Here is a 57671-nt window from a genome sequence, read left to right on the forward strand (position 1 = left end):
CACCGGGGGGCCCGCGGGGCATAAATTGCGGGGGGGGGGGGGGGGCCGGGCCTTGGGGGACACTTGTGGGGGGGGGGGGGGGTGTGGGGGGGGGGGGGCGGGGGCCCGGCCCCCCACCCCGTGTGCTTTTGTGCTCCCCTTCGTGAGGTTTGCTGGCGAGAACCTGTGCGAAAACTTATGCGAATGTACTCAGACCTCGTCCCCCGGCCGCACGTCGAGGACGATTTCGTAGACCATGGGGCGCGCGACCACGTGCAGTCCCGGTTCGTCGAGCATGCGCTGCACGAATGCCTGCCACTCGGGATTCTTGCGCGCCCGCGCGAGATCCGCTCCGGTCGCCCATTCGGCGACGTTGACGAACCTCAGTTCCGCGCCGTCGTCCAGGGCGCGGTGCATCCGGGCGCGGACGAAGCCGGGCTGTCCCGCCATGGCGCGCGCGTTGTTGCGCCACATGCTGAGGAACAGCTCCGACTCCTCGGCCGGGACGGTGAAGGCGTTGATCATCGTCACCTCCTGGTCGATGAGGGCGTCGGTCATGCGGACCGTCGCCCCGGTTTTCCTGGTGATCGCGGTCTCTCCCAGCTCGACCTGCTCTGCCATGACGTCCTCCTGTCGTCCGGTGCCCGGCCCGCGCGGTGCGGTCCGGGGCGTTGCTGTGGGGCCGGCGGTGCCCTCACCGGCGTTCGGCGGTCACCTGCCACACGGGGATGCGTACCCGGTCGTGTCCGTCGGTCTCCAGGTCCGCGAACACCTCGGCGCCGAGTTCCTCCTCGGGCACCATCACGCGCACGTTGGCGCGCAGTCCCGCACGGGTCACCGAGGTGTCGAAGTGCGTGAGGTGGAGGCTGACGATGTCCCACGCGCCGGTGAGGTTTTCCCGCAGTTCCCTTTCACCCACCCGGACCGGAAAACTCTCCGCGAGGCGGTCGGAGAAAGAGAAGATGTGCAGCAGGGAACCCGGTTTCGTGGCCTGGGCTACAGCGGCCACATAAGCGGGCCGTGTTTTCGTCGGCAGACAATGGTAGAGCGCGCTGTCGAGAACGGTGTCGAACCGTCCGTGATAGGCACTGAGATCCAGTGCGTCGGCGACATCGAAATCGACGGAGACGCCTTTCTCCGCGGCCCTGATACGAGCCTGCCCGATGGCCCACGCGGAGGCGTCGAGACCCGTCACCCGGTATCCGAGTCCGGCCAAGTGAAGGGCGTTGTCCCCCAGACCGCATCCGATGTCGAGCACCTCACCGTGGAACCCGCCCGCCTTTTCCAGCGCGACGACGGACGGCTGGGCGGCGCCGATGTCCCACGGCAGGGAGACACCGGATTTTGACTGGTCCTGATAGACGCTGTCGAAATCGACTTCCTTGTCCTGGTCGGCTGTGTCGCTCATGTTCCTCCTCGGGTGGCGTGACGGCGCCGCGCTCACTGCCGTCGGGATGTCAGTTTCCGACTGTGATGACCGAGCGAATGGTCCGCGGATCTGCGAGAGACCCGACCATGCAGTGCGCGAGATCGGCCCGGGAGATACGCACCCCGCCGCGCAGCCCCTGTCCCGACGCCTGCCGGTAGGTCCCGGTGAGCGGACCGTCGGTGAGCATCGGGGGCCGCACCAGGGTCCAGTCGAGGTCGCTGTCGCGCACCCGCCGTTCCATCTCCCGCATGTCCGCCCAGGGATGTCTCAGGACGCGACGCAGCACGGGCTTCACCAACAGCCGGGTCAGCGGCCCGTCCTGGCCGTCGTCGATCATGCCGCTGTTGCTCACCACGAGGAGCCGGCGCACCCCACCGGCCCGCATCGCGGTGATGATGGCCGACGCGGCGTCGCTCTGCACGCGGGTCGGCACGCGTCGGCCGCGCGAACCGATCACCGACACCACCGCGTCCTGGCCCGCGACCACGGGGACGAGGGCGTCCGGGTCCATGACGTCGGCCCGCTCCACCACCACCGGCTCGCCGGTGAACTCCGCCCGGGAGGCGGCCCTGATCACCGCCGTGACCTGGTGCCCGGCGTCGGCGGCCTGCCGCACCACCTGCCGTCCGGTCCCGCCGCTCGCTCCGAAGACCACGATCTTCACCCTCTGCCTCCGCTGTGCTCAGCCGAGCAGCGTGCCGCCGCTCGCGTCGATGAACGCCCCGGTGACCCACCGTGCGTCGGGAGAGGCGAGGAAGGCCACCACGTCGGCGACGTCCCTGCCCTCGCCGACCCGTTTGAAGGCGGAGAGCTGTGCCATCTGCCGTACCGCTTCAGGATTCTCGAAGACCGCACTGCCGTTGTCGACGATGCCGGGGGCCACGCTGTTGACGGTGATGGACCGGTCGGCCAGGTGGCGGGCGAAGTGCAGCGAGATCTGTTCGACGGCGGCCTTGGTCATCGCATAGGCGACCTGGTCGGGGTGGGCGAACCGGGTGAGGCCGGAGGAGATGTTGATGACGCGGCCGCCGTCACGCAGGGTCCGCAGACCGCGCTGCACGATGAAGAACGGCGCCTTGGCGTTCACCTCGTACAACTCGTCGAACTGCTGCGCGGTCACCTCCTCCGGCGGCGTCCCGAGCGACGTCACCCCGGCGTTGTTGACGATGACGTCGAGGGCGGCCTCGCCGGTGCGTTCCTTCGCGTTCTCCTCCAGGGCCTGGAACAACTGGTGCACGGCGCCCGGGGTGCCGAGCCGTGCGCGGATCGTGAACGCGCTGCCCCCGTCGGCCTCGATCAGCGCGACCGTCTCCGCGGCCGCCGCGTCGTTCTGCGCGTAGTGGACGGCGACCAGGGCGCCGTCACGGCCGAGGCGGGTCGCGATGGCCCGGCCGATGCCCCGGCTGGCCCCCGTGACGAGCGCGACCTTCCCTGCGAGCTTCTCCATGCTGCGGCTTCCTTCCGAGAGGGGGAGTGGGGGGGTGGGCCAACGGCGGTGCGGTGGCCCGGAGTTCACCGTTCGAGGGGCGCCGGTCTCGGGCGTCGCAGTCCGCTGAGCGCGGTTATGAGGCCGACGGCGGCGGCTGCCAGGACCAGCAGGGACACCGGCCACCGGTGCGGATACCGCGAGGCCAGCAGCGCGGTGAGCGGGAGCATCAGGACGCCGCCCGCCTGCACGGCCGTCTGGTAGAGGGCCACCGCCCAGGGCCGCTCGGCCGCCCCCAGCCCCGCCGTCACCTGCATGTTCAGCGGCGCGAAGGACAGCACGAACCCCGCCTCCACCAGCAGCAGGGCCGGCAGCCACGCCGTCCCGTACGGGCCCGAACCGGCGAGCAGCGCCCGCAGGACACACCCCGTCACGACGGCCACGGCACCGGCGACGATCAGCCGCGCCGTACCGAACCGCTGGACCAGACCGCCCACGAACGGCATCGACAGCACCAGCGGCAACGACGCCGGGAGCAACGCCACCGCACTCGGCCAGGGCGACCAGCCCCGACCGCTCAGATCGAAGGCGGCCAGCAGCAACACGCCGATGTACGTCCCGTTCAGCGAGGCCGCCCCCAGCATGGAACGGCGCAGCGCCCCGGCCCGCAGCAGGGCACGGGTCGTCGTGGTCCGGGGCGGGGCGGCGGACCCGGTCGGCAGCACGTGCCGGGCGATCAGCAGCAGCGCGAGCGCCACGGGCGCCGGGAAGACCAGCGTCCACCGCCAGCCCGCCTCGACCAGCGCACCGGACAGCAGCAGACCGGCCGTGAAGCCGACGGCACCGAACAGCGCGTAGACGGAGACCGCCCGCCGCAGCCGGGGCCCGTCGGGGAACGTGGTGGTGATGATGGCCAGCCCGGTCGGCGCCGTCAGCGCGGCACAGCCGCCCTTCACCACCCGGATCGCGATCAGCAACCGGATGTCACCGGTCAGCCCGCCCACCACCGACACCGGCGCGAACACCGCCAGCGCGCCCAGATACACCCGGCGCCGGTCCCAGCGCGCCACCAGCCGGGGCCCCAGCACCAGGAACCCCGCGAAACCGGCGGCGAAACCGCTCATGAGCCACTGCGCGGTGACCATCGACACGCGCAGCGCGGCGCCGATGGACGGCAGCGCGACCAGCATGATCGACACCTCGACGGAGTCGAGCAGCATGTTCCCCGACAGCGTCCACAGCAGTGCCCCCGACCCACGCGACACGTCCGCTGCCCGGGTCGCCCTCACCGCAGCGCCCCCCGCTCCCGCGCCCGGGAACCGGCGACCCGGAGCACCCCCGTGAACGCGTGCGCCTCGTCGCAGGCGAGCAGCGCCACGGCCGCCGCGACCTGCCCGTCCGTCTCCTCGTCCGGCTCGGTGAGAACGGCGTTGACGGTGACCCCCAGCGGTGCGAGCGACGCGGCGCAGCGCCGGACACGCCCCGGCATGCCGTCGCCGTCCGATCCCGACACCGCGACGACCAGACCACCCCGGCGCATCAGGAGCGCGGCCCGCCGCACCACGGGCAACGGCACACCCCGTGCGGTCGGCGGGAAAGTGGCCACCAGGACGTCCAACTCGGCGCTCCCGGTGCGCAGTTCGAGCAGGTCCGCCAGGTCGTCGAGGAACCGGTCCACCGTGCCCTCGTCCGTCAGATCGGCGCGGAGTACGACGGCCCGGCCACCCCGGCCCTCGATCGAGGAGAGCAGCGCGTCGGCGGCCCCGCCGTCCTTGCCGCAGTGCGCGGCGACCAACGCGCCCTGCGCCGCGAGGAGTTCGGCGATCGCACGGCCGGGGCCACGGTCGGCGTGGGTGACGAGCACGCTCCGGCCCGCCAGCCGTCCGGCGCCCGCCGGGGCGGACCCGGCCGGGGTCCCGAACCACCGCCGCAGCGCCGTCTCCAGCGGCTCAACTCCCCCGTGCAACCAGGCCACATGACCGTCCGGGCGCACCAGCAGCGCCCCCGGCAGCCCGGGAACGGCGGTGCCCTCGACGATGTCGACCCGGCCCGACCAGGCGGCGGCCGTCCGCCGCAGCGCGGCCCGTTCCGCCTCGCCGAGCCCCGCCAGCAGGAGCAGGCCCCGGCCCTCACGCAGTGCCGTCGCCGACCGCGCGGGCAGGGCCGTCGGCGGCAGGCGGCTGCCGAGCAGGGCGGGCGAGCCGTCGTCCGGGCCGTAGCGGATGTCCAGGCCGCTGACCATCTGGGCGAGATGGCGGCGGGCGTCGGGGTGGGTGAGGAGGTCCCCGAGCACCGTGCGCACCGGGTCCACCTCCGCGCGGCCGAGCAGCAGTTCGGCCTGCGCGGCGATGTTGTGCACCACCCGCCTGCCCACGGCGTGCCGCTCCTCGTGATAGCTGTCCAGCAGGGTCGCCGGGGTCCGCCCGGCCACGGTCGAGGCGAGTTTCCAGCCGAGGTTGGCGGCGTCCTGGAGGCCCAGGTTCAACGCCTGCCCGCCGATGGGCAGGTGCTGGTGGGCCGCGTCCCCGGCCAGCAGCACCCGGCCCGCGCGGTACCGGTCGGCCAGGAAGGACGCGTCGCGGAAGGAGTTGACCCACACCGGGACGGCGTCCGCGATGTCCTCGCCGGTGACGCGCAGCCACGCCGCCGCGAACGCGGGGAACCGGACGGCGCCGGCCGACGGGGTGGCGCCGAACTCGTGCAGCATGATCCGGGTGCTGCCGTCGGGCCGTCTGGCCGCCACCGCGAGCCCCCGCTCCAGGCGCTGGAACCTGCGGTCGGGGACCTCGACGCCGGTGACGTCCGCGCGCAGCAGCTCACGGGTGGCCGGGGTGCCGGTGCGGGTGATCCCGGCCAGCCGCCGCACGGTGCTCTGCTCGCCGTCGCAGCCCACGACGTACTCGGCCCGCACCCGCAGCGGCCCCCCGGGGCCCGACGCCTCGACCTCCACCTGACCGGCCGTCACCGCCAGCCGGACCACCTCGTGCCCCCGGCGCAGGTCGGCGCCCAGCGCCAGGGCCCGTTCCTCCAGCAGCCGCGCGGTCCGCGCCTGCGGCAACGTCCACAGCCCGGCGTACGGGCTCGCCACCGTGAAGTCGAGGGGGAGGCCCCCGAAGTGCCCGGTGAGCGTGTGCGGAAGCGGCCCCGCGGGCTCCAACAGGCCCCGGTCGTGCAGGAGTTCCATGGTGCGGGCGTGCAGGGTGGAGGCCCGGGACTCGGTCGTCGGGCGCGGCAGTGTCTCCAGGACCACCGTCCGCGCGCCGCCCTGTCGCAGTTCCCCGGCGAGCAGCAGACCGACGGGCCCCGCGCCCACCACGACGACCTGGGTCCGCACGACGCGCGCGGCGGTCATCTCAGCCGTTCCCTTCGGCGTGGGCCTTGGCGTGCCGCAGGGTGACCAGGCTGTTGGTGCTCAGGGCGCCCTGGATGTGCCGCTTGGCCGCCGCCACGTCCCCGTCGGGCCCGAGCACCTCGGTGACACGGTCCGGGTTGACGACGACGGTGTGCCGGGAGGTGGCGAGCACGCCGTCGTCGTCCTCCCGGAAGGTCCAGCGCCCGATGTGCAGGTTCATCAGCGCGGGCAGGACGACCTGCTTGTACGCGATGACCCGGGACGGCCGGCAGACCCGGAAGGAGCGGGTGGTGTGGACGTGTCCGTCCGGCGCCATGGTCTCCATCCGTAACGACTGGAGACCCGAAGTCGCCTCCTCCAGCTCGACCGTGGACACGTGCGGGAGGCGTTCGGCCCACCGTCCGGCGTCGTTGATGAAGTCGTAGACGGCGACGGCCGGGGCCTTGATCCGCACGCTGTCCTCGAAGGAGAACATCAGGTCCGCCGGGTCGGTGACCGCCTCCACGGTGCTTTTGAGGGCGGCGAGTTCGAGGTGCGAGTTGCGGTCCACGGCCTGGGCGATCCAGGCAGCGGCGCCCGCGTCGTCGTCGACCGCCCGGTAGTGGTGCAGCAGCCGAATCCGCGACGAGCCCGGGGTGAGCGGTTCGACGATCCAGGAGCCGCCCATCGCCGCGACCGGCGGGGTGGAGATCTCCTGCTCGAAGTCGACCCGGAGGGCCTCGGGGCGCAGGGTGCGCCGGGAGGTCCAGGTCTTCAGGGCGTCGTTGGCGGTGGCCCAGAGCTGGATGCGCTCGCTGGTCCCGGAGCGCGTCAGGTGCTCGACGTGGACCGTCGGCGGGAACACGGTGGGCCACGTCTCCACCGCGGCGATCATCGCGTAGATCACGTCGGCCGAGGCGGCGACGGCGACCTCGTGGGCCACCTCGGTCATGTCGGTACCGGGCATCCGGCCTCCCCTTTCGCTTGCGTGGTCCGGGTCAGAAGTTGCCGAGCCCGCCGCAGACGTTGAGCGCCTGGGCCGTGATGGAGGCGGCGAGGTCGGAGACGAGATAGCCGACGAGCCCGGCGACCTCCTCGGGCGTCGAGTAACGGCCGAGCGGGATCTTGGCGTTGAACCGCTGGAGCACCTCGGCCTCGGAGACGCCCCACACCGCCGCGTAACCCCGGCGCACGGTCTGCGCCATCGGCGTCTCGACATAGCCGGGGCAGACCGCGTTGACGGTGATGCCGGTGGGGGCGAGTTCGTTGCCGAGCGCCTTGGTGAAGCCGACGACTCCGTGTTTGGAGGCCGAGTAGGGGGCGCCCAGGACGACGCCCTGTTTCCCGGCGGTGGAGGCGATGTTGACGATGCGCCCGTGGTCCTTGGCCCGCATGCCGCCGGTGCTGAGGACTTCCCGGGTGACGCGGAAGACGCTGGTGAGATTGGTGGCGATGACGGCGTCCCAGGTCGCGTCGTCGAGGTCGGCGGTGATCCCGCCGCCGGAGCGTCCGGCGTTGTTCACCAGGACGTCGACGGGCGCGAACCGCTCCACCGCGGCCCGCACGAACGCGGCGACGTCCGCGCCGGAGCACACGTCGAGGGCCAGGCCGTCGACGTCGTGGCCCTCCTGCCCGAGGGACTTCGCGGTGGTCTCCACGTGCTGGGCGGTGCGGGCGCCGATGAACACCCGGTGCCCGCGCTCGGCGAGATGGCGCGCCGTGGCGAGCCCGATCCCGCTGGTGGCTCCGGTGACCAGCGCCACCGGCTTCTCCTGTGCCATGGTTCCTCCGACCTTCTCCGGTTCTCTGTGCCGTCGGTTTCTCTGTGCCGTCGGGTCCTGCCTTTTTCGCGCCCGCGTCCAGGAATGCGGGTGGCGGGTCAGGTGACTTTCTTTCCGCGCAGGCCCGCTTTCACGATCGCCAGCAGGGTCGCCCGGCCCAACTCGCGCATGTCATGGGGGGCTTTGAGATTCGCCCACCACATGAACTTCATCATCGTGAGGGTGGAGGGAAGGAAATAGCGGTGCTGCTCGTCCTTCCAGCCCATGGCCGTGATGACGACATCGCAGTCACGGATCATCCCGAAGATGAGATCGGCCGCCGCGTCCCCGTCCAGCTCCCCGGCCTCGTACTTCCCGCAGATCTCCACCGACCGGTCGAAGAGTTCCTTGAACTCCTTGCTGTCCGGCCACCACAGACCCGTGTACGGGGAATCCTCCAGCTCCTTGAAGTACCGGTCGTCCCCGGTCGCCGCGAACTGCTGCCGGGCGCGGATCAGCCGCATTCCCGCCTGCGTGCTGAAACACCCCCAGAGCCTGAACACCGCGTTCCAGAGCCGGAAATGGGAGAAGGAGATGTAGGACATGTTGACGATCTCGTCGTTGTAGTGCAGGAGACCCTGCTCCAGTTTCTCCACGTACTCGAACCGCCGCGTCGAGAAGTCCCCGTCGCGCAGGGCCGGGAGGATGCGGCTGACCAGCGCGTCGACCACCTCGAAGGTGTTCGACAGACCCCGGGAGTACAGCGGGTCGACGAAACCCGCCGCATGCGACATCAGACACCAGCGGTGTCCCACGGTCCGGCTGGACGAGTACTGGATGCGGTCGGCCGACACCCACTCACGGACCCTGCTGGCCCCCTCGAACTGCCGCTTCACCGCCGGGTACATATCCAGGTAGTGGTGGAACTCCTCGTCCGGGGTGAGATCCCTCGCCCTCGGATAGAGGCGTTCGTCGAAGGTGAGCCCGACACTGCACACCGGGTTCTTGGAGGCCGGATGATTGTCGAACGGAATGATCCAGAACCAGCCGCGCTCGATGAGATGGTGCAGCGTCCCCCCGTGGAAAGGCGCCGGCGGGCGCAGCTCCTTCGGATAACGGCACACGTCGTCGTACGGCTTGATGCCCACGTAATGCGTGAACAGCGACCGCGCGTGATGCTTCTGCCGTGGCGGATCGTCCCGCAGCTGGAACTCCCGGGCCAGCGGCGAACGGAATCCACTGGCGTCGATCAGATACTTGGCCCGGAATGTCTCGCCGTTCTTCCCGGTGACGGTGACATGGTCCTCACCGAAGTCGAGATCCGTGGCCAGCCAGTCCTGGCGGAGCGTCGTCCCGTACCTCGCGGCGACATGGAAGTAGTAGGAGTCGGAGTCCTGCCGGTAGAGATGACTGGCCTCGGTGAGGAGCTTCGGGATGATGAACATGGTGGCTTCGGTGGGGTCGGGCTCCTCGCCCCTGCGCTGCGTCACAAAGCCGAAACTCTGCTTCCTCCCGTGCTTCGGTCCGAGGAATGTCGCGACCCGCTTGTTGTCCAGCAGATGTTCCAGTTCCGGAACGTCGAACCGGGCCGCCAGCACATGCAGCCACTCGACCAACTGCGGATTCATCGACTCGCCCACCGCGAAACGCGGATGATGGCCCGCGTCCACCAAGACGACGTCGGCGCCCTGGCGCGCGAGGATCGCCGCGGTCACGGAACCCGCGAGGCCCGCTCCCAGGATCAGGACGTCGCAGTCACGGACTTCGCGGGCGGTGTTCGGCAGTCGTGGGGAAGTCACGGTGTCTCATTCCTTTCGTGGAACGCGCGGCACGGGTACGCCGGCGGCCTGCTGTCCGGGGGCCGGTGAGGGCCGGGGCCTGCCCTAGTCACCGGAGGGCGCCGACAGCCGGGCGTTGACGAGGTCGATCAGCTCGCGCGGGGTGCGGATGTCGTGGAGCAGGGAGTCGTCGAGGTCCACGGCGAACTCGCGGCCGATGACCGCGCCCGTCTCCAGCAGGGCCAGCGACTCGAACCCGAGGTCGCCGAAGGGCGTGTCGAGCAGGTCCCCGCTCAACCCGCCGTCGTCCCCCGCCCCTTCGCTGAGCACGCGCTTGAGGTCATGGACGGTGAAGGCATCACGCATGTCGGTGCTCCATATCCGAGGAGGCTGAGGTCGGGGGTGAGGTGCGCGGGACTTGAACGCCGTGGGCGGGGTGTGGAGTTGAGGGGCTGGTGAGGCGATGTCCGGTGAGGCGATGGGGAGGTGGATGCGTGGCGGGCCCGTTGCCGAGGGGCGTTCAGGCCCCCGGTGTTCAGAACGTCCGTATGACCAGGGCCGAGTTGAAGCCGCCGTGGCCCCGGGCGATCACCAGCGCCGTGCGCACCGGTGCCGGGCGGGGGGCGTCGACGACCAGGTCCAGGTGGAATTCGGGGGCGGGACGGACGTTGACCGTCGGCGGGATGACACCGTCACGGAGGGACAGCAGCGCGGTCGCCGTGTCGAGGGAGGCCGCACCGGCGTTGAGGCGGCCGGTCATGGTCTTCGGGACGGTGACCGGGACCCCGCCCGGCCCGAAGACCCCCTCGATGACGGCGGCCTCCGCCGCGTCCAGGTCCGGCACCCCGGCCCCGTCGGCGAACACGACGTCCACGTCGGCCGGTTCGACCCCGGCGTCCCGCACCGCCGACTCGACCGCCCGCCGCAGCGACGGCTCACGCCCGCTGCCGGGCCGGGGGTCCATCGTCGCCGCGTACCCCGCGATCTCGCCGTAGATCTGCCGGGCGCCCCGGGCCCGCGCCGCCGCCCCGTCCTCCAGGACCAGCAACGCCCCGCCCTCGCCCGCGACATGGCCCGACGCCTCCCGGTCGAAGGGCAGATACGCCCGGTCCGGATCGGCGCACCGGCTCATCCGCTCCGCCGTGAGCTGCGCCGCCCAGCCCCAGGGGCAGACGGCGCCGTCGACCCCGCCGCACAGCATCAGCGCCGTTCCGCGCCGGATCTGCCGGCGGGCCTGCGCGAGCGCGTCGAGCCCGCCCGACTGCTCCGTGACCACCACTCCGCCGGGCCCGCGCAGCCCGTGCCGGATCGAGATCTGCCCGGTGTTCACCGCGTAGAACCAGGCGAACGACTGATACGTGCTCACATACTGGGGGCCGCGCCGCCACAGGTTCTCCAGCTCCCGCTGCCCGAACTCGAAGCCGCCCGCCGAACTCGCTGTCACCACACCCGCGCCGAACTCGCCGAACCGGTCGGCGTCCACGCCCAGATCGGCCAGCGCCCAGTCCGCCGCCACCAGCGCCAGCTGCGTCATCCGGTCGCTCTGGCGGATCAGCTTCTGCGACAGATGGTCCTCGGCCCGGAACCCGGACACCTCCCCGGCGAGCGTCACCGGATACCGCCCGACGTCGAAGCGCGCGACGGTCCCGATCCCGGACCGGCCCTTCAGACACGCCGTCCAGTACTCCTCGACGCCCTCGCCGTTCGGGGCGATCACCCCGAGCCCGGTGACGACCGCGGCCCCGCTCATGCCCTGCGCCTGTCGGGGGCCGCCAGCACGATCGCGCTCTGGAACCCGCCGAACCCGCTGCCCACGCTCAGCACCACATCCGTCTTCCAGTCCCGGGCCGTCAACGGCACATAGTCCAGGTCGAGTTCGGGGTCCGGGCAGTGCAGGTTGGCGGTCGGCGGCACCGTGTCGTGCTCGATGGCCAGCGCGGAGGCGGCGATCTCGATCGAGCCGATGGCCCCCAACGAGTGCCCGATCATCGACTTGATGGAACTCACCGGAATCCGATGCGCGTGCGCGCCCAGGCCGCGCTTGATGGCCGCCGTCTCGTGCCGGTCGTTCTGCCGCGTCCCCGACCCGTGCGCGTTCACATAGTCGACGTCCGTGGGGTCGAGGCGGGCCTCGTCGAGCGCCGCCGTGATCGCCTCGGCCATCTCCCGGCCGTCCGCGCGCAACCCCGTCATGTGGTAGGCGTTGGAGCGCGTCGCGTGCCCGACGATCTCCGCGTAGACGTGCGCGCCGCGCCGCCTGGCGCTCTCGTACTCCTCAAGGACCAGCCCCGCCGCGCCCTCGCCGAGCACGAAACCGCTGCGTGAACGGTCGAAGGGGCGCGAGGAGTGCTCCGGATCGTCGTTGTAGACGCTCGTCGCCTTGATCGCGTCGAAACAGGCGACCGTGATCGGTGAGATCGGCGCGTCGGTGGCCCCGCTGATCATGATGTCGGCGGCGTTCTCACGGATGAGCCCGGCCGCGTAGCCGACGGCGTCGATCCCCGAGGTGCAGCCGGTGGACACCACCGTGCCGGGCCCCTCCGCACCCACCGCCCACGCCACCTCGGTCGCGAACGAACTCGGCACCATGTACTGGTACAGCTGGGCCGGCGCGTAGTGATGGTCGACCAGGGTGAGCCGCCCGTCGTCGCTCACCACCCGGTACTCGTTCTCCAGGCCGATGGTGGCGCCGACCGCCGTGCCGATCGCCACGCCCATCCGGTGCGGATCGACGTCGCTGAAGACCAGCCCGCTGTCGACGGCCGCCTCCCGCGCGCTGACCACCGCGAACTGCGCGGCCCGGTCCATCCGGCGGACCTCCTGGGCCCCGAGCCCGTGCTCCTCGGGCCGGAAGTCGATCTCGGCGGCGACCCGGGAACGGAACGGCGCCGGATCGAACGCCGACAGGGTGCGGGTCGCGGTGCGCCCGCTGCGCAGCAGGTTCCAGAACTCCTTGGTGCCCCGCCCGCCGGGGGCGAGCACCCCGATCCCGGTGATGACCACCCTGCGACCGGTCATGCCGTGCGCTCCCAGGCGTAGAAGCGGGTGGCCATCGCGTCGGCCGGGGACCGCCAGGTGGCCGGGTCGTAGGCGGTGACGAACGGCTTGAGGTCGTCGCTGATCCGCCGGAACAGCGGGTCGCCCTTGGCGTCCTCGATCCGGTGGCCGCCGTCGTCCGAGGCGAAGTCCTGGACGTGGAAGTAGAGGCCTCGGTAGTGGAAGAGCTGGCGCCGTACCGTGCCCATCCGCGCGGGCATGCCGGTGGCGTCGAAGGCCCCGAAGAGCCGCGCCACGTCCGCGCCGGAGCCGGGCTCCATCCGGGCGACGATCAGGTTGCTGTGCATGGTCTCGCACTCCGTTTCACTTGTTCCGTCCGGCCCGGGGCGGGCCGAACCAACGCTCCAGTGCCCAGGTCAGGCCCTGGTGGGTGCCCGGCGCCGCCCACGCCACATGGCCGTCGGGGCGGACCAGGACCGCGCTGGTCGCCCCGGCCGCCTCACCCGTCGTCGGGCCGACGGCGGTGACGAGGTCCACCCGATGGGTCCAGGCCGCGGCCCGCGCGCCGAGCACCGCGCTGCCGGCCAGGTCGAGCAGCAGGCCACGGCCCGTGCGCAGCAGCGCCGTGGTGCTGGTGGCGCCGTTCGCGGTGGTGGTCTCCCAGTGCGGCAGCCGCCTCCCGAGGAGCGGGTGGCTGCCCGCCGCGAGGTCGTAGCGGATCTCCGATCCGCTGACCATGGCCGCGAGATGACGCTGTACGTCTGGGTAGCGGGTCAGCTCGGCCAGCACGTTCCACAACGGCTGGACGGCGTCGTCGCCGAGGATGAGGTGGCCCTGCGCCCGGGTGTTGAGGAGCACCCGCTCGCCGACCGGGTGCCGTTCGTCGTGGTAGCTGTCGAGGAGCGTGGCCGGGCAGTGGCCCCGGGTCACCGCGGCGAGCTTCCAGCCGAGGTTGAGCGCGTCCTGGACGCCGACGTTCATGCCCTGGCCGCCGGCCGCGAGGTGGATGTGGGCGGCGTCCCCGGCGAGCAGGACGCGGCCCTTGGCGTACCGGGTGACCTGGCGGGCGGCGTCGCCGAACGCGCTCAGCCACACCGGTTCGCCGTGCGAGATGTCCTCGCCGGTGAGCCGTTTCCAGGCCGCCACCACGTCGTCGTAGGTGAGCGGGGCGGCCCGGTCGCCGGGGTGGGTGCCGTGTTCGATGACGACGAGGCGGGTCGTCCCGTCGGGCAGCGGCGCGGCCATCACGGTGCCGCCGGGCAGCCGTTCGCCGGTCATGCGGGGCGCGACGTCGATGCCGCGGACGTCGGCGAGCATCATCTCCCGGGTGGACCCGGTGCCGGGGAACGCGAAGCCGGCCGACCGGCGGACCGTGCTGCGGCCCCCGTCCGTGCCCACCACGTAGGCGGCGCGCAGCCGCCCGGCCCCGGCGGCGTCCCGCACGACGACCTCGACCTCCTCGTCCCCGGCCACGACGTCGGTGACCTCGGTGCCCCGGCGCAGGTCGGCGCCGAGTTCGAGGGCCCGGTCGGTGAGGACCGCCTCGGTCTGCGACTGGGGGACCGTCTTGGCCGCCCGGTGGACCGCGCCCAGGACGCCGAAGTCCAGCGGGATACCGGCGAAGTGCCCGGTGTCCCCGGTCACCATGGGGCCGAAACGGGGGAGCAGGCCGCGTTGGTCGAAGATCTCCATGGTGCGTGAGGTGAAGCCGAGCCCCCGGGACTGCCCCGCCGGTCCCTCGCGCCGCTCCAGCACGATGACATCGGCGCCCGCGAGCTTCAGTTCACCGGCGAGCATCAGCCCGGTGGGTCCGGCGCCCACGACGATGACGGCAGCATCCATCCGAATCAGTCCCTCTCCGAGCCGGCGGTTCGTGTCGAGTCCGGTGCGTGTCCCGTGCGTTGTCCGGTGGTGCGATGCCAACAGCCCTGTAAAAGGCGGCCGTTGGGGGTCTGTCTGCGGGGCGTGGGGTCGGACTCGTGGCGCGGGGACCAGCTGTCCAGGGCGGTGCGCCGCAGGCGTTCCTCGGCGGTGACGTCGACGCCGCTCATCAGCACCCGCAGCGCCGGGGCCGCGACGACCGACGTGAGGAGGGCGACCACGACGATCGTCGTGTAGGTGGCCGACGTGAGGACACCCAGGCGCAGTCCCACCAGGCCGATCGTCACCTCGACGACGCCGCGCGCGTTCAGGCCCGCGCCCACGGCCCAGCTCTCCCGCGCCGACAGCCCGGACAGCCGCCCGCCCAGGAACGCCCCGACGAGCTTCCCGGCCATGGCCACCACGAGCACCGCGAGCGTGGTCAGCGCGATCGTCGGCCGGGCCAGCGTCGCGAGGTCCATCCGCAGCCCCGCCGTGGCCAGGAAGAGCGGGGCCGCCACCCACCGCACGAACGTCCGCAGCGCGGCCAGCCGCCGGGTCGGGGCCGTGGCGCCCCGGCCGGGCGAGCCGATGAGGACCCCGGCGACGAAAGCCCCGAAGATCGGCTCCAGGCCGAGGAGTTGGGAGACGGCCGCGCCGCAGAGGACGACGACGACCGCCGTCGCCACGGTGGGGCCGTCGTCCTCGCCCCGCCCGGCCAGCCGGAACGCCGACCGCACCAGAGGCCGCCCGATCAGCAGCGCGGCGAGCACGAAGGCGACCAGCAGCGCGGCGGTGACGGCGACCTCACCGGCGTGCACCCGGCCGGCCGCCATGGCCGACACCACCGAGAGCAGGAACCAGCCCACCGCGTCGTCGAACATCGCGGCGACCAGGATCAGTTGACCCACGTCGCGATGGTCCAGCTTCATGTCGCTGAGGGTCTTGGCGATGACGGGCAGCGCGCTGACACACATCGCGACCCCCAGGAACACCGCGAACGTCGCCCGCCCCGCGCCGGTCAGGATCTGCCCCGGCAGCAGATACCCGAGGCCGATCCCGGCACCCAGCGGAACCAGCAGCCCGGCCAGGCTCACCCGCACCGCCGTGGCACCCCGCCTGCGGATCAGCCCGGTGTCCAGCTGCGTCCCGGTCAGCCCGACCAGCAGCAACACCCCGACCTGCGCCAGCGCGTCCAGCATGTGCACCTGCTGCTCGGCGTGCGGGAACAGCCACTGCCAGCCCCGCGCGCTGAGATGCCCGAACACCGACGGGCCGAGCAGCACGCCGGCCGCCAACTCGCCGACGACAGCGGGCAGTCGCAGCCTGGTGGCCAGGGCGCCGAGCAGCAGGGCGAGCGCGAGCAGGCTGGACACCTGGAGCAGGAAGACCAGCAGATGGTGCACGGGCACCTGGGGCAGGGGGGTGAAGGTCGGTGGACTGCTCATCACTCGTGACTCCCGGCTGAGGGGGATCGAGTCGGGCGCGCTCAGACGAACAGGGCGCGGACCTGCTCGGGGGCCCGGGTGCGGCCCCATTCGGTGATCCGCGCGACGACGTCCGCCGTCGCCTCGGACATCCGGTTCTCCGGCACGCCCAACTCCAGTGGCGGCGGCAGGAATTCGGCGTTCCGCAGATGAGTGAAGAGGGTGGCCGCCGCCTCCTGGGCAGGCAGCGCCCCGGCCTCCACGGCGGCACACAACTCCCGCGTGAACACCAGCAGTCGGGACACATCGGCGCCGAACGGGCCCGGCAGCCCCGGGTGGTGGTCACTCTCCAGCGCGAGCAGGGCGCCCTCGTCCCGGTCGCGGCGAAAGTCCCGCAGGGCCTTCTGGGCGGTCATCGTGGTGAGGATGCTGGTGGCCTTCCAGACCCGGGTGACGGCGTTCCACAACGCGTAGTCACGGAAGCCCACGAACGAGCTGTAGACCAGATCGTCGTGCACGTCGAACAACCCCTGCTGAAGACGGTCGACATAGGCGAACCGCTCCGTCGACCAGTCGTCCTCCTCGACGGCCCGGATCAGCCGCCAGGCAAGGGAGTTCACGACCTCCAGGGTGTTCGTCATCCCCCGGGAGTAGAGCGCGTCGATGAACCCGGCGGCGTGCGCGGTCAGACAGTAACGGTCGCCCACCGTCTGGTGCGCCGAGTACTGCAACCGCCCGGTGCTCACCCAGGGGCGGACCGCCTTCGCGGTACGGAACTGCTCGGCGATCCTCGGGAAACGGCGCAGGAAGGCGTCGAACTCCTGCTGCCCCGCGAGCGTGCCCGGGGGGAACACCCGCTCGTCCAGGGTCAGCCCGACGCTGCACAACGGGTTGGGCGCGCCCTTGTAATTGTCGAACGGGATGACCCACAGCCAGCCGCCGTCGAAGACATGGTGCAGCGTGCCCTGATGCCACGGCACCAGCGGATCGCAGGCCCGCGCCGCCGCCATGTCGTCGAACGGCTCCACCCCGATCATGTGCGTGAACAGCGACCGCGAATGGGCGCGGGCCCGGGTGGGTTCGTCCCGCAACCCGAAGGCCTGCGCCACCGGCGACCGGAACCCACTGCTGTCCACCACATACGCGGCCCGGAACTCCTCACCCCGGTCGGAACGGCACACCACACCCCGGTCGGCATCCGTCTCGATCCCGGTGATCCGCGTGTTGAGCCGGGGCTCGGCGCCGCAGCGCACCGCGAGGTGGAAGAAGTAGGCGTCGACGTCCTGCCGGAACAGATGGGTCTCGGTGCCCTGGTACTCCGGGATGACCTCCTGGTTCACCCGGTCGTGCCGGGGCGCCCGCCCCACCTCGTGATGGACGAAGCCGAAGTTCCGTTTCTGGCCGCACATCGGGCTGATCCGCGAACGCACCCCGGCGAAACTGGCCAGGGCGCCCACCTCGGGCACCCCGTACCGCTCGGCGATCACCTCCGCCATCGCCGAGGTATACGGGATGGTCGACTCACCGACCGCGAACCGCGGATGCGTGGTGGCGTCGAGCAGCAGCACCCGGACACCGTTGCGCGCCAGGACCGTGCCGAGAATGCCGCCGGCCAGTCCTGAACCGATGAGGGCGACGTCGTACCTGTCTGCGTGCGGGGGGCTGGACGCGACACGCGTCATGATCCGTCCTTCCGGCTGCGAGGGCTGCGAGGGCTGCGAGGGCTGCGAGGGGCTGCGATGTAGTGCGGACCGCACGGCCAGGTCCGTCAGGACCCGTAGGGCTGTTCGCGCCGTGCGTTCGCCAGAACCCGCCCCCACCACGCCAGTTGATCGAGCATCGTCTTCGCCGCGCTGCCGCAGCCGTCCAGATCCGTGGGCTGTCCCGAACCGTCGAACGTGTCGCCGGGCGCGTGGAAACTGACCCCGTCCCGCAGGGTGACCGCGTGCAGCTCGCCGAACACCTGCCGGAGCTGCTCCACCGCCCGCAGTCCGCCACTGCGCCCGCCGTAGGACACGAACGCGACGGGCTTGGCCTGCCACTGCACGTAGTTCCAGTCCACGGCGATCTTCAGCGCCGCCGGAAAGCTGTGGTTGTACTCCGGGGTCACGATGACGAACGCGTCCGCCCGCGCCAGCCGCTCGGCCAGCCGCTCGGCCAGGACCCGCACCTCGGGACCCGGCTGGAGCGACGGCGCCGGCGGCAGCGGATAGTCCGCCAGGTGCACGGTGTCCGGCTCGAATTCCGGGTGCTCCTTCACGACCCCGTCGAGCCATCCGGAGATCGTCAGACCCATACGCCCGGTCCTGGTACTGGCTGTCAGAATCGCCAGGCGCAGCACACTGATCGGCATAACCACTCCTTCCGCCTTGGCAAGGGATTAGCTGTCGCGCGCCGGTGCAGAAATGACAGCGTTCAGACTCCGGTGATGCGTGTACTGCTGAGCACTGCGCGGCTCGGGCAGCCCGGCGAAAAGATCTCCCAGCTCGCGCCGCATGGTCTCCATATGAAGGTCATGAACACCTTTGGAGTCCCATTCCGAATAGATGAGAACGGATCTTCCGTCGGCGCTGATGTGGAAACTTCCCTCTCTCCACAACGGCGCCTCGGAGATCTCCCGGTACCGGTCCAGAACCGCGTCGATCCACCTCTTCGCGAACGAGCGGTCGGGCATCGGCCGGACGACGACGTTCACGCACCCGGTGCCGCGCTGCTCCCGCACCGGCTGCTCCCGCACCGGTGCGCCGACCCGCTGGTAGACGCGGTAGCGCACGGCGCTCAGACCGCGCAGCCCCTCGTCGCAGCGGACCGCACCGGACTCGGCGCCGTTGCCGAGATGGCGCACCGTCCGCAGCAGCGAGTGGTGGGAGGACCACTGGCCCATCACGCAGACGGTCGTGCGGTCGAAGCTGATGAAACAGTTCAGGGAGAGCAGTCCGGCGGGCCACGCGTCCACCAGCCAGCGGGCGACGGACTGTCCGGCCACACCTTCGGGCTCGTCGCCCTCACGCACATGCAGAATTTCCACGACGGAGCTGACCGAATCCGGATGGCCCAGGACGTTCAGTGGGCCGGCCCGGGAAAGCAGTCGATTCTCCGAATACTCCCGCCGCACGGCAGACCTCCAGACACCTACGCGGTGCAGGAATGGGGGGTTCGAACAGCGCCAGTGAACAGTGACCTGTTCGGCACGGTCAATCAACCCCCATAGTGACCGGGGTCACAGGCGTGCGGGTGTGCTGCGTGTTTGACGGGGCGATCCATTCCCAACTGCGCGGATCTGCGGAATATTGCCGCCGAATCTATGCGAGATAACCAAGCCGTCTATGAATGAACTCCGAAATCCACGCGCCTCAAGAGCGGGGAAGACGTGAGCCGTGCGGCGGCGGAGTGCGACGCGGGGTGCGTGTCAGGTGCGCAGGTAGGAGGCGCCGTTGACGTCGAGGACCGTGCCGGAGGCCCAGGCGGCGTCCGCCGAGGCGAGGTAGAGCACGGCGGCGGCCACCTCCTCGGGCGTGCCGACCCGGCCGAAGGGGCTCTGGTCGCGCAGCGCCTCACCGTCGGGACCGGCCAGCTTGTCGGCCTGCCGCTCGGTCGCGATGAAACCGGGCGCCACCGAGGACACCGCGATGCCGTGCGGCGCGAGGGAGACGGCCATCGACTGCCCGAAGGCGTGCAGCGCGGCCTTGCCGGCGCCGTAGGCCGGGAAGTCCGGCTCGCCCCGGAAGGCGCCGCGGGAACCGACGTTGACGATGCGGCCCGGCTCGCCCCGGTCGATGAGGTGCCGCGCGACCCCGTAGGTCACGTTCACGGCACTCATCAGATTGACCTGGATCATGCGCTGCCAGATGTCCTGCCACTCCTGGTAGGAGACCTCCGCCACCGCGTGCCGGTTGTCGGCGCCCGGCGCCAGCCCCGCGTTGTTCACCAGGACGTCGACCCCGCCGAGGGCGCGCACGGCCTCGTCGACGACCTCGCGCGCCGTCCGCGGGTCGGAGAGGTCGCCGCCGACCAGGACATGGCCCTCGCCGGACAGCTGCTCCAGGGTGCGTGCCGCGTCCTCGGACCGCGTCGCGTAGTGCACGGCCACGCGGTCACCGGACGCGGCGAACGCCCGCGCCACCGCCCGGCCGATGCCCCGGGAGGCGCCCGTCACCAGGACCCGCCTCATGAGGCGAAGACCTTCGACTCGTCGCGGAACGCCTTGAACTCCAGCGCGTTGCCCGCCGGGTCGCGGAAGAACATCGTCCACTGCTCGCCCGGCTCACCGGGAAAGCGGAGGTAGGGCTCGATCAGGAACGCGGTACCGGCCGCCCGGAGCCGGTCGGCGAACTCCCCGAACTCCCCGTCCGTGAGCAGCAGTCCGAAGTGCGGGATCGGCACCGCGTGCCCGTCGACCGCACTCGTCGCCTCCGCTGCGGGCCCGCCGACGGAGAGGTGCGTCACCAGCTGGTGGCCGCGCAGGTCCCAGTCGATCCAGTGGTCCGTGGAACGCCCCTCGGCGAGACCGAGAACGCCGCCGTAGAACGCGCGCGCCGCGCCCAGATCGTCGACCGCGAGGGCCAGATGCACCGCTGGACGGTGGGACATGCCGCAGCTCCTCACGGGTGGGCGTCGATGAAGACCGTCCTCCGAGCTTGCCCCGCCCCTTGTCCGAATGTCAACATTGGGACATGACTGCTGCGCTGCCCAAGGCGAAGAGACGCGGACTGGCCACGGAGGTCGCCGACCTCGTCCGCGACGCGATCTTCGCCGGGCACTTCCCGCCCGGCGCACCCCTGCGCGAGATCGACCTCGCGGCCTCCCTCGACGTCAGCCGGGGCTCGGTGCGCGAGGGGCTCGCCCTGCTGGAGAACGAGGGGCTGGTCCGCAGCGCCTGGCACCGTGGCGCCAGTGTCATCGACGTGACCCGGCAGGACGTCGAGGAGGTCTACACCCTGCGCGCGGCGCTCGACCGGCTGGCGGCGACGACCGCCCACGCGGTCGCGGACGCCGGTCAACTGGCCGCGCTGGACGGCCTGGTGGAGGAGATGGCGGCGGAGGTGGCCGGTGCGGCCGACGGTCCCCGCCTCCTCGCCCTCGACATCGCCTTCCACGACCGGATCTACGACATCGCCGGCAACCGACGCCTCAACAGCGCCTGGCGCGCGGTGCGTTCCCCGACGTACCTGTTCCAGCTGCGCCGGATCACCGTCGGCCACGCCCACTACAGCGCCCGCGTGGTCGCCGAACACCGTGAACTGGCCCGCCTGTTGGCCTCCGCCGACCAGGAGACACTGGCCGCCTACGCAGAGGAGCACGTCGACGCAGCCCGCCGAGGCTTGCTGAAACACCTCGCACTGTGAGGCCTTGCCGACGGGGGCGGTCGGCTGGGCGGGTCAACCGGGGACCCGGTGACCGGAGCCGGGGAGGGCTGGGCAGCCGGGTTCCGGCGAGCGGGGTCCGGGTGGGTCGGTTGGCCCGGAGTCCGGGTGGGTCGGTTGGCCGGGTGGTCCGGTGACCGGAGCCCGGGAGGGTAGGCGGCCCGGAGCCTGAGTGGTCCGGCGGTCCGGAGCCCAGGGCCTACCGTGTCTTGTGACCTCGGGGCCAGGTCGCGCCCGGCGCGTCAGTGAGACGTCCCCGCCCCGCCCTCCTCACGACGCGCCCCCGCCCCAGCCGCCGCCGCACACCCCGCCCGCACCGGAACCGGCCGTGCCCGCACCACGAGCCCCGCCCGTACCTCCACATCCAGAGCCGCGTCCTCGCTGAGGGGCACCCGCAGCTCGACAGCGACGGAGTCGAAGCGCCCCTCCTGACGTGCCCACTCCAGCCAGACGGCGAGATCGGCCGCCGCCCGCGGATCAGCCACGGCAGGCACCGCCAGCGCCGGGCACCCCCAGTCCGCGGTCACCCCGTGCAGCCCGCCGAGGTAGTGCCGTGCGGCCTGCGGAGCGCTCGCGAGGCTCCGCACGGCGCCCCTGGCCTCGTCCTGCGTCTCCACGCGCCAGATATCCAACGCCGGTTGGACGGGGTGAGCGGGGACCGAGTCGGCGGCGACGAGGGCCGCCGGTGCCGGTACGGCGGGGTGTCTGGACGGTGCCTCCGTGTCCGGCCTGGGCTCGACGTCGTCGTTCGGCTGAAGTGGGGCAGTCCGTCGGGGGTTCCGTGCTGGTGCGGTGAGGCGGCTGGGCCTCGCCTCCGGGGCCGGCTTCGGCTCCACCTCGACGTTCGGCTGAGATCCGGCAGCCCCTTGGTCGTCCCGTGCCGGTGCTGCGGTGAGGCGGCCGGGGCTCGGCTCCGTCTCGACGTTCGGGCTGAGGAGGTGGCCCGGTAGCGGGCCGACCGTGATGATGACCGGGCGGCGGTGGTCTCGGGGTGGGAGCGTGAGGGGGCCGGAGCGTGCCTGGGTGTCCGGCGTCGTTCCGATGGCGGCGTTCGGGCCGGCCGTCGCTCTCGCTCGTGTCACGAGTTCCGTGAGGGTGGCGCAGGAGGTGACCGAGCCGGTGGGGCCGGTCAGGAGCCAGCCGCCGGGGCGGGCCGTCGGGCGGACGCGGCCGGTGAGGCGGGCGAGGGCCGCCGCGACCGCCGCGCGGGCGGCGATGCCGGACGTGACGGGGCTCGCCCAGTCGCCCGCCGTCCGGGTGCCGCACGCGCCGCACATCAGGGCATCACGTCCCCGGAGTTCGGGCCGAGGGTCTGTCCGACGTAGAGGTTGCCGCCCGGGTCGGAGGCCAACAGGACGGCGGTGGGGGCGACTTCCTCCGGGCGGCCGAAGCGACCGAGGGGCAGCTCGGCCCGTTTCGCCCGCTTCCACTCCTCGGTGATGCCGTCGACCATCGCCGTCTCGACGGGCCCCGGGGCGATCGCGTTGACGAGGACGCCGTCCGGGGCGGCCTCCAGGGCCAGCGACTTGGTGAAGCCGATGACCCCCGCCTTCGCGGCGGCGTAGTGGGCGAGGCCGGTGCCGCCCTTGATGCCGAGCTGGGAGGCGATGGTGATGATGCGCCCGTGGCCCCGCGCGATCATGCCGGGCAGCACGGCGCGGCAGCACAGGAACACCCCGGTGAGGTCCACGGCGAGCGTCTGCGACCAGGTCGCGAGGGACATCTCGGTGACCGGGGACTCGGTGAGGACGCCGGCCGAGTTGACGAGGATGTCGATCCCGTCGCCGCCCAGCAACTCCTGCGCCTCCGCCACCGCGGCGGCCACCGACGCCTCGTCGGTGATGTCCACGGCGACCGAGCCGACCGCCCCGGTGGCGAGCGCCGCCGCGCGGGCACCCGCACCGTCCCGGTCGGCGACGATCACCCGGGCACCCTGCGCGCGGAACGCCGTCGCGATGGCGGCGCCGATACCGCCCGCCGCGCCGACCACCAGCGCGGTGCGGTCTGCCAGGACCTGCATGGTTGATTCCTTTCGAGCGGTCGTCGAGACGTCGCGGGGCCGGAGGGTCTCAGGTCGGCATGCGGATCGTGAGCCCGCCGTCGACGACGATCTCCTGACCGGTGAGGTAGGAGGCCTGGGGCGAGGTGAGGAAACGGATCACGTCGGCGATCTCCTCGGGACGCCCCGCCCGGCCCAGCGGAATGCCGAGCCCCGCCCGCTCAAGGCCCTCGGGGCCGAGGGAGTTGACCGGGTCGAGGGACTGCGGGGTCACCACATAGCCGGGGACCAGGGTGTTGACGCGGATGCCCCGGGGCGCCAGCTCCACGGCGAGGCTGCGCACCAGGCCGAACACCCCGGCCTTGGCGGCGCCGTAGTGCGCGTGCTCACCCCAGCCGTACACGCCGCCCGCGATCGACGACACGGCGACCAGCGCCCCCGGCCCCGCCATCCGCGCCGCCGCCGAACGGAACGTGCGCAGCACGCCGGTCAGGTCGACCTGGAGCAGGTCGTCCCACGTGTCGTCGTCGAGGTCGGCCAGCGCCGCCCGGCGCAGAATCCCCGCGCCCGCGACGGCGATGTCCAGCCGCCCCCACTCGTCGAGCGCCCGCTGCGCGAACACCTCGGTCTGGGCGCTGGAGCGCACGTCGAGTTCCTGGACGACGCACACGCCACCGGCGTCGGCGACCGCGCGGGCGGTCAGTTCGGGGTCATGGGGGTCACCGGGGAAGGTGCCGAGGACGGTCCGGACACCGGCGCGGGCGTAGCTGACGGCGAGCGCCGCCCCGATGCCGCTGGCGGCGCCGGTGATCACCGCGACCGGCCGGTCGTCGTGGGACTCAGCCATGGAGGGACTCCACCTTTCGGGCGGCGAACATGACGAGACCGGAGACCGACGTCCCGATCGCGCCGACGAGCAGCGCCGCGCTGTTCCACCCCGTGCCGGAGGCGAGCAGCGCGGTGACGATGAGACCGGCGACGATCGCGCCGGGCTGGGAGAGGGCGTTGAGGAACGCGGTCCCGGTCGCCCGGCAACTGGTGTCGTAGCACTCGCCCATGTAGAAGAGCAGCGCGGCGTACGGCCCGACCAGGAAGAACATGCCGAGCGAGTAACAGGCCACGACCGCGACGGTGCCGTGCGCGACGGTGAGCGTGAGCGTGAAGAACAGCCCGGAGACGAGCCAGCCGACCCCGATGATGGTGCGCCGCCCGAACCGGTCGCCGATCCAGCCGTGGAACACGTAGCCGAGGTAGCCGACGGCGTTGATGACGATCAGCATGATCAGCGACCCGGTGAAGCTGACGCCCTTGCCCTCGGTCAGCACGGTGGTGCCGAGGACGCTGAAGACCTGGATGCCGAACCAGTTGACGATCCAGGCGAAGCCGAGGACCAGGGTGTTGCGCAGCGCGGTGCCGCGGAAGATCGCCGCCAGCGGGGCGCCCGGCTGCTCCTCGACCCCGTAGGAACGGGCGAGCGCGGCGGCCTCCTCGGTGCGGCCCTGCTTGCGCAGCGCGCGCAGCTCCCGTTCCAGGTCGAACTGCGGGGACTCCTTGAGTCCGCGCCGGGCCACCGCGATCAGCAGGGCCGGGAAGACCGCGATGAGGAAGCAGCCCCGCCAGCCCACCAGCGGGAGGAAGACGGCGGTGAAGGCGGCGGCGAGCAGCACGCCGAGCGGCCAGCCGCCCTGCACCAGGCTGTAGACCAGCCCGCGACGCTTCTTGATCTTCTCGTCCTCGGTGACCGCGTAGATCTCGTTGAGGTACGTGGCGTTGACGGCCTGCTCCGACAGGCCGAGCCCGCCGAGCGCCCGGACGCCGATGAGGTATCCGGCGCCGGGGGTGATCGCGGTCGCGGCGGAGGCGAGGGCGGTGCCGGAGACGGTGAGGATCATGCCCTTGCGGCGGCCGATGCGGTCGACGACCGGACCGACGCACAGCGCGACCACGGCCGTGCCGACGGATATGAGGGTGGAGACCATGGAGGCGGTCGCGGTGTCCCAGCCGAAGTGCTGGGACATCTCGGGCAGCAGGGTGCCGAAGAGGATGTAGTCGTAGACGGCGAACAGCCAGGCCAGGAAGGCGATCACGGTCGCCTTGCGGGTGGCGCGCACGCCGACCCGGGGAAACGCTCTGGTGGCCTCGACGGTCGGGCCGGCGGATGTGCCGGTGGACGGAGCGGACATCGGGAAGCACCCTTCATCGGGGAGGGGAGAACGCGAACCTGCGGGAACCCGGCACACGGTGGGGGAGAACGCGGCGGGCGGGCGCGGCGCCGACCGGGAGGATCGGCGGGCGGGGCGTGGGACGGGAGGGTGCGGGCCACCGTCCCACGCGGACAGGGGAGACAGAGGAGACAGGCGAGACAGGCGAGACAGGGGGGCAGGGCGGGGCGATACGGGTCAGGCGCGGGGGGTGCGGGCGACGAAGTCGTCGGCGATCTCGTCGAAGGTGGACCAGGTCACGCCCTCGTGGCCGCTGATGTGCTCGATCAGCCGCTCCAGCATCAGCAGGTTCTGCGGACGGCCCGAGACATCGGGGTGGATCGTCATCGTGAAGGCCGCGTAGTCCATCTCGCGGTACACCCAGTCGAACTGGTCACGCCACATCTGCTCCAGGTCGCGCGGGTTGACGAAACCGTGGCTGTTGGCGCTCGCCTTGACGAACATCATGGGCGGCAGGTCGTCCAGGTACCAGTTCGCGGGGATCTCGACGAGACCGGTCTCCTCGCCCCGCACCAGCGGCTTCATCCACTGCTCGGCCGGCAACGAGTAGTCGATCTTCGTCCAGCTGTCGCCGACCCGCACGTAGTAGGGGGAGAAGTCGTTGTGCATCAGCGAGTGGTCGTACTTGATGCCGCGTTCCAGCAGCAGTTCGTTGGTGACCGGCGAGAACTCCCACCAGGGGGCGACATAGCCGGTCGGGCGGCGCCCGGAGACGCTCTCCACCAGCTCGATGCCCCGGTCGAGAACGGCGCTCTCCTGCTCGCGGGTCATCGCGATCGGGTTCTCGTGCGAGTAGCCGTGCACCCCGATCTCGTGCCCGCCGTCGACGACCATCCGGGTCTGGTCAGGGAACGTCTCGATGGAGTGCCCGGGGATGAACCAGGTCGTCCTGATGTCCCGCCGCTCCAGCAGCCGCAGGATGCGCGGCACGCCGACCTCGCCGGCGAACATGCCCCGCGAGATGTCGCACGGCGAGTCCTCGCCGCCGTACGAGCCGAGCCAGCCCGCGACGGCGTCCACGTCCACACCGATGGCGACACGGATGTCCTTGCTCATGTTCACTCATTCCTTTCCGAGGGCGGCACGGGCACGGTGACCCGGGCCGGTGGGTTCGACTCCGGCAGCCACGCGGACGCGGCCGGACCAGGGGTGGCGGTGTCGCACAGCCGGCCCAACTCCCGCGCGGCGCGGGCCGGATCGGGGTCGCGGGCCAGCAGCGCGCCGAGCAGGACGCGCGCCTGCGAGGGACGCAGCAGCCCGGTCGGGACGGCGCCCGCGCGTACGAGGTCGACGCCGCCGCCGTCGCCGTAGACCGCGGCGACCGGGCCCGCGTGCACCCGGGTCGACAGGGCGACGACGACTCCCGCGCGGGTCAGCCGTTCGACGGCGGTGTGGATCAGGTGGTTGCCGTTGCCCGCGCCGGTCGCCTCCAGCACCAGGCCCCGCGCACCGGCGGCCGCGCACGCCTCCAGCGCGGTCGCGTCGGCGCCGGGATAGCAGGCGACGGTGTCCACGCGGACGCCGCCCAGCTCCAGGGCGCGCGGACCGAGGGGCGGGTGGCGCACGGGCCGGGCCGAGAGGCGCACGACGCCGTCCCTGACCCGGCCGAGCGGGCCGGTGTCGGGCGCGGTGAACGCCTTCGAGGCCAGCGTGTGCGTCTTGCGGGCACCGGAGGCGGCGAGGACCAGCCCGTCGAAGACGATCAACGCCCCGCAGCCCCGGGCCTCCGTACCGGCGGCGACGGCGATGGCGTCGGCGAGATTGCGCGGACCGTCGGTGTCCCGGGCCGCCGCGTTGCGCTGGGCGCCGGTGAAGACGACGGGACGCGGGTCCTCGTGCACGAGATCGGCCAGATAGGCGGTCTCCTCCATGGTGTCGGTGCCGTGGGTGACGACGACACCGATCACGTCCGGATCGGCCAGCTGCCGGTGGGCGTGGCGGACGATGTCGGCCATGTCGCCGGGGGTCAGCAGGTAGCTGCCGACACAGGCGACGTCCCGCCCCTCCACCGCGACCGAGGGTTCGCCGGGCACCTCGCGCAGCGCGTCGAGCAACGCCCCGGACCCGTCCGTGGCGCGAGCGGCGCCCCGGCTGTCGGGGCGCGAGGCGATGGTTCCGCCGGTGGAAAGGACCACGACCCTGCGCACGAAGAGAACCTCCAGTCCCACGTGGCCAAACGTTTGGGCCAAACGATTGGCTCATCTTGCACGCGCTCCCTGACCCGGTCAATGACCCCGCTGTTACGATCACGGAAAACGCCCGCACGGCGGCCTGTCACCGGCCGTCCACGCGCAGCGACCAGGCACCGCATGGGACGGAAGGGCTACGAGCAGCGATGGACCCCGGGCGCCCACAGGTAACCCTGCGCATGCTGGCCGACCGTCTCGGCCTGCACGTCTCCACCGTGTCGCGCGCCCTGCACGCCCCGCCCGAGCAGGGCCGGCGGGCGGCCTCCAGCGCCACCGTCGCCCGCATCCGTGAGCTGGCCGACGAACTCGGCTACCGGCCCAACCCGCACGCCACCAGCCTGCGCACCCAGCGCAGCAACCTCGTCGGTGTCCTGGTGCCCCGGCTCTCCGACCTGGTCCTGGCCACCGTCTACGAGGGCATCGAGGAGGCCGCCTCCGAACACGGACTGCACGCCTTCGTGGCCAACACCCGTGACCGCGCCGACGCCCAGCGCGCCCAGACCGAGATGATGCTCGCCCGCCGCGTCGACGGCCTGATCTTCGGCGACGCCCGCTCCGACGACGGTTTCCTCGACGAAGTCGCCGCCCGCGACGTGCCGTTCGTGCTGGTCAGCCGGCACGCCGGTGGGCACACCTCGGTGACCTGCGACGACCCGCTCGGTGGCCGCCTCGCCGCCGACCATCTGCTGGGCCTGGGCCACCGGGAGCTCGCCGTCATCGCGGGCGAGCCCTACGCGAGCACCGGCCTCGACCGCACCCGAGGCTTCCTGGAGCGGTGCGCGGAGGCGGGCGTGAGCGTCCCGGCCGACCGGGTCGTGCGGTCGGCGTTCGACGCGCGCGGCGGCCGCGACGCCGTGGACCGCATCCTGGCGGCGCCCGGACCGCCGCCGACCGCGGTCTTCGCCGTCAACGACTTCGCCGCGATCGGCGCGATGGGCGCCCTGCGTGACCGGGGCCTGCATCCGGGACGCGATGTCGCGGTCGTCGGCTTCAACGACACCCCCCTCGCACAGGAGTTGCCCGTCCCGCTCACCAGCGTGCATTCCCCGATGCACGAGATGGGCCGCCGGGGTCTCGACCTGCTCACCCGGCTCATGGGCGGCCGCCCCGCCCCCTCGGAGCGGCTGGCCCCCACCCTGGAGGTCCGTGCCTCCAGCGAACGGCCGGTCGGCGACATGCGGGACGGGGACCGCACGGCGACCTGAAGCCCCGCACGTCCGTCAACTACGGCTGCGGGGCGGTGAATTGACAGGGCATCAGGCGGACGTCCCGGCCCCTCGTGCCGGTCTCGACGCGAGCAGCGGGAGCGCCGGGTGGCGGGCGATGTCGTCGGGGTGCATGAACAACGGCGTCAACGTGACGTCGCTGTCCGGCAGGTGGATCTGCGGCGCGATCGGCGCGGCACCCAGCCGCTCCCACAGCGCGGTGCTCCCGTCCGACGAACCCTCGCAGTACACGCCCAGCTTGCGGGGATGGATGTACCCGAGCGTGGCCATCGCGAGGTCGAAGAAGGCCCCCCGGTTCACGGCCCCCGGGCGAACGGCGGCCAGCGCGCCGTGGATATGGGGCGGCAGGTCGGCCGGGTAGTGCGCGTCCACCAACTCCATGAGATCCAGGCACCGCCCGGACACCGGACCGGTCGCGTCGATGATGTCGGCCCGGAAGGCGGCCTGGTCCTCGGCCGGGAGCGGGGCGCGCTCGGAGGGTTCCCAGACGATGACGGCGTCCCGGCCGGGCGAGAGCAGCGCGATCCCCTCGTGCTCGACCATGAACCGCACCCAGGTGCGCATGAAGCCCCTGATGTACCGCTCCCGCCGTGGCACGTCCGGCGGGACCATCCACCGGGTCACCGCGGTGTCGCGGAACGCGTCGGTGAGGATGTCGGCGATCTCGTCGAAGTCCTCGCACGACGCGATGTCGTACGCCGCCAGGTCTCCCGTCACGTTCTCTCCCTCCGCCGGTCCCCGCGCCGCACCCGACCCGGGACCCGGAACCGCTGCGCACATGTCGGGGACAGCACAAGTACCCCCGTGTCATCGGGAGTTGATTCTGCCGCGACGGCCACCGGCGCCCCGCCCGCCCTGAACAGCCCGGCGCGAGACGCCAATTGATGAGTCGCGCCCTGCCAAGCCGACACGTCGTATCTCGACAGGAGTGAGCCTTCTTATCATGCCCATGAGGAAGTGTTCGAAATTTTCCGGACAGTCAACGAGCCTCGTACAAAAGAGAGTTGGCACGCCTGTTTGCCTGTTTCTGGACAGGCGCGCAATTTCGCCGTTGATGCGGGCGACGTTTGCCGACGACGCGAGCAGGGGCACCCTTCCGGCGAGGCCGCGACGGGTCGATTCGGGGCCGCCCCGACGGCCGGACTGAAGAACTCACGTACGTGTTGATCGGGGAGATGCCCAATGTCCAGGGGGAACAGCAAGGGGGCACCGTTACACGGCCTGCTCTGTCTCGCAAACCGGTGGACCGCCCAGGAGCCCGCGTGTGTGCCGGCGCAACGCACGGGGGAACTCCCGCATCAGGAAAGCCCATTCCGCGCCGCCTATCCGATTCTGCACACCACCGAGCTGGGCAGCGTCACGGCCTATCGGATCGAGTTCCGCACACCCGATTGCGGACCCCGGGTGCTCGCGGCCGACCCCGGCCGGCACGCCCTCGTGCTGAGCGCGCGCGGCGCGATCGGGGTGGTGCGGGACGGGCGCGCGTTCGTCGTCCGGGACGAGACGGTGGCGCTGTGCGACACCCGCCTCCCGCTGAGCATCGGCCCGGGGACCGGCGAGCAGGCCGCCGAGGCGGTCGTGATGGTCTTCCCCGACACCGCCGTACCGACGCTCCTGCCCTACCCCGACGAGCCACCGCACCAGGTCAGAGACGCCACGGGCCCCGGATCGCTGCTGCGCTGGTTCCTCGTCGAGGCCGCCGTGCGGGCCCCGGGGCTGCGCGCGCCGGAGGCGGCCCGCTTCGGTGACGCCGCCCTCCACCTCGCGGCGGCGGTCCTCGAACGGCGCTTCGTCGACACCGCGCAGGCCTGCCCGCAGACCCAGCAGCACGAACTGATGACCCGCATCCGCGGCTTCGTCGACCGCAACCTCGGCGACCCCGACCTCACCCCGGGCCTCGTCGCCACGGCCCACCACATCTCCATCCGCCATCTGCAACGGCTGTTCAAGGACGAGGGCAGCACCCCCTCCGACTGGATTCGCCAGCGCCGACTGGAGACCTGCCGACGTGAACTCCGCGACCCGGAACTGCGCGCCCTGCCCATCCGCGAGATCGGCCTGCGCAACGGCTTCACCCAGGCCTCCGACTTCAGCCGGGTATTCCGCGCCCGGTACGGAATGCCACCGGGCAGGTTCCGCGACGGACGACGCCACCCGGACGCCACCGGCTAACCGGTCCGTCGCGCCCGGACAATGACACGACCCGCGACGAGCGGAAAAATAAACGACCGTGCTCGACACCGACCTCGACAACTCCTGTCGCATATTTCCGTAGGTCGCCGGTGGGACTGAAGTGAATTCGGGCTGACCACCCCGAATCCGTCCCTGCCCGGCGAGTTCGTGACGTTCACCGAACTCGCCGACATCACCGAAGGGGAACCCAGGTGGAATCAGAACCCATTGCCGTCGTCGGGGTCGGCTGCACACTCCCCGGAAGCGTGCACACCGTGGACGAGGCACGCGCCGTCTTCGAGGAGGGCCGCGACTGCATCCGCGAGATCCCCCGCGACCGGTGGGACGTCGACGCGTTCTACCATCCCGACCCCCTCGCGGCCGGCCGGACCTATGTACGCCACGGCGGGTTCATCGACGACGTCGACCGGTTCGACGCGGGCTTCTTCGGGATCTCGGACCGGGAAGCCGCCTACATGGACCCGCAGCAGCGCCTGCTGCTCCAGACGGTGTGGCACGCCCTGGAGCACGCCGGACAGAACCCCGACGAACTGGCCGGCACCAACACCGGCGTCTTCCTCGCCCTGATGGGCCACGACTACGCCACCCTCAAGGTCGAGGGCGGCCTTGAGGCCATCACCGCGTACGAGGCGATGAGCGACGCCAACAGCGTCAGCGCCGGCCGGATCGCGCACTTCCTCGACCTGGAGGGCCCCTGCGTGAGCGTGGACACGGCCTGCTCCGGGTCGCTGGTCGCCATCCATCTGGCCCGGCAGTCCATCCTCTCCGGCGAGTGCGACGCCGCCATCGTCGCCGGGGCCAACGCCATCCTGGCGCCCAACGTGCACATCTCGTTCGCCAAGCTGGGCCTCTTCTCACGCGGCGGGCGGTGCCGCACCTTCGACGCGGGCGCCGACGGTTATGTCCGCAGCGAGGGCTGCGTGGCGGCGCTCCTGACCCGCCAGTCACGGGCCGAGGCGTCCGGCAGCCCCATCCTGGCCAGCATCATCGGCACCGCCGTCAACCACACCGGGCGCTCCAAGACCCTCACCGCACCCGACGGCCGCAGTCAGCAGCGGGTGATCCGCAGCGCCCTGGCCGCCGCAGGGGTCGACCCCGCACAGATCGGGTACGTGGAGGCGCACGGCACCGGCACCCCGGTCGGCGACCCGATCGAGATGGACGCCATCGCCCGCACCTACGGCGCCGCCCACGGCAACGGCCGTCCCCTGTACGTCAGTTCGGGCAAGAGCAACGTCGGTCACATCGAGGCGGGCGCCGGGCTGCTCGGGGTGGTGAGGGCGGCGCTCTGTCTGGACCGGGAGACCATCTACCCCAGCATCCACCTCGACGACCTGAACCCGAAGATCGACCTCACCGGTCTCCCGGTGGAGATCCCCGTCGAGCCGGTGGACTGGCCACGCGGCGACACCGCACGGCTGGCGGGCGTCAACTCCTTCGGGTACAGCGGCACCAACGCCCACGCCGTGCTCCGCGAGGCACCGGCCCGCCCCGCCCCGGACGCCCTGACCAGCGACCGCCGCGACGACGAACTCCTCACCCTGTCCGCGAAGTCACCCGAGAGCCTGCGCGAACTCGCCGGACGCTGGGCCGACTTCCTCTCCCGCACCCGCCGACAGGAGCTGCCCGAGGCGGTGTTCACCGCCGCCGTCGGCCGGGCACCGCTGCGCCACCGTCTCGCGGTGACCGGGCGGGGCGGCCGGGAGCTGGCCAACAACCTGCGCCAGTGGCAGACCGGCCGCGCCCCCGCCTCGGTCTCCGCCGGACGCGCCAGGAAGGCCGCCAAGGTCGCCTTCGTCTTCTCCGGACAGGGCACCCAGTACCCGCGCATGGCCCGCGAACTGTACGAGCGGGAACCGGAGTTCGCGGCGGCCGTGGACCGGTGCGCGGCGGTGATGGACGAGGAACTCACCGTCCCGCTGCGGCAGATCCTCTTCGAGGAGGACCCCGACCGGGACATCCACGACACCCGCTTCGCCCAACCGGCCCTGTTCGCCGTGGAGTACGGCCTCGCCGTCCTGCTGCGCTCCTGGGGCATCACCCCGGCCGCCGTCACCGGACACAGCCTCGGCGAGGTCGTCGCCGCCTGCGTGGGCGGCCTGCTCACCCTGGAGGACGCCGCCGGGTTCAGCGTGCTGCGCGGCCGGCTCATGAGCGAACTCCCGCGCGACGGACGCATGCTGATGCTCGGCGCCGACGAGGAGACCGTACGGGGCTGGCTCGCCGGGCGCACCGATTCCGCCGGGATCGCCTCGGTGAACGGCCCCCGCAACGTCGTCGTCTCCGGCACCGCCGACGCCGTCGACGAGATCGCCGCACTGGCCGAGCGGGCCCGCGTCGAGGCGGCGTGGCTGCGCACCTCGCACGCCTTCCACTCGCAGCTGATGGACCCGGTCCTGCCCGGCCTGTACAAGTGCGCCGCCGCCTTCCAGCCGGGCCACCCCGACCCGTCGATCCCCGTGATCTCCGGCCTCACCGGGTGCGCCCTGACCGGCGAGGAGGGGCCGGACCACTGGACGGCCCAGGCACGCGACGCCGTCCGCTTCGACGACGCCCTGCGCACGGTCGTCGACGCGGGCTGCACGGTGATCGTCGAGATCGGCCCGCACCCCGCCCTGCTCCGGCAGATCACCGAGGCGTTCGGCGAGCAGGGCGTCACCGCGGTCGGCACCCTCGACCGGGACCGCCGCGACGTCCGGCACCTGCTCGGCACGGCGGGCGCCCTGTTCACCTCCGGCGCCGCCCTCGACCTCGCCCGCCTCTACCCGGGCGCCCACTACCGGCGGACCCCGGCGGCACCCCAGTACCCGTTCCGCAAGGACCGCTACTGGTGGACCGAGGACCCGGAGAGCACCCGCGCCGAGCCGACCCCGGCCGCCACCCCAACTCCCGCACCGGTGACCGCCGTTCAGCGGGCCGAGCCGTCCGACCACGTCCACGAGGAGCGGCTGACGACCGCCGCGCCCTGGTCCGACCACCGGGTGCACGGGGCGACCGTCTTCCCGGCCACCGGCTACCTGGAACTCGCCGTCCGCGCCCTCACCACGGCCGGGGCCGCCGCCGACACGCCGGTGGAGCTGACCGGCGTCGGCTTCACCCGCCCCTTCGTCCTCGCACGCGGCGCCGTCACCCTCGCCCGGGCCACCCTCACCGGCGCACCCGACGCACCCCGCCGTTTCACGATCACCGGCACCACCGAGGGCGCCACAGCTCCCGCGAACGAGCACTGCCACGGCACGATCAGGCCCCTCGACCGCACCACGGACACCCGGACCGGCCGACTCCCCGAGGCGCTGCGCGCGGAGATCCCCACCCCCCTCGCCCCCGTGAAGCTGTACGGCAAACTGCGCGACGACGGCCTGGAGCACGGCTACCACTTCTCCACCGTCCGTGAACTGTGGGTGGCCACCCCCGACCGCGAGGAGGCCCTCGCCCGGATCACCGTCGTCCCCGACGGCGCGCCCGCCGAGCGCCACACCCACCGGACGGCCACCATGCTGGACGGCTGCCTCCAGCTCGCCGCGGCCCTCTTCGTCACCGCCGACGACACCCTCGCCCCGGGCGGCTACCTCCCGGTCGCCGTCCAACGCCTCGTGCTGACCGGGCCGTTGCCCGCACAGCTGTGGGCCCGGCTGCGGCGCCGGCCGCTCGACTCCCGGACCGCGTTCGCCGTCGACCTGCTGGTCACCGACGACCAGGGCGCGGTCGTCGCCGAGTTCGAGGGCGTCGAGTACCGGCACTCCGGCGCGCTGGCCGGGGGCGCGGAGGAGACGGCGGCCGGGGCGGACAGCGGTGCCCGGATCGGCCGGTCCCGGCAGGAACTCCTCGATCTGATCGCGCCGTTGACCGACGACGAACGGCGGGAGGCGGTCACCCGGTGGATCGTCCAGGAGGTGCGGGCGACCCTCGGCCGGGCCTCCGCCGAGCTGGAGTTCGAGGAGGACGGGATCGACCCGTCCCTCGCGCTGCTGGAGATCGGCCTCGACTCCCTGAAGGTCACCGACCTCCAGCGCCGTATCCAGGAAAAGCTCGAATTCCGTTTCCGGGCCATGGAAGCCCTCGACTACCAGACCATCGAAGGTCTCGCCGACTTCCTCCTGGAAAGGGTCCTGTCCGCCTGACCGCCCGTCATCGAAAGGAAGAGCCCCGCATGCTGGATTCCGCATTCGTCAAGGAATACCTGGACACCCATCTCGAACAACGGCAGGCGAACAAGGTCCAGCACGGCTTCCCGTCCCCGCGCTACTGGAACGAACGCTCCGTCCCCATGGACGAACTCACCGAGGACCGCCGCCAGTTGCAGAAAGAGGGGCAACAGGCGGGCGTCTACCTGTACATCGGCGTCCCCTACTGCATCAAGACCACCCCGGGAAAGTGCGGCTACTGCCTCTTCCCGGTCGAGGAATTCCAGGGGAACGAGGCCCTGGAGGACTACTACGGCTATGTGGAACGCGAGGCGGACCTCTACCGGGACCGCCTCCAGGGCTCCGTCCTGACCACGGCGTACTTCGGCGGCGGCACCTCCAACCTGTACCGGCCGCACATGTACCACAAGATCATGGACCTCGTCCGGGGCATCTTCCCCGACATCGAAGAGGCGGCCGACATCACCCTCGAAGGCATCCCCCAACTCTTCACCCGGGACAAGATGCGGGCGATCCGCGACTCCGGCATGAACCGCATCAGCATGGGCGTACAGCAGGTCAACGAACGCCTCAACCGTCTGAGCGGCCGCAAACAGACCACCAAACACGTCGTCCAAAGCCTCGAATGGGCCCGGGAGTTCGGGCTCGCGGCCAATGTCGACGTCATCTACGGATGGCCCCAGCAGACCGTGGAGACCATGCTCGAAGACCTGGAGACACTGGTCTCCTGGGACGTCTACGACATCACCCACTACGAACTGAACGTCGGCGGCCCCACCGACTTCGCCCTCAACCGCTTCCACGAACTCCCCAGCACCCTCAGCAACCTGGAGATGTACCGGGAGGGCCGCGACTTCCTGCTCGACCGGGGCTACGAGCAGCACGGCGCCTACAGCTTCCGCAAGCCCGGCGATCCGACGACCCGCCCATTCCGGGAGGGCTACCGGCCGGAGACCACCCGGGACACCTCCGACGCCGTCGGCTGGGGATACGCGGCGGTCTCCTTCTTCGGGGACGCCTCCTTCGGCGCCGGGCGCTCCTGGTCGTTCATCAACCAGCGCAGCCTGCCCCTGTACAAGAGGGCGATCGACGAGGGCCGGTTCCCGATCGAGCGGGGTTTTCGCCACCAGCCCGAGGACTGGCTGCTCTCCACGGTCTTCCGCAAGCTGCTCAGCATGGAGATCGACCGGGCCGGCATCCGCCGCGCCATGGGCGTCGACGTGTACGAGGAGTTCGCCACGGTCTGGGACGCGCTGGCCGAACGCCGCCTCGCGGACATCGAACCGGACTGGATCAGGCTCGTCGGCGACGGCCCGTTCTACACCCCGCTGGTCTCCGCGCTGCTCGCCGAGGAACGCTACCGGGCCCTGCGTGAGCGGGAGGCCCGCGCCCAGCAGGCCGGGCTGACGCTGATCGGCGACGGGGGAGCGCAGCATGGCTGAGGCGCTGCCGCTGAGCGGCCGCAGCTGCGTCGTGACCGGCGGCTCGCGCGGGATCGGCGCCGCGGTGGTCCGGCTGATGGCGGCACAGGGCGCCGACGTGGCGTTCGGCTACCACCACAGCGCCGACCGGGCCGAGGCCCTGTGCGAGGAGGTGCGCGCCGCCCACCCCGGCCGCCGGTGCGCGGCGCTGCCGGGCGAGGTGTCCGACGGACCCGGGGCGCAGAAGTTCGCCGCCGAGGCGCTGGACTTCCTGGACGGCCGCCTCGACGTCCTCGTCAACAACGCGGGCGTGACCCGGGACGTCAGCTTCGCCCGGATGCGCAGGGACCAGTGGGACGAGGTCCTCGACACCAACCTCGGCAGCATGTTCAACGTCACCCGCCCCCTGGTGATGCCCCTGGTACGGCAGCGCAAGGGCACCGTCCTCAACGTCACCTCCGCGTCCGGCATCCACGGCGCCCCCGGCCAGACGGCCTACGCGGCCTCCAAGTCCGGGATCATCGGCTTCACCAAGGCACTGGCCAAGGAGCTGGGCGGCCTCGGTGTCACCGTGAACGCCGTGGCACCCGGCTTCATCGAGACCGACATGACGGCCGCGCTGCCCGGACCCCACACCGACCTGGTGAAGTCGATGATCCCCACCCACGCGTTCGGTTCGGCCGAGGATGTCGCCGCCCTCCTCTGTTTTCTCGCCTCGGACCGGGCGCGTTACATCACCGGCCAGGTGATCGAGATCTCCGGAGGACTGGTCCTGTGACCGCCGCGCCACAAGGCCGTTCCTCGAAAACGTATGGGCACGAGGAATGCAACTGACGACGTCGAGCTACACCCATCTCACCGCGCACGGCCGCGGACCTCTGACCGACCTGCTGAAGCCCGACGAGACCCGGGAAGCGCTGGAGACGTTCGGTTTCGCGGTGACGCGCAGCCCCTCGCCGACCGTGTCGACGGCGGACGCCCACCGTGAAATGGCCGTCATCCGCGCCGACTTGGACCTGGGGGAACCCTATGTCCCGCTCCTGTACCGGGAGTCGGACCAGCCGACCGTCACCGAGGTGACCCGCAAGGCCGGTTCGGACCACCCGGTCTTCCACACCGGCGCGGCACAGGGCTGGCACACCGACGGCCTCCTGGAGGACATCGGCACCATCAGGACGACTCTCCTGTACTGCGTCCGCCCGGCCCACCGGGGCGGCAGAACGGCCCTGCTCAACGCCGGACGCGTCTTCGCGGAACTGCGGGCGGACGACCCCGAGGCGGCCGACGTCCTGCTGAGCGACACCATCCTCGGCCGCCGCTCGACCCTGCCCGGAGTGGAACGCGAGGCGGTCGGGCCGGTCTTCGCCGACCTCGGCGACGGCACCTACGCCACCCGCTACGGCGAGGGACGCGTCGAACGCTGGCACCCGAAAGGCCCGGCGCAGCGCGCGGCCCTAGACCGCGCCCTGCGCCACTTCCGGGCCCGCCGCTCGGACCCGGACGTCCGCATCGACCTCCTGCTCGGGGCCGGCCAGTGCCTGATCTTCCGCAACGACCTCCTGTCCCACTCCCGCGAGGACTTCGTCGACGACCCGCTCCGCCCCCGCCTGCTGCTGCGCAGCCTGCACACCGACGCACCGAGGACCACACCATGACGACGTCCGCACCGGACGCGAAAGGGAAACCGCAGCCGATGAAGCGCAGTGAGCAGACGGTGTCGGCGCTCGGGCGCCCCTGGCGGGCACCCCGCGACCACTCGGGCCCGACGTTCGTCTCCGGACGCGGCGCGTGGCTGCTCGACCGCGACGGACACCGGGTGCTCGACGCGACGTCGGGCGCGCTGAACGTCCTGTGCGGACACGGCGCCGAACCGATCGTGGCCGCCTATCTGTCCCAACTCAGGGCGCTGGCCCACGTCGACATGTCCCAGGGGCTCGCCCGCCCCGCGCATGTGCTCGCGGACCGGCTGCGCACCGTCCGCCAACTCGACGGCGAACGCTTCTTCTTCGCCAACAGCGGCTCCGAGTCGATCGAACTCGCCGTCAGGATCGCCCTGTCGTACTGGAACGCCCTCGACGCCCGGCGGACCGACCTCGTCACCTTCGCCCGCGGCTACCACGGCTCCACCGCCCTGTGCCAGTCCCTGTCCGGGCTCCCGCAGACCAGCGCCGCCCCGCACGGCTCCGGGGCCCGCGTCCACCACCTGACGTTCGGCGAGTTCACCGGCGCGGGCCAACGCTCGCCGCAGGCACGGGAGTTCCTCGCCGACCAGCTGCGCACCACCCTGGAGGCGACAGCCGCCGGGACCGTCCTGGTCGAGCCGCTCCTGAACGTCGGCGGCGGCATCCTGCTGCCCGAAGGGCTCCTCGGTGACCTGCGCCGCATCTGCGACGAGCACGGCGCGCTCCTGGTGCTGGACGAGGTGTTCACCGGCGTCGGCAGGACCGGCGCCTGGTTCGCCCACGAACAGGAAGGCGTACGCCCGGACCTGACGGCCTTCAGCAAGGGTCTGACCAACGGCGTCTGCGCGCTGTCCGCCGTCGCCGTGGCCCCGGGCATCCTCGACCGGCTGCCGCCCGGGGCCGCCGTGCCCTACGGGCACACGATGTCGGCCTCGCCCGCCGCCTGCGCCGCCGCGACCGCCACCCTGGAACACCTGCGCGCGACGGGAGCCGTCGCCGCCGCCCGCGACATCGGCGCCCGGCTGCTGCACACCCTCGGCCGTGAACTGCGCGGCACGGAAGGGGTGGTGGACGTGCGCGGACTCGGCCTCGCGGTCAGCGTCGAACTGGACAGCGCCGCCACCGCGGCCACCGTCCAGCAGGTGGTGTACGACCTCGGTGCCCACACCCGGCAGCAGGGCGGCACGCTTCTGCTCGCCCCGCCCGCCTGCCTCACCGGCGAGGAGGAGGACCGGCTCGCCCACCACGTCGTGACGGCGGTCCGCAAGACGGTCACCGCGCGGTGAGCCGACTCCCCATCGGCACAGCCCCGTTCACCTCCCACGGAAGGACGACATCATGACGGCCGGTGACCAGCACGCGGCGGGCCGCGACGGCCTGGCGTTACGGGCGATCAAGAAGGCCGGGGCGAACGAGCGGTTCCTGCGCGTCCTGGCCGCCGTCGCCCCGCACGTCGACCGCACCGCGCACCGCCTCACCGGCGGCCGGCTGCTCATCATGCCCGCCCTGCTGCCGTCCCTGATGCTCACCACCACCGGCAGCGTCAGCGGCCGCCCCCGCCAGGTCCCGCTGCTGTGCCGCCCCGAGGCCGACGGCAGCTACCTCGTCGTCGCGAGCAACTCCGGCCGGCCCGAGCACCCCGCCTGGTCCCGCAACCTGCTGGCCGAACCCCGGGCGACGATCACCCGCTCCGGGCGGACCCGCACGGTGACCGCCGCCCTCCTGGAGGGAGCCGAGCGGAGCGCCGCGTGGGACACCATGGTGACGTTCTGGCCGCCCTACGCGCGCTACGCCCGCCGCTCCGCCCGCAGGCTGCGGATCTTCCGCCTCGTCCCGGTCTGACCGGGACGCCGGACCGGCCTGTGAAAACCCTCTGGAAACGGTGTGATTCTCACAGGTCATTCAGAGAGTCGCTGGTCACGTGCGTAATTCGCCGTGCGCAATCTTAGGTTCCCCGTTCAACGCGTTGACCTGCCCATCTTTGCGGTGCAACGATCGCGCTACGGAGATTCATTTCGCCTCTCCGGTGAAGAGTCGAAGTTTTTCAGGGACCATTGATAATACGCATGGAGGAGATACGTGTGGCGGATGAAAAGGGAAATTCCCGACCGGATGGATCGTTGCGCCGACGGGCATTTCTGAGCAGCTCCGTGACGGCGGCGCTGACGGCGGCGACCCTGTCGACCGGCACCGCGGCGCACGCCTCGGGGACCGGCACGGCGACGGACGCCGCCGCGCGCGCGGCGACGGACACCGGGCTGAAGGTGGGCGCCGGGCGGGCCGCGATCGCCATCCCCGCGTCCCTGCTGCCGCTCGACGGATTCACCACGGTCCACGACGACCTCCAGGTGCGGATACTCCTGCTGGAGAACGGAGCCCGCCGGGTCGCCCTGACCGTGCTGGACCTCACGTCGATCAGCGCGGAGGCGATCACCGCCGTCCGGGCGATCATCACCAAGGCGGCCGGAGTGGCGAGCGCCGACATCGTGGTGACCGTGACGCACACCTTCTCGGCACCGCATGTGCAGGCCGCCAGCAGCAGCACCGGGGCCGCCCAGTACATCGAGCAGATCAAGCAGGCCACGACGAGTGCCGTCACCGCCGCCGTGGGCGGCCTCACCGCCGCCCGCGTCGGCTACGGCACCGGCACGTGCGACGTCAACGTGAACCGCGACGTCCTGACCGCCGACGGCTGGTGGCTGGGCACCGGCGAGGCGGGCTCCTCCGACAAGAGCGTCGGGGTCACCCGCTTCGACGACCTGGACGGCAACCCCATCGCGGTGCTGATGAACTACAACGTCCAGTCCTCCGTGATGATGGAGTCGGTGATGGCGGACGGGAGCCTGCCGATCTCCGCCGACCTCGCGGGCGCCGCCGCCCGGCACGTCGAGAACCAGTACGACTCCGCCGTCGGCTTCTTCCTGGTCGGTTCCTGCGGGGACCAGGCACCGGCGTTCCGCGCCAAGCGGTACACCATCGACAAGGACAAGAAGTGGTCCCAGGTCGACGCCCAGGACGCAGGCTGGCTGCTCCTGACGGTGCAGGGCGAGCGCCTGGGCACCGAGGTCGTCCGGGTCAGCGAGTCCATCAAGACGACCGCGGGCAGCGGGAGTTCGCCGGTGCGCTTCGTCACCGACTCGGTCACCGTCAACACCATGGCCTCGGGCCATCCGACCGGCCCGACGACGTCGTACGACTTCACCCCCAGCGGCACCGCCGACGTGCCGATCTGGGTCCTCCAGGTCGGGGACGGCGTGTTCGTCGGGGTGTCGCCCGAGCTGTCCACCGACACCGCGCGCGGCATCAAGGAGCACTCGCCGTTCCCGCACACCGCGGTGATGTCGATGCTCGAAGGCGGCGCGAAGAACATGGCCGAGGCCCGCAGCTACGCCCGGATCACGTACGAGGCCATGGACTCCTCGTACGCCCAGGGCGCCGCCGAGACCGTCGCCGCGAAGATCGGCACCATGCTCGACGCCCTGCGCGCCTGAGCCGCACCGCACGGCACATGGCCCGACGACCCCGGCACACCTGTGCCCGAGGTTGTTGACAATATCGTTCACCACTCGCCGAGCGGGCCCCCGTACGGTCGCCCACACTGAACCCACGGTCGGCGTCTCGGCCCACGCTCGTCATCCCCCACTGAGGAGTCCGATCCATGAAGAGGCGCACGTTCATCGCCGGAGCCACGACGGCAGGTTCCCTCGCCGCCCTCGGCGGCGTGGCCTATGCCGCGACCACCGAGCCGCGCGGCGCTGTCACCAAGGCCGGTCACGTCCGGGGGGCCACCGCGATCACCGGGGTCTTCGGTGACGGCCAGAAGCTCGTCGCGGTGGCCGTCGAGTACGACCAGGACATCGCCGGTTCCTCCCTGTCGACCTCGACGTTCGCGGTCACCGGCCGGACGGTCACCAAGGTCTACGCGAACACCACCACCGCCGTCGCCGCACAGGGCAGGGACGGCCGGTACGTCATCGTCGAGCTCTCGCCGGACGACACCTCGGCGGCCCTGTGGGTGACCGGACAGGGCGGCGGCGGCACCCCGTCGGGCACGCCCAGCCCCACCAGCTCCGGCGGCACCGGGGACGGTCCCGGCCCGGGCGGTCCGGTGGTCGGCGACACCACGCCGGGCGGCACCATCGTGGCGGCGAAGGCCACCCTCACCCAGAAGGGCACCGTCACCACCACCGGCGGCGCCCACTACGCCGCCAGCGACACGGTGCTGACCACCGGTTCCGTGGTGAACCCGGTCGTCGACGACTTCCGGCAGTTCACCTTCGACGACCCGGCGACCGGCCAGAGCCTCAAGTACAACCTGTACATCCCGAAGAACTACGACCCGCGCAAGAGCTACCCGCTCGTGCTGTTCATGCACGATGCCAGCGTCGTCAACGTCGCCACCCAGGGCCCCCTCGTCCAGGGCCTCGGCGCGGTCTGCTGGGCCAGCCCCGAGGACCAGGCCAAGCACGAGTCGTTCGTGCTGGCCCCCGAGTACGGCGCGGTCGTGATCGACGACACCTACAAGCCGTCGACGCTGTTCGACGCCACCGCCAACCTCGTCACGTCGCTGACGAAGCAGTACGCCATCGACGCCAAGCGGCTCTACGCGACCGGGCAGTCGATGGGCGCCATGATGACGCTGGGCCTGAACATCAAGTACCCCGACCTGTTCGCCGCGTCCTTCGTCGTCGCGGGCCAGTGGCCGACCGAGGAGGTCGCCCCCCTCGCGGCCAAGAAGCTGTGGGTCGTCGTCGCCCAGGACGACACCAAGGCGTACCCCGGCGAGAACGGCATCATGCAGGTCATCGAGGGCGCGGGCACCAAGGTCGCCACGGCGGTGTGGGACGGCCGGTCCACCGCCGCCCAGTTCGCCTCCGACGTCCGCAGCCTCAAGTCCCAGAAGGCGCCGGTGAACTACGCCTCCTTCCAGGAGGGCACCGTCGTCCCGGCCGGCTCCACCGTGAGCGGCCACATGGCGACCTGGCGCATCGCATACACCATCCCGGGCGTCCGCGACTGGATCATGCGGCAGTCCCGCTAGCGGAGATCCCGGCCGCCCCCGCTCCGAGTGAGCGGGGGCGGCCGGGGCGTATCCGGCCAGGTTCGAGATCACTTCATGCCATTCCTCCCCGGCGCGCCCGCGACGCCGGGTGCGGCCCGGTACACAGGAGTCCGTCCGGGCGGCGGATCACGGGGCGGGGGAGTGGCGATGGGCAGGCGGGGGCCGGTGCGGCGGCGCGGGCGGCGGCAGCGGACGGAGGACCGGCTCACCGGTCTCCTGGTGGCCGTGGTGCTGGCCGTGGCCCTGGTGGCGGCGGTCGTCGACTGGCTGTCGGACCACCCGTGGGCCCTGGTCGTCGGCGCCGCGCTCGCGGTGGCGGGGGGAGCCGCCGTACTCCACCGGCGACGGCAGAAGGCGCGGTGGGAGGCGGTCCGCGCCCGGGGCCTGCGCTACGAGCTGGCCCAACTGGACGGCCTGCACCACAGCCGGTTCGAGGAGGCGGTGCGGGATCTGATGCGGCGCGACGGCTGCCAGGACGCGGTCCGGGTCGGCGGCGGCGGTGACCTGGGCGCGGACGTCAAGGCCACCGACCCCTACGGGCGGCACTGGGTGATCCAGTGCAAGCACCGGCGCGCCGGACTCGCCGGGTCCGCCGTGGGCACCCCGGACCTCCAGGTCCTCAACGGCACCGCCCGCCCGGTCCACGGAGCGGACGTCGCGGTGATCGTGACGAACGGCCGCGCCACCGCACCGGCCCTCGACTTCGCCCGGCGGCAACGCCTGCACGTCGTCGACCGGCACACCCTCGGCACCTGGGCCGCCGGCTCCCGCCCCCTGTGGGAACTGCTCCGCGCGATCCCGCCCCCACGCCGCCCCACCCCCCTCTCCTGACCCGCCCCCGCCGCTGCCCCGCCCGACGGTCGCTGAACGTGCCCGGCGGCTCACGCCCAGGACACCTCGACACGGTGACCGGTACCCTTCCCGGGTGACGAAGGACGCCATAGCGGACGAACGACGGCCTGCCAACGGCGGGCCCAGGGCCGCTGCCCGCAACCGGGCCGCGCTGATCACCGCCGCCCGGGAGATCTACGCCCAACAGGGCCTGGACGCCCCGCTCTCCGCGGTCGCGCGCCGGGCCGGCGTCGGGCAGGGGGTGCTGTACCGGCACTTCCCGGACCGGGCCGCCGTGACCAACGCCGTCCTGGAGGGCAACGTCCGGCAGATCGAGCGGGCGGGTGAAGCCGAGGGCGCGACGTTCGCCGGTCTCCTCGGCGTGCTGACCTGGCATCTGACGGGCTCGGCGGCGTTCATCGGGCTGGTCCACGCCGATGTGACCAGTGGCCGGACCGACGCCTACGCCTACGTCTGGGACCTGGCCGACCGGGTGGAGACCGCCCTGCGCGCGCACCTGCCCGACGGCGCCCCGCTCGGCGCGGGGGAGGATCTCATGCTCGCCCTCGCCATGGTCTCCGGAACCGTCACAGGGGCCACCCGCGAGGAACGCGAACACCGGGCGCTGGCCGCCTGGCGACTGCTCGGCGTCGAGGTGGGACCGGTCCGGCCGTTCGAGGAGTGAACTCACCGCCGTGAACCGCCGTTGAGCCGGTGGAGGTCTTCCGGTGGGTGGCGGCCGAGGCAGTGTCCGTGGGGGCCGGGGGGAAGCTCGGCCGAAAGCCGTGCGGCGTCCGTCACCCTAACCGGACACCGTTGTCCGGTAGTTGCTACGGTAGCGGACGGCCGCTCATCGTGGTGGCGGCCCGCGTGGCAGCAGACGAACAGGATCGAGGCCCCCCACATGAGTTCTCCTCACGTCCCGACCCCCGACGAAGTCGACGCGCTGCGGGAGCGCTACCGCGTCGAACGGGAGCGACGGGTGCGGCCCGACGGCACACGCCAGTACCTGGACGCCGACGCCGAGTTCGGCTACTACGCCGCCGACCCCTACGTGGGCGAGGTGGCCGAACGCGCGCCGCTCGACGACCATGTCGACGTCGCCGTGATCGGCGGCGGATTCGGCGGCATCCTCGCCGGGGCGCGGCTGCGCCAGCAGGGCGTGCGCGACATCCGGATCGTCGAGAAGGGCGGCGACTTCGGCGGCACCTGGTACTGGAACCGGTACCCCGGCATCCACTGCGACATCGAGGCGCACGTGTATCTGCCGCTGCTCGACGAGACCGGCTACGTACCGGAGTGGAAATACTCGCCCGGCGAGGAGATCCGCCGGCACGCCGTCCGGATCGCCGAGAAGTTCGACCTCTACTCCGGCGCCCTCTTCTCCACCGGGGTCACCTCGCTGACCTGGGACGAGGCGTCCGAGGCATGGATCGTGGCCACCGACAGGGGCGACACGTTCCGGGCCACGTACGTCGTCTCCGCCACCGGCACCCTCACCGACCCGAAACTCCCCGGGATACCCGGCATCGAGGACTTCAAGGGCCACACCTTCCACACCTCGCGGTGGGACTACGGCTACACCGGCGGCACCCCGGACGGCGGCCTGAGCGGCCTCGCGGACAAGCGGGTGGGCATCGTCGGCACCGGCGCCACCGGCGTCCAGGTCATCCCGATGCTGGCCGAGGACGCCGGACACGTCTACGTCTTCCAGCGCACCCCCTCCAGCGTCGACGTGCGCGACAACCGCCGCACCAGCGCCGAGGACGTCGGCGCCGACCAGGACGGCTGGGCCGCGCGGCGCCGCGACAACTACCTGCGGATCGTCTCCGGCGAGGTGGTCGAGGAGGACCTCGTCGACGACCGCTGGACCGAGTCGGCCGGCCTCCTGGAGAAGCTCCTGCCGAGCTTCCGCCGCCCGGGCGACCGGTCGGACTTCGAGGCCTCCTACGAGATCGCCGACGCCGCGAAGATGAACGAACTGCGCGAGCGCGTCGCCCAGGACGTCACCGACGCGGACACGGCGGACAAGCTCAAGCCCTGGTACCGGTACGCCTGCAAGCGCCCCACCTTCTCCGACAAGTACCTCCCGGCGTTCAACCGCCCCAACGTCACCCTGGTCGACACCGCCGACACCCACGGCATCGAGCGCGTCACCGACAACGGTGTCGTGGTCGGCGGCACCCCCTACGAACTCGACTGCCTGATCTTCGCCACCGGCTTCAACGTCGGCACCTCCGGCATCTTCTCCGGCAAGCTCCCCGTGTACGGCCGGGGCGGCACCGAACTGCTGAAGGCGTGGCGCACCAGCGGCCCGCGCACCCTGCACGGCTGCACCAGCAACGGCTTCCCGAACCTGCTGCTCATGGGGTCCCTCCAGAACGCCAGCAGCGTCAACTTCACCCACGTCCTGGACGAGCAGGCCGTGCACTGCGCCGCCCTGATCGCGGGCGCGCAGGCCGAGGGCGCCCTCGTCGAGCCGACCCGTGAGGCCGAGGACGCCTGGATCGCCGTTCTCTCCGAAGGCGCCCCCGACCACGAGTGGTTCCACGCCGAGTGCACCCCCGGCTACTACAACGGCGAGGGGCGCGGCCGCAGGAACGGCCCGACCGCCTACCCGCACGGCGCGCACGCCTTCCACGCGTACCTGAAGCAGTGGCGTGCGCAGTCCCTCGGCTCGGTCCTGCGGGCGCGGACGGTCACCCGGACCTCGTAGCGACGACGGCGCCGGGCCCCACGGGACGCGTGGGGCCCGGCGTGATCAGCCGTCCGTCGGCGTCAGGTTCGCGACCGTCGCCCGGATCGTCGGATGCCGGTACAGCTCCCGCAGCCGCAGCGACGGCAGACCCCGGGCGCGCAGGGCGGCGCCGATCCGGACGGCGAACAGGGAGTTGCCGCCGAGTTCGAAGAAGTCGTCGTCCGGGCCGACCGCCACGCCCAGGATCTCGCTCCAGATCTCCGTCAGGTGCGCGGTGAGGTCGTCGTCCGCCGCGGCCGCGGGGGCCGCCGGGGGGCGCGGGGCGGTGGGGGCGGGGAGTTTCGCCGCGTCGAGTTTGCCGTTCGGGGTGAGCGGAAGTGTGTCCAGCGCGGTGACCGTGGCCGGGAGCATGTACTCCGGCAGGATGCCCGCCGCCCGCTCGCGCACCGCCCCCGGATCACCGCCGGGGGAGAGCACCACATAGGCGTCGATCCGGGCGGACGCTGCGTCGTCCGGGTCGTCCCGGCGGACCAGAACGGCCGCCGTGCGTACGTCCGGGTCCTCCAGCAGCACCGAGCGGACCTCGTCCAGTTCGATGCGGAAACCGCGGATCTTCACCTGGCTGTCGATCCGCCCGAGGTGTTCGAGCCGCCCGTCGGGACGCAGCCGCCCCAGGTCGCCGCTGCGGTACAGCATCCCGTCGGTGAACGGGTCCGGCACGAACCGCCTGCTCGTCAGCTCCTGTTGGCCGAGGTAGCCGAGCGCCACCCCGGCGCCGCCCACACAGATCTCGCCCGCCACACCCGGCGGCAGCAGCCGTCCCGCCGGGTCCATGACGTACAGGTGCCAGCCGGGCAGGGCGCGGCCGACCGAACGGGTGGCGCCGAGCGCCAGCTTCCGGGTCAGGGTCTGTTCGGTCACATGGACGGTGGTCTCCGTGATGCCGAACATGTTCACCACCCGGCACGACCGCTCAGGGTGCCGGTCGAACCACCGCAACAGCATCCGCGCGTCCAGCGGTTCCCCGCCGAAGACGACCAGCCGCACCACCACGTCGGTGTGGTCCACGTCCAGCAACTGCGCGAAGGCCGACGGGGTCTGACTCAATACGGTGACCTGCTCGGACACCAACAGGTCCCGGAAGCTGTCCGGTTCGCGCGAGACGAAGTACGGCACCACGACCAGCCGGCCGCCCGTCAGCAGACAGCCCCAGATCTCCCACACCGAGAAGTCGAAGGCGCTGGAGTGGAACCACGTCCACACGTCGTCGGCCCCGAAGCCGTACTCGTCGCGCACCGCGTCCACCAGCGCGATCACGTTCCGGTGCGGGACGACCACGCCCTTGGGGCGGCCGGTCGAGCCCGAGGTGTAGATGACGTAGGCGGGGGAGTCGGCGGCGGGGTACGACGGCTCGCCCGACGCGGGCGCCGACTCCGGTGCGCCGTCGGCCAGTTCGTCCGGTGTCACCGCCGCGCACTCCGCGCCCGCCGGGAACTCCGCGAGCCGGGTCACCATCACGCCCAGACCCGCGTCCCGGGCCGTGTGCGCGATGCGGTCCGCCGGATAGGCGGGGTCCACGGGCACATACGTCGCGCCCGCCTTCAGCACCGCGAGGAGCGTGACGACGAGTTCGGCGGTGCGCTCCAGACAGACGCCCACCCGGTCGCCGACGGCCACCCCACGTGCCCGCAGCCCCCGCGCCAACAGGGCCGCCCGCTCGTCGAGTTGACGGTACGTCAGGTTAGTGTCGCCGTCGGTGAGGGCGGTGCGGTCGGGGGTGGCCGCCGTGACGCGGGCCAGCGCCTCGGGGACGCTCACCGGGGTGGTCGTCAGGGCGCGGGGCGGGCGGCCCAGCTCCGCGACCCGGGCGCGCTCCGCCTCGTCGAGGAGATCCACCTCCACCACCGGGGTGTGCGGGGCGTGCAGCACCTGCCGGTGGACGTGCGTCACGTGCCGTACGAAACGCCGCGCGGTCTCCCGCCCGACCAGGCCGGACAGGTGGTCGCAGCGCAGCCGCAGCCCGCCCGAGTCCCGGAACACGGAGAGCGTCAGCGGGAACGGCGGCGCGAGGCACGGCACGTACTGCGCCGCCCGCCCCTCCGACTCCCCGGCGCCTTCCGGGCCGTCGGCGTCGCCTGCGTCGAAGAACAACCCCGTCAGCGCCTGCCCCGTGGCGGGCGACGGCTTCGACTCGGCGAGCGTCGGGGCCGGGTCCACGGTGTGGACGCCGCGGGCGGTGCCGATCACCGGTGCGGTGTCGGGGTCGTACCGGCGCAGGGTGACGGCCAGCGCCGTGAGCCAGCTCGCCTCGTCGCCCTGCCCGTGCTCCGGGTCCAGGGCGACGGACAGGGTGGCGGCGCCGGCGCTGTCGTCGCCCATGCCCCAGGCGGGCGCGGCCGTCGACGCCTCGGGGGCCGCGGTGGCGTCGTTCGGCGCCACCGACTCCCCGGCGGCCAGCCGTTCCAGCGCCGTACGGTCGTAGCGGCCGCGCGGGGCGACGACGATCAGGTCGGACAGCCCGTCGGCGTACCGCAGCAGGACGCCGCGCGGGGCGCGGGCCGGGCAGGCGAGTTCGGCGGCGCGACGGCGTTCGGCGAGCGGATGCGTCGAGGGCACCGCGAGATCCTCGGTCCACCAGTCCGGCCGGACGGCGGGGGCGGTCCGCGCACGCACGCGCACCGCGTGACAGAGGGCGGCGGGCACCTCGGGGAGCGAGGAAGGGGCGGGTTCGGACGGTGAGGCGGGCAAGGGCCGTACTCCTTGTTGTGCGGAACGGGACGGGACGCGGCCGACCGTGGGACGGGAGGGGGAGGGGGAGGGGCGATGGGGCCTGAACCAGCCTCTGCCGAGGGGCAGGTGGAGGGTGGGCCGGAACCGCCGTGAGCCGTGCGGCAGTTGGGCGGACGGGCCAGAACTCCCTTCTGCCCTAGGGCAGAAGGGCGGACGCGAAAGGTGGCGCCCGCCCGGCCGGGGTGCACCGGGGTCAGCGGATGCTGAAGCCGCCGTCCACGGTCAGGACCGAACCGGTGATCTGCCGGGACTCGTCCGAGGCGAGGAAGACGACGGCGGCGGCCACGTCCTCGGGTTCGATCAGCGCGTTCATGGGCTGGGCCTCCACGAACGTCTTCTCGTGCTCGTTCACCGGCACCTCAAGGGCCCGCGCGATCTCCGCGAGCATCCGGCCCTCGGCCTGCGAGTCGTCGCGCACCGACCCCGGACAGACCGCGTTGACCCGCACCTTGGTCGGCGCGTAGTCGAGCGCGGCGGCCTTGGTGAGGCCCACGACCGCGTGCTTGGCGGCCACGTACCCCGCGAAGTGCCGGTAGCCGACCAGACCGGCGGTGGAGGCGACGTTGACGATGCTGCCCGCGCGCCGCGCGCTCATCGCCTTGCCGACCTCACGGATCACCCGCCAGGCCCCGGACAGGTCCACGTCGATCATCAGGGACCACTCGTCCTCGTCGATCTCGTGCACCGGCTTGCCCGAGGGCGCGGCGATGCCCGCGTTGTTGACGGCGACGTCGATCCGGCCGTACCGGTCCTCGGCGCGGGTCACCGCCTCCCGCACGGCCCGCAGGTCACGGATGTCGGCCTCGGCGGTGAGCACGGCCGCGCCCGCCTCCCGGCACAGGTCGGCGGTGTGCTCCAACTGCCCCGCCGTGCCCAGCGGGTAGGGCACACCGGGCAGGTCGGCGCAGATGTCCACCAGGGTGAGATCGGCGCCCTCGGCCGCGCAGGCGAGGGCGGTGGCCCGGCCGAGTCCGCGGGCGGCGCCGGTGATGAGGACCGACTTGCCGTGCAGACGCATCAGTTGCTCCTTGAGGAGGGGGAATTCAGGGGCGGGACAGGGGAGTTCAGAGGACCGTCGAGACGATGACCCGCATCAGGGCGGGCGCGGTGTCCGTGAGGTACATGTGGCCGCCGGGGACCTCGACGTGCTCGAAGTCCTGGCCGGCCACCTTGCTCCAGGCGGCGGCCTCGTCGTAGTCGACCAGGTCGTCGTCCTCGCCCCGGATGACGGTGAGGGGCGCGTCGAGCGCGGCGGTGGTGCTCGGCGCGTAGTTCTCGTGCATCTCGACGTCGGCGCGCAGCGCGGGCAGGATCATCTCGCGCATCTCCGGGTCGTCGAGCGCGGGGTGGCTGTACCCGGCGAACTCGCCGACCCGGGCGAGGAACTGCTCGTCGGACAGGCCCGTGGCGTGCGCCTCGCGGCCGTGCTCGGGGTCGGGGGAGCCGCTCACGAACAGGTGGACCAGCTCCACGCCGGGCTCGGCGACCAGCCGGTGGGCGAGTTCGTAGGCGAGGACCGCGCCGAGGCTGTGGCCGAAGAGGGCGACCCGGTGGCTGTCGCCGTCGGCGGCGAGCACCTCCCGCAGTTCGGCCAGCAGACCGTCGACGGCCTCGCCGACCTCACGGTAGGGGTCCTCGTCGATCAGCCGTTCCCGGCCCGGGAGTTGGAGCGCGACGATGTCGAGGGAGTCCCCGGCGAGGGCGGTCCAGGGGCGGTAGAACGAGGCGCCCGCCCCGGCGTACGGCAGGCACACCAGCTTGGTCCTGCCGGTGGCCGCGGTGTCGGTCGTCGTCCGGTCGTCAGTGGTGGTCATGGGGCGTCCGTCTCTTCTTCGGTGGGGTGGGGGTCGGGCAGCAGGCCGGCGAGGCGCGCGGCCTCGGCAGCGGTGCGCAGGGCGCGCGCGGCGCGGTCCGTGCCGGGCGGCAGGCCAGGGCCGACCGGCATGACGTTCAGGGTGGTGACACCGGCCTTCGCGAACGCCGTCATCCGCTCGGCGATCCGCTCCACCGGCCCGAGCAGCGCCGTCGCGTCGAGGAACTCCAGCGGAACGGCGGCCATGGCGCCGGGCAGGTCGCCGCTCAGGAACCGGCGCTGGACCTCGCGGGCCTCGGTCCCGAAGCCCATGCGTTCGGCGAGCCGGGTGTAGTGGTTGTCGTCGGGGCCACCCATGCCGCCGAGGTAGAGCGCCGCGTAGCCGCGCACCCGCTTGGCGCAGGTCTCCCAGTTCGGGCCGGGCACGAGCGCCACGGTGGGGGCGATGTCGAAACCGTCCAGTGTCCGGCCGGACCTGGCGAGGCCCGCCCGCAACGGGACGAGCTGCTGTTCGGCCTGCTCGGGGTGGAAGAACACCGGCAGCCAGCCGTCGGCGATCTCCCCGGCCAGCTCCAGGTTCTTCGGGCCGAGCGCGGCCAGATAGAGGGGGATGTGCTCGCGGGGCGGCCGGATGGTGAGGGTGAGCGCCTTGCCGGGGCCGTCCGGCAGCGGGAGCGTGAAGTGCCGGCCCCGCGCCTGAAGAGGTTCGCGGCGCAGCGCGCGGCGCACCAGGTCCACGTACTCCCGGGTGCGGCCCAGGGGCGAGGCGAACCGGACACCGTGCCAGCCCTCCGACACCTGGGGCCCGGACACCCCGAGCCCGAGCCGCAGCCGCCCGCCGGAGAGGGTGTCCAGGGTGGCGGCGGTCATGGCCGTCGTGGCGGGGGTGCGGGCGGGGATCTGGAGCACGGCGCTGCCGACCTCGATCGTCGAGGTGCGGGCGGCGATCCAGGTCAGCGGGGTGACGGCGTCGGAGCCGTAGGCCTCGGACACCCACACCACGGAGTAGCCGAGTTCCTCGGCGAGCGGGGCGAGCGTCAGGCTGTCGGCGTCGTTGCCGCCGACCCAGTAGCCGAGGTGGACACCGAGCCGGAAGGCGGGGGCGGTCATGGGAGGCTCCCTCGTCGGGTGCCCGCGGTGCCGAGGTGCCGGTCGGCGGCGGGCGGGCTCAACAGCCTTGAGGAACAAGGACGTTGACGGATCATCAGGGGCGTGTGGTCAGCGGCTGGTGCGGGTGCGGTAGCGCCAGGTCGAGAGGGTGATGAAGAGGGCGATCAGCGCCACCGAGCAGGCCACGGTGTAGAAGACGGGATGCTGGGCGGGCCAGTCGTGCTGGACGCGGAAGCCGGGCGGCGGCCGGTTGCCGAACAGCCCGCGCAGACCGTTGGCGAAGGAGGTGATGGGGTTCCAGACGGCGACCGTGGACAGCACGCCGGGCAGGGAGGTGCTGGAGACGAAGCCGGAGGAGATGAATGTCGCCGGGAACAGCCAGATCAGCCCGAGGCTCCCCGCGACCTGGATGTTCGGCGAGATCAGCGAGATGAACACGCCGATCCACGACATCGCGAAGGCGAACAGCAGGGCCAGCAGGACGGCGGCGACCGTCCGAAGAGGCCCCGCGTCCGGACGCCACCCCATCAGCAGCCCGCAGACAGCGGTGACACAGATGCTGGCCACGCACGGGACGAGGTCGGACACGGTCCGGCCGAGCAGCAGCGAGGTACGGGAGATGGGCAGGGTACGGAACCGGTCGACCATGCCCATCTCCAGGTCACGGGCGAGCCCGACCGTGGTGAACGTCGTGGTGAACGTCACCGTCTGGGCGATGAGACCCGGCACCATGTACATGCGGTAGGCCGTGCCGCCCAGGCTGTTGCCGAAGACATAGCCGATCAGCATCGCGTACACGACCGGTTCGATCAGGCAGGAGACCAACAGGCCCGGCGTCCGCCGCAGGTGGATCAGATTGCGCCGCGCCAGATCGGCACTCTCCCCGACGATCCGCAACGGCGAGAGGCGCCGGGCGGGACGGGACAGGGCGCCGGGGACGCCTCGGGGGGCCTCGGCCCGGCCCGGCGGGGTGTCGAGGGTCGGGGTACTCATGCGCTCTCCTCCGGCCGGGCCTGGCCGGCCTGCGATGTCCGATTGCCCGGGGTCCGGCGGCCGCGCCCGGTCAGCGCGAGGAACACGTCGTCCAGGGTGGAGCGGCACAGGCTCAGTTCCAGCGCCTCCACTCCTTCGCTCCGCAACGCCGCGAGGGCGCGGCCCAGCGCGGCCGAACCGTCGGTGACGGCGACCTCCAGACGCCGGGCCCGGCGGTCCACGTCCGGCTGAGCGCCGGTGGCCGAGGCCAGGGCGCGGGCGGCCGGGGCGAGTTGGCCGTCCTCGGCGACACACAGGACGAGGCGCTGACCGGCCTGGGCCTTGAGGTCGTCGCTGGTGCCCTCGGCCACCACCCGGCCCTGGTCGATGACGGTGATGCGGTCGGCGAGCCGGTCCGCCTCCTCCAGGTACTGCGTGGTGAGCAGGATCGTGGTGCCGTCGGCGACCAGTTCGCCCACCGCGTCCCAGGTGTCGAGCCGGGCCTCGGGGTCGAGGCCGGTGGTGGGCTCGTCCAGGATCACCAGGGGCGGCGAGCCGACCAGCGCGGCGGCCAGGTCCAGCCGCCGGCGCATGCCCCCGGAGTAGGTGGCGGCGGGCTGCCCGGCCGCCTCGGTGAGCCGGAACCGGGCCAGCAGATCGTCCGCGACCCGGCGGGCCCCACGACGGCCCGCACCGCGCAGTTTCGCGATCAGAAAGAGGTTCTCAAAACCGGTCAGCACACCGTCGACGGTCGCGTACTGCCCGGCCATTCCTATCGAGGACCGTACCCTCTTCGGCTCGGCCGTCACGTCCCACCCATTTACTTGAGCAACGCCCGCGTCCGGTTTGATCAGGGTCGTCAGGACCTTCACAAGGGTGGTTTTCCCGGCGCCGTTGGGTCCCAAGAGGGCTCTGACCTCTCCGGTCGCCACCTGGAGTTCAACTCCGCGCAAGGCGTAGTTGTGCCGGAACTTTTTCTCTATTCCCTGCACATGTATAGCTGGCGCGGTAGGGGGATGCACGGATGCCCAACTCGTCTCTCGTTGCCGACAGCTTTATCTCTCGCACCGTTGTAAGTCAAACGGCGCCGATTTCTCCATGCATCGCTGGTCAAGCTTAAGTTGATCTTGTTTGACCATTGCTTGGGTATTGTTTGATCTCTTCGTTGATCTCGTGGTCGTACGGTCTGTCCCGTGCCAGAAATGCTCACGATCCTTCGTGAAAGGGCGGCGCGTGAACCGCGTGAGCCCGCCGTGACGTTCGTTTCCGACTTCACTGACCTGCGCTGCGAGGTGCGAACCCGTGCGGAGCTCGATCTGCTTTCCCGCAGCATCGCCTCCTGGTTGCAGGCCCTTTTTCCAGCCACTGGAAAAGGCGAGTTTTCACTCAGTGAAAAAGACGGCCTTTCTTCCTCGCCGGGAGGCGGTTTTCCACTCAGTGAAAGAGTGCTGCTTCTCTATCCTCCGGGCGTCGAGTTCGCCGCCGCTTTCTCGGCCTGTGTCTACGCCGGTTTCATCGCGATCCCGGCACCCATGCCGGGCCGCTACCGGCACGAACGACGCCGCCTCGCGTCGATCGCCAGGGACGCCGGCGTCCGGGTGATCCTCACCCAGGAGTCGGGCCTCGCGGACGTCGAGAAGTGGGTGGCCGAGGAAGGCATCACCGCCGTCGTCCACGCCACCGACACCGAGAACGGCGACCCGGACGCCTGGAGAGAACCCGAGACGGTCCCGGAGCGGCTCGCGCTGCTCCAGTACACGTCCGGCTCGACCGGAACCCCCAAGGGCGTGATGGTCACCGACCGCAACCTGGTGGCCAACACCAAGGTCGTCGAGACCTGCCTCGGCCTCGACGAGCGCTCCCGGTACGGCAGTTGGATACCGCTGTACCACGACATGGGCCTGATCGGCATGATGCTGCCCGGCATCCTGCTGGGCCGCGGCTATGTCCAGATGGACCCGATGTCGTTCCTGCGCCGCCCCGTCAACTGGCTGCGCATGATGGACGAACTCGACGTCAACGGCACCGCCGCGCCCGACTTCGGCTACGACCTGTGCGTGCGCCGCGTCACCGACGAGCAGCTCGCGCGCCTCGACCTGTCCCGGGTGGCCGCCGCCGTCGACGGGTCCGAACCCGTCCGCGCCGAGACCGTCCGCCGTTTCACCGAACGCTTCGCGCCCGCCGGATTCAGGCCGCAGTCGTTCCTGCCCATGTACGGCATGGCCGAGGCGACCCTCCTGGTCTCGGGCGCCCCCCACCGGCTCCCCGTCCGCACCGACGTCGACGAGGCAGCCCTCGAACAGGGCATCCTGCGCCCCGCCGCCCACCTCGCGCCCACCCGCACGCTCACCGGCTGCGGACCGGACAACGGCTCCACCGCCGTGATCGTCGACCCGGACAGCCACGAGGCGCTGCCCGAGGGCCGGATCGGGGAGATCTGGCTCAGCGGCCCGTGCGTCGCCGCCGGTTACTGGGGCAACGAGGAGGCCACCGAGGCCGCCTTCCACGCCCGCACCACCGACGGCCGCGGCCCGTTCCTGCGCACCGGCGACCTCGGCGGGTTCCTCGGCGGCGACCTCTACGTCACCGGCCGCCGCAAGGACGTCCTCGTCCTGCACGGCCGCAACCTCTACCCCCAGGACATCGAGGACGAACTGCGCGCCCACCACGAGGAGCTGGACGGGCTGCACGGAGCGGTCTTCATGGTCGGGGACGCCGACGGCCTGGCCGCCGAGCCCTCGGTCGTCCTCGTGCACGAGATCCGCGCCCACTGGGGCGCCGAACGCCTCGCCGAGATCGCCGTCCAGATGAAGCAGACCGCCGCCCGCGAGTTCGGCGTCCCGATCGGCGCCGTCGCCCTGGTGCGGCCCGCCGGTGTCGGCCGCACCACCAGCGGCAAGGTCCAGCGCTCGGCGATGCGCGCCCAGTACGTGGCCGGCGAACTGCCCACCCTGCACCTCAACGAGGACCCCCGCCTCACCGAGGCCCTCGCCGCCCGGCGGGTGAGCACGCCGTGACCACCGCCGCCGCGCTGGAGGCCCGCCTCGTCGCGCACGAGGCCGACGCCTTCGCGCCCGACCTGCTCGCCGCGCTCGACGAGAACGAGGAGTTCCCGGCCGAGGCGGTCCGCGTGCTGGACGAGGCGGGACTGCCCGCGCACTACGTCCTCACCCCGGACGCCGACGTCAGCGAGACGGTACGGCTGCTGCGCTCGGTCGCCCGCCGCGACCTGACCGTGGCGATCGCCCACGGCAAGACGTTCCTCGGCACGGTCCCCGTCTGGCTGGCCGGAACCCCGGAGCAGACCGCCGACCTCGCCGGACGGGTCCGCGCCGGGTCCCCGGTCTGCTGGGGACTGACCGAACGCGACCACGGGGCCGACCTGTTCGCCTCCGAACTCACGGCGACGGCCGAGGACACCCAACAGGGCCGCAGCTGGCGGCTGTCGGGCGAGAAGTGGCTCATCAACAACGCCACCCGCGCCGACCTCGCCTGCGTCCTCGCCCGCACCGACCCGGCCGGCGGCGGCCGCGGCTTCAGCCTCTTCCTCGTCGACAAGACCCGCCTGCCACACGGGAGTTGGCGGGATCTGCCCAAGGTCCGCACCCACGGCATCCGGGGCGCCGACATCAGCGGCTTCACCCTCGACGACGCCCCGCTGCCCGCCGACGCCCTCGTCGGCGCGGAGGGCGACGGCATCCCCGTCGTCCTCACCTCGCTCCAGCTCACCCGGATCGCGTGCGGCGCCCTCTCCCTCGGCGCCGCCGACCACGCGCTGCGCCTGGCCCGGGAGTTCACGACCGGACGCGAGCTGTACGGCCGTCGCCTCGCCGACATCCCGCATGTGCGGCGCATCCTGGGCCGGGCCGCCGCGGCCGCGCTCACCGCCGAGGCCGTCGTGCTGCTGGCCGCCCGCTCGGTGCACACCCTGCCCGGCGAACTGAGCGTCACCTCGGCCATCGCCAAGG

The 57671-nt window shown here is 72.0% G+C and carries 49 protein-coding genes (1 of these 49 cut by a window edge); 16 read left to right on the forward strand and 33 right to left on the reverse strand.

From position 1 onward, the window contains the following. Nucleotides 1-189: 189 nt before the first annotated feature. The 20 genes from ACIQOU_RS12810 to ACIQOU_RS12905 form a co-directional block, all read right to left on the reverse strand. Nucleotides 190-600: an antibiotic biosynthesis monooxygenase family protein gene (locus tag ACIQOU_RS12810; protein ID WP_401536523.1), complete on the reverse strand. Its 411-nt coding sequence runs from the start codon at nucleotides 598-600 to the stop codon at nucleotides 190-192. A gap of 73 nt (nucleotides 601-673) precedes the next feature. Further along, nucleotides 674-1387: a class I SAM-dependent methyltransferase gene (locus ACIQOU_RS12815; RefSeq protein ID WP_401536524.1), complete on the reverse strand. Its 714-nt coding sequence runs from the start codon at nucleotides 1385-1387 to the stop codon at nucleotides 674-676. Nucleotides 1388-1436: 49 nt separating this feature from the next. After that, a complete protein-coding gene (locus tag ACIQOU_RS12820) occupies nucleotides 1437-2072 on the reverse strand; it encodes an NAD(P)-dependent oxidoreductase (RefSeq protein WP_401536525.1) in 636 nt (211 codons plus the stop codon). An 18-nt stretch (nucleotides 2073-2090) separates the two neighbouring features. Continuing rightward, nucleotides 2091-2855, reverse strand: a complete 765-nt coding sequence (locus tag ACIQOU_RS12825) for an SDR family oxidoreductase (protein WP_401536527.1) — start codon at nucleotides 2853-2855, stop codon at nucleotides 2091-2093. A gap of 65 nt (nucleotides 2856-2920) precedes the next feature. Continuing rightward, nucleotides 2921-4054 carry an MFS transporter gene (locus tag ACIQOU_RS12830; RefSeq protein ID WP_401536529.1) on the reverse strand — a complete coding sequence of 378 codons (1134 nt, stop codon included), beginning with the start codon at nucleotides 4052-4054 and terminating at the stop codon, nucleotides 2921-2923. 65 nt (nucleotides 4055-4119) lie between these two features. Then, nucleotides 4120-6186, reverse strand: coding sequence for an SDR family NAD(P)-dependent oxidoreductase (locus ACIQOU_RS12835; RefSeq protein WP_401536531.1), 2067 nt, complete (start codon nucleotides 6184-6186; stop codon nucleotides 4120-4122). Between the two features lies 1 nt (nucleotide 6187). Further along, nucleotides 6188-7132, reverse strand: a complete 945-nt coding sequence (locus tag ACIQOU_RS12840; protein WP_401536532.1) for an aromatase/cyclase — start codon at nucleotides 7130-7132, stop codon at nucleotides 6188-6190. A gap of 31 nt (nucleotides 7133-7163) precedes the next feature. Then, on the reverse strand, nucleotides 7164-7946 hold the full coding sequence (fabG, locus tag ACIQOU_RS12845) for a 3-oxoacyl-ACP reductase FabG (RefSeq protein WP_401536533.1): 783 nt from the start codon (nucleotides 7944-7946) through the stop codon (nucleotides 7164-7166). 98 nt (nucleotides 7947-8044) lie between these two features. Next, nucleotides 8045-9724, reverse strand: a complete 1680-nt coding sequence (locus tag ACIQOU_RS12850) for an NAD(P)/FAD-dependent oxidoreductase (protein ID WP_401536534.1) — start codon at nucleotides 9722-9724, stop codon at nucleotides 8045-8047. A gap of 84 nt (nucleotides 9725-9808) precedes the next feature. Beyond that, complete coding sequence (locus ACIQOU_RS12855; RefSeq protein ID WP_401536536.1) at nucleotides 9809-10069, reverse strand: acyl carrier protein; 261 nt, start codon at nucleotides 10067-10069, stop codon at nucleotides 9809-9811. A gap of 169 nt (nucleotides 10070-10238) precedes the next feature. Then, complete coding sequence (locus tag ACIQOU_RS12860; protein ID WP_401536537.1) at nucleotides 10239-11453, reverse strand: ketosynthase chain-length factor; 1215 nt, start codon at nucleotides 11451-11453, stop codon at nucleotides 10239-10241. Next, complete coding sequence (locus tag ACIQOU_RS12865; RefSeq protein WP_401536538.1) at nucleotides 11450-12721, reverse strand: beta-ketoacyl-[acyl-carrier-protein] synthase family protein; 1272 nt, start codon at nucleotides 12719-12721, stop codon at nucleotides 11450-11452. Before ACIQOU_RS12865 ends, ACIQOU_RS12860 begins: the two co-directional genes overlap by 4 nt. Further along, entirely contained in the window at nucleotides 12718-13047 is a 330-nt protein-coding gene (locus ACIQOU_RS12870) for a TcmI family type II polyketide cyclase (RefSeq protein ID WP_401536540.1), read from the reverse strand. The genes ACIQOU_RS12865 and ACIQOU_RS12870 overlap by 4 nt, the downstream gene beginning before the upstream one ends. 16 nt (nucleotides 13048-13063) lie before the next feature. Then, on the reverse strand, nucleotides 13064-14542 hold the full coding sequence (locus tag ACIQOU_RS12875) for an FAD-dependent monooxygenase (RefSeq protein ID WP_401536541.1): 1479 nt from the start codon (nucleotides 14540-14542) through the stop codon (nucleotides 13064-13066). Nucleotides 14543-14547: 5 nt separating this feature from the next. After that, nucleotides 14548-16008 carry a cation:proton antiporter gene (locus tag ACIQOU_RS12880; protein WP_401536543.1) on the reverse strand — a complete coding sequence of 487 codons (1461 nt, stop codon included), beginning with the start codon at nucleotides 16006-16008 and terminating at the stop codon, nucleotides 14548-14550. 41 nt (nucleotides 16009-16049) lie between these two features. Next, nucleotides 16050-17669 (reverse strand): NAD(P)/FAD-dependent oxidoreductase, encoded by a 1620-nt coding sequence (locus ACIQOU_RS12885; RefSeq protein WP_401536544.1) that lies wholly within the window; start codon nucleotides 17667-17669, stop codon nucleotides 16050-16052. 86 nt (nucleotides 17670-17755) lie between these two features. Then, nucleotides 17756-18340, reverse strand: a complete 585-nt coding sequence (locus tag ACIQOU_RS12890) for an NADPH-dependent FMN reductase (RefSeq protein WP_401536545.1) — start codon at nucleotides 18338-18340, stop codon at nucleotides 17756-17758. 27 nt (nucleotides 18341-18367) lie between these two features. Next, nucleotides 18368-19102: a hypothetical protein gene (locus ACIQOU_RS12895; RefSeq protein ID WP_401536546.1), complete on the reverse strand. Its 735-nt coding sequence runs from the start codon at nucleotides 19100-19102 to the stop codon at nucleotides 18368-18370. Nucleotides 19103-19396: 294 nt separating this feature from the next. Next, the gene (locus tag ACIQOU_RS12900) at nucleotides 19397-20158 is read right to left on the reverse strand and encodes an SDR family NAD(P)-dependent oxidoreductase (protein WP_401536547.1); all 762 of its coding nucleotides are present in this window, start codon (nucleotides 20156-20158) and stop codon (nucleotides 19397-19399) included. Then, complete coding sequence (locus tag ACIQOU_RS12905) at nucleotides 20155-20577, reverse strand: VOC family protein (protein WP_401536550.1); 423 nt, start codon at nucleotides 20575-20577, stop codon at nucleotides 20155-20157. Before ACIQOU_RS12905 ends, ACIQOU_RS12900 begins: the two co-directional genes overlap by 4 nt. Nucleotides 20578-20660: 83 nt before the next feature. Between ACIQOU_RS12905 and ACIQOU_RS12910 the strand changes: the two genes are divergently transcribed. After that, a complete protein-coding gene (locus tag ACIQOU_RS12910; protein WP_401536551.1) occupies nucleotides 20661-21332 on the forward strand; it encodes a GntR family transcriptional regulator in 672 nt (223 codons plus the stop codon). Nucleotides 21333-21592: 260 nt separating this feature from the next. Here ACIQOU_RS12910 and ACIQOU_RS12915 read toward each other — a convergent pair whose 3' ends face one another. The 6 genes from ACIQOU_RS12915 to ACIQOU_RS12940 all read right to left on the reverse strand — a co-directional run bounded on the left by ACIQOU_RS12915 (nucleotide 21593) and on the right by ACIQOU_RS12940 (nucleotide 27739). Next, nucleotides 21593-22627, reverse strand: coding sequence for a hypothetical protein (locus tag ACIQOU_RS12915; RefSeq protein ID WP_401536553.1), 1035 nt, complete (start codon nucleotides 22625-22627; stop codon nucleotides 21593-21595). Continuing rightward, nucleotides 22627-23370: an SDR family NAD(P)-dependent oxidoreductase gene (locus ACIQOU_RS12920; protein WP_401536555.1), complete on the reverse strand. Its 744-nt coding sequence runs from the start codon at nucleotides 23368-23370 to the stop codon at nucleotides 22627-22629. The genes ACIQOU_RS12915 and ACIQOU_RS12920 overlap by 1 nt, the downstream gene beginning before the upstream one ends. Nucleotides 23371-23419: 49 nt before the next feature. Beyond that, on the reverse strand, nucleotides 23420-24196 hold the full coding sequence (locus ACIQOU_RS12925) for an SDR family NAD(P)-dependent oxidoreductase (protein ID WP_401536556.1): 777 nt from the start codon (nucleotides 24194-24196) through the stop codon (nucleotides 23420-23422). Continuing rightward, entirely contained in the window at nucleotides 24189-25532 is a 1344-nt protein-coding gene (locus ACIQOU_RS12930; protein WP_401536558.1) for an MFS transporter, read from the reverse strand. The genes ACIQOU_RS12925 and ACIQOU_RS12930 overlap by 8 nt, the downstream gene beginning before the upstream one ends. A gap of 216 nt (nucleotides 25533-25748) precedes the next feature. Then, nucleotides 25749-26627, reverse strand: coding sequence for a polysaccharide deacetylase (locus ACIQOU_RS12935; RefSeq protein ID WP_401536560.1), 879 nt, complete (start codon nucleotides 26625-26627; stop codon nucleotides 25749-25751). Between the two features lie 2 nt (nucleotides 26628-26629). Next, nucleotides 26630-27739, reverse strand: coding sequence for an asparaginase (locus ACIQOU_RS12940; RefSeq protein ID WP_401536562.1), 1110 nt, complete (start codon nucleotides 27737-27739; stop codon nucleotides 26630-26632). A gap of 200 nt (nucleotides 27740-27939) precedes the next feature. Between ACIQOU_RS12940 and ACIQOU_RS12945 the strand changes: the two genes are divergently transcribed. Then, on the forward strand, nucleotides 27940-28965 hold the full coding sequence (locus tag ACIQOU_RS12945; RefSeq protein ID WP_401536563.1) for a LacI family DNA-binding transcriptional regulator: 1026 nt from the start codon (nucleotides 27940-27942) through the stop codon (nucleotides 28963-28965). 51 nt (nucleotides 28966-29016) lie between these two features. Here ACIQOU_RS12945 and ACIQOU_RS12950 read toward each other — a convergent pair whose 3' ends face one another. Further along, a complete protein-coding gene (locus ACIQOU_RS12950; RefSeq protein ID WP_401536565.1) occupies nucleotides 29017-29703 on the reverse strand; it encodes a hypothetical protein in 687 nt (228 codons plus the stop codon). A 549-nt stretch (nucleotides 29704-30252) separates the two neighbouring features. Between ACIQOU_RS12950 and ACIQOU_RS12955 the strand changes: the two genes are divergently transcribed. The 12 genes from ACIQOU_RS12955 (at nucleotide 30253) to ACIQOU_RS13010 (ending at nucleotide 47036) form a co-directional block, all read left to right on the forward strand. Further along, on the forward strand, nucleotides 30253-31158 hold the full coding sequence (locus ACIQOU_RS12955) for a helix-turn-helix transcriptional regulator (RefSeq protein WP_401536566.1): 906 nt from the start codon (nucleotides 30253-30255) through the stop codon (nucleotides 31156-31158). Between the two features lie 212 nt (nucleotides 31159-31370). Next, nucleotides 31371-35300: a type I polyketide synthase gene (locus ACIQOU_RS12960; protein ID WP_401536568.1), complete on the forward strand. Its 3930-nt coding sequence runs from the start codon at nucleotides 31371-31373 to the stop codon at nucleotides 35298-35300. Between the two features lie 29 nt (nucleotides 35301-35329). After that, nucleotides 35330-36766, forward strand: coding sequence for a coproporphyrinogen-III oxidase family protein (locus ACIQOU_RS12965; protein WP_401536570.1), 1437 nt, complete (start codon nucleotides 35330-35332; stop codon nucleotides 36764-36766). Then, a complete protein-coding gene (locus ACIQOU_RS12970) occupies nucleotides 36759-37523 on the forward strand; it encodes an SDR family oxidoreductase (protein WP_401536572.1) in 765 nt (254 codons plus the stop codon). Before ACIQOU_RS12965 ends, ACIQOU_RS12970 begins: the two co-directional genes overlap by 8 nt. A 46-nt stretch (nucleotides 37524-37569) precedes the next feature. Next, nucleotides 37570-38400 (forward strand): TauD/TfdA family dioxygenase, encoded by an 831-nt coding sequence (locus tag ACIQOU_RS12975; protein WP_401536574.1) that lies wholly within the window; start codon nucleotides 37570-37572, stop codon nucleotides 38398-38400. Beyond that, the gene (locus tag ACIQOU_RS12980) at nucleotides 38397-39713 is read left to right on the forward strand and encodes an aminotransferase class III-fold pyridoxal phosphate-dependent enzyme (RefSeq protein ID WP_401536577.1); all 1317 of its coding nucleotides are present in this window, start codon (nucleotides 38397-38399) and stop codon (nucleotides 39711-39713) included. Before ACIQOU_RS12975 ends, ACIQOU_RS12980 begins: the two co-directional genes overlap by 4 nt. A gap of 52 nt (nucleotides 39714-39765) precedes the next feature. Continuing rightward, complete coding sequence (locus tag ACIQOU_RS12985) at nucleotides 39766-40269, forward strand: nitroreductase/quinone reductase family protein (protein ID WP_401536579.1); 504 nt, start codon at nucleotides 39766-39768, stop codon at nucleotides 40267-40269. A gap of 308 nt (nucleotides 40270-40577) precedes the next feature. Beyond that, nucleotides 40578-41918 carry a hypothetical protein gene (locus tag ACIQOU_RS12990; protein ID WP_401536582.1) on the forward strand — a complete coding sequence of 447 codons (1341 nt, stop codon included), beginning with the start codon at nucleotides 40578-40580 and terminating at the stop codon, nucleotides 41916-41918. 167 nt (nucleotides 41919-42085) lie between these two features. Next, nucleotides 42086-43468: an alpha/beta hydrolase-fold protein gene (locus ACIQOU_RS12995; protein ID WP_401536585.1), complete on the forward strand. Its 1383-nt coding sequence runs from the start codon at nucleotides 42086-42088 to the stop codon at nucleotides 43466-43468. A 168-nt stretch (nucleotides 43469-43636) separates the two neighbouring features. Continuing rightward, entirely contained in the window at nucleotides 43637-44320 is a 684-nt protein-coding gene (locus tag ACIQOU_RS13000; RefSeq protein WP_401536587.1) for a restriction endonuclease, read from the forward strand. 94 nt (nucleotides 44321-44414) lie between these two features. Further along, on the forward strand, nucleotides 44415-45005 hold the full coding sequence (locus ACIQOU_RS13005; RefSeq protein ID WP_401536588.1) for a helix-turn-helix domain-containing protein: 591 nt from the start codon (nucleotides 44415-44417) through the stop codon (nucleotides 45003-45005). Between the two features lie 219 nt (nucleotides 45006-45224). After that, nucleotides 45225-47036: a flavin-containing monooxygenase gene (locus ACIQOU_RS13010; RefSeq protein ID WP_401536589.1), complete on the forward strand. Its 1812-nt coding sequence runs from the start codon at nucleotides 45225-45227 to the stop codon at nucleotides 47034-47036. A gap of 45 nt (nucleotides 47037-47081) precedes the next feature. Here ACIQOU_RS13010 and ACIQOU_RS13015 read toward each other — a convergent pair whose 3' ends face one another. The 6 genes from ACIQOU_RS13015 to ACIQOU_RS13040 all read right to left on the reverse strand — a co-directional run bounded on the left by ACIQOU_RS13015 (nucleotide 47082) and on the right by ACIQOU_RS13040 (nucleotide 54725). Continuing rightward, nucleotides 47082-49721: an amino acid adenylation domain-containing protein gene (locus ACIQOU_RS13015; RefSeq protein ID WP_401536751.1), complete on the reverse strand. Its 2640-nt coding sequence runs from the start codon at nucleotides 49719-49721 to the stop codon at nucleotides 47082-47084. A 280-nt stretch (nucleotides 49722-50001) separates the two neighbouring features. Beyond that, nucleotides 50002-50826, reverse strand: a complete 825-nt coding sequence (locus tag ACIQOU_RS13020; RefSeq protein WP_401536591.1) for an SDR family oxidoreductase — start codon at nucleotides 50824-50826, stop codon at nucleotides 50002-50004. A 46-nt stretch (nucleotides 50827-50872) separates the two neighbouring features. Then, a complete protein-coding gene (locus ACIQOU_RS13025; RefSeq protein ID WP_401536593.1) occupies nucleotides 50873-51622 on the reverse strand; it encodes a thioesterase II family protein in 750 nt (249 codons plus the stop codon). Then, nucleotides 51619-52731 (reverse strand): LLM class F420-dependent oxidoreductase, encoded by a 1113-nt coding sequence (locus ACIQOU_RS13030; RefSeq protein ID WP_401536595.1) that lies wholly within the window; start codon nucleotides 52729-52731, stop codon nucleotides 51619-51621. The genes ACIQOU_RS13025 and ACIQOU_RS13030 overlap by 4 nt, the downstream gene beginning before the upstream one ends. Nucleotides 52732-52839: 108 nt before the next feature. Next, nucleotides 52840-53724, reverse strand: a complete 885-nt coding sequence (locus ACIQOU_RS13035) for an ABC transporter permease (RefSeq protein WP_401536596.1) — start codon at nucleotides 53722-53724, stop codon at nucleotides 52840-52842. Further along, entirely contained in the window at nucleotides 53721-54725 is a 1005-nt protein-coding gene (locus ACIQOU_RS13040; protein ID WP_401536597.1) for an ABC transporter ATP-binding protein, read from the reverse strand. The genes ACIQOU_RS13035 and ACIQOU_RS13040 overlap by 4 nt, the downstream gene beginning before the upstream one ends. A gap of 180 nt (nucleotides 54726-54905) precedes the next feature. Here ACIQOU_RS13040 and ACIQOU_RS13045 point away from each other — a divergent pair, with 180 nt between their 5' ends. Continuing rightward, nucleotides 54906-56720 (forward strand): fatty acyl-AMP ligase, encoded by a 1815-nt coding sequence (locus ACIQOU_RS13045; RefSeq protein ID WP_401536752.1) that lies wholly within the window; start codon nucleotides 54906-54908, stop codon nucleotides 56718-56720. Continuing rightward, on the forward strand, nucleotides 56717-57671 hold the 5' portion of the coding sequence (locus ACIQOU_RS13050) for an acyl-CoA dehydrogenase family protein (RefSeq protein WP_401536598.1). 815 nt of this gene lie beyond the right edge of the window; 955 of the gene's 1770 nt are visible here — the first part of the coding sequence; the start codon lies at nucleotides 56717-56719; the stop codon falls past the right edge of the window. The genes ACIQOU_RS13045 and ACIQOU_RS13050 overlap by 4 nt, the downstream gene beginning before the upstream one ends.

It is taken from the genome of Streptomyces sp. NPDC091279, assembly GCF_044757465.1.
GTDB lineage: Bacteria > Actinomycetota > Actinomycetes > Streptomycetales > Streptomycetaceae > Streptomyces.

Coding starts and splice junctions, on each gene's coding strand:
- ACIQOU_RS12835 (WP_401536531.1), bottom strand. CDS start 6,186: ATGACCGCCGCGCGCGTCGTGCGGACCCAGGTCGTCGTGGTGGGCGCG.
- ACIQOU_RS12945 (WP_401536563.1), top strand. CDS start 27,940: ATGCTGGCCGACCGTCTCGGCCTGCACGTCTCCACCGTGTCGCGCGCC.
- ACIQOU_RS12970 (WP_401536572.1), top strand. CDS start 36,759: ATGGCTGAGGCGCTGCCGCTGAGCGGCCGCAGCTGCGTCGTGACCGGC.
- ACIQOU_RS12935 (WP_401536560.1), bottom strand. CDS start 26,627: ATGAGCAAGGACATCCGTGTCGCCATCGGTGTGGACGTGGACGCCGTC.
- ACIQOU_RS12995 (WP_401536585.1), top strand. CDS start 42,086: ATGAAGAGGCGCACGTTCATCGCCGGAGCCACGACGGCAGGTTCCCTC.
- ACIQOU_RS13035 (WP_401536596.1), bottom strand. CDS start 53,724: ATGAGTACCCCGACCCTCGACACCCCGCCGGGCCGGGCCGAGGCCCCC.
- ACIQOU_RS12985 (WP_401536579.1), top strand. CDS start 39,766: ATGACGGCCGGTGACCAGCACGCGGCGGGCCGCGACGGCCTGGCGTTA.
- ACIQOU_RS12865 (WP_401536538.1), bottom strand. CDS start 12,721: ATGACCGGTCGCAGGGTGGTCATCACCGGGATCGGGGTGCTCGCCCCC.
- ACIQOU_RS12975 (WP_401536574.1), top strand. CDS start 37,570: ATGCAACTGACGACGTCGAGCTACACCCATCTCACCGCGCACGGCCGC.
- ACIQOU_RS12880 (WP_401536543.1), bottom strand. CDS start 16,008: ATGAGCAGTCCACCGACCTTCACCCCCCTGCCCCAGGTGCCCGTGCAC.
- ACIQOU_RS13020 (WP_401536591.1), bottom strand. CDS start 50,826: ATGCGTCTGCACGGCAAGTCGGTCCTCATCACCGGCGCCGCCCGCGGA.
- ACIQOU_RS12980 (WP_401536577.1), top strand. CDS start 38,397: ATGACGACGTCCGCACCGGACGCGAAAGGGAAACCGCAGCCGATGAAG.
- ACIQOU_RS13030 (WP_401536595.1), bottom strand. CDS start 52,731: ATGACCGCCCCCGCCTTCCGGCTCGGTGTCCACCTCGGCTACTGGGTC.
- ACIQOU_RS12915 (WP_401536553.1), bottom strand. CDS start 22,627: ATGTGCGGCGCGTGCGGCACCCGGACGGCGGGCGACTGGGCGAGCCCC.
- ACIQOU_RS13025 (WP_401536593.1), bottom strand. CDS start 51,622: ATGACCACCACTGACGACCGGACGACGACCGACACCGCGGCCACCGGC.
- ACIQOU_RS13045 (WP_401536752.1), top strand. CDS start 54,906: ATGCTCACGATCCTTCGTGAAAGGGCGGCGCGTGAACCGCGTGAGCCC.
- ACIQOU_RS12920 (WP_401536555.1), bottom strand. CDS start 23,370: ATGCAGGTCCTGGCAGACCGCACCGCGCTGGTGGTCGGCGCGGCGGGC.
- ACIQOU_RS12830 (WP_401536529.1), bottom strand. CDS start 4,054: ATGCTGCTCGACTCCGTCGAGGTGTCGATCATGCTGGTCGCGCTGCCG.
- ACIQOU_RS12965 (WP_401536570.1), top strand. CDS start 35,330: ATGCTGGATTCCGCATTCGTCAAGGAATACCTGGACACCCATCTCGAA.
- fabG (WP_401536533.1), bottom strand. CDS start 7,946: ATGGCACAGGAGAAGCCGGTGGCGCTGGTCACCGGAGCCACCAGCGGG.
- ACIQOU_RS13010 (WP_401536589.1), top strand. CDS start 45,225: ATGAGTTCTCCTCACGTCCCGACCCCCGACGAAGTCGACGCGCTGCGG.
- ACIQOU_RS12870 (WP_401536540.1), bottom strand. CDS start 13,047: ATGCACAGCAACCTGATCGTCGCCCGGATGGAGCCCGGCTCCGGCGCG.
- ACIQOU_RS12905 (WP_401536550.1), bottom strand. CDS start 20,577: ATGTCCCACCGTCCAGCGGTGCATCTGGCCCTCGCGGTCGACGATCTG.
- ACIQOU_RS12925 (WP_401536556.1), bottom strand. CDS start 24,196: ATGGCTGAGTCCCACGACGACCGGCCGGTCGCGGTGATCACCGGCGCC.
- ACIQOU_RS12855 (WP_401536536.1), bottom strand. CDS start 10,069: ATGCGTGATGCCTTCACCGTCCATGACCTCAAGCGCGTGCTCAGCGAA.
- ACIQOU_RS12900 (WP_401536547.1), bottom strand. CDS start 20,158: ATGAGGCGGGTCCTGGTGACGGGCGCCTCCCGGGGCATCGGCCGGGCG.
- ACIQOU_RS12825 (WP_401536527.1), bottom strand. CDS start 2,855: ATGGAGAAGCTCGCAGGGAAGGTCGCGCTCGTCACGGGGGCCAGCCGG.
- ACIQOU_RS12810 (WP_401536523.1), bottom strand. CDS start 600: ATGGCAGAGCAGGTCGAGCTGGGAGAGACCGCGATCACCAGGAAAACC.
- ACIQOU_RS12860 (WP_401536537.1), bottom strand. CDS start 11,453: ATGAGCGGGGCCGCGGTCGTCACCGGGCTCGGGGTGATCGCCCCGAAC.
- ACIQOU_RS12910 (WP_401536551.1), top strand. CDS start 20,661: ATGACTGCTGCGCTGCCCAAGGCGAAGAGACGCGGACTGGCCACGGAG.
- ACIQOU_RS12890 (WP_401536545.1), bottom strand. CDS start 18,340: ATGCCGATCAGTGTGCTGCGCCTGGCGATTCTGACAGCCAGTACCAGG.
- ACIQOU_RS12840 (WP_401536532.1), bottom strand. CDS start 7,132: ATGCCCGGTACCGACATGACCGAGGTGGCCCACGAGGTCGCCGTCGCC.
- ACIQOU_RS12885 (WP_401536544.1), bottom strand. CDS start 17,669: ATGACGCGTGTCGCGTCCAGCCCCCCGCACGCAGACAGGTACGACGTC.
- ACIQOU_RS13000 (WP_401536587.1), top strand. CDS start 43,637: ATGGGCAGGCGGGGGCCGGTGCGGCGGCGCGGGCGGCGGCAGCGGACG.
- ACIQOU_RS12815 (WP_401536524.1), bottom strand. CDS start 1,387: ATGAGCGACACAGCCGACCAGGACAAGGAAGTCGATTTCGACAGCGTC.
- ACIQOU_RS12930 (WP_401536558.1), bottom strand. CDS start 25,532: ATGTCCGCTCCGTCCACCGGCACATCCGCCGGCCCGACCGTCGAGGCC.
- ACIQOU_RS12875 (WP_401536541.1), bottom strand. CDS start 14,542: ATGGATGCTGCCGTCATCGTCGTGGGCGCCGGACCCACCGGGCTGATG.